General features: G+C 64.3%; 55 protein-coding genes and 4 pseudogenes (1 of these 59 only partly in view). 33 read left to right on the forward strand and 26 right to left on the reverse strand.

The features are described from left to right. The first annotated feature begins 55 nt into the window (after positions 1 to 55). On the forward strand, positions 56 to 526 hold the full coding sequence (gene dut, locus P3R82_RS24260; RefSeq protein ID WP_283195639.1) for a dUTP diphosphatase: 471 nt from the start codon (positions 56 to 58) through the stop codon (positions 524 to 526). After that, positions 526 to 1,425, forward strand: coding sequence for a GNAT family N-acetyltransferase (locus tag P3R82_RS24265; protein ID WP_283195640.1), 900 nt, complete (start codon positions 526 to 528; stop codon positions 1,423 to 1,425). Before dut ends, P3R82_RS24265 begins: the two co-directional genes overlap by 1 nt. A gap of 82 nt (positions 1,426 to 1,507) precedes the next feature. On the opposite strand, the gene P3R82_RS24270 is transcribed toward P3R82_RS24265, so the two are convergent. After that, the gene (locus P3R82_RS24270; protein WP_283195641.1) at positions 1,508 to 2,023 is read right to left on the reverse strand and encodes a DNA starvation/stationary phase protection protein; all 516 of its coding nucleotides are present in this window, start codon (positions 2,021 to 2,023) and stop codon (positions 1,508 to 1,510) included. 247 nt (positions 2,024 to 2,270) lie between these two features. Between P3R82_RS24270 and P3R82_RS24275 the strand changes: the two genes are divergently transcribed. Further along, positions 2,271 to 2,888, forward strand: a complete 618-nt coding sequence (locus P3R82_RS24275; RefSeq protein WP_183902767.1) for a LysE family translocator — start codon at positions 2,271 to 2,273, stop codon at positions 2,886 to 2,888. 133 nt (positions 2,889 to 3,021) lie between these two features. Further along, positions 3,022 to 3,985 (forward strand): annotated as a pseudogene (cysK, locus tag P3R82_RS24280) (cysteine synthase A). A gap of 318 nt (positions 3,986 to 4,303) precedes the next feature. Here the strand turns inward: cysK and P3R82_RS24285 are convergent. Continuing rightward, a complete protein-coding gene (locus P3R82_RS24285) occupies positions 4,304 to 5,836 on the reverse strand; it encodes a YifB family Mg chelatase-like AAA ATPase (RefSeq protein WP_283195642.1) in 1,533 nt (510 codons plus the stop codon). 369 nt (positions 5,837 to 6,205) lie between these two features. Continuing rightward, entirely contained in the window at positions 6,206 to 7,156 is a 951-nt protein-coding gene (locus tag P3R82_RS24290; RefSeq protein ID WP_283195643.1) for an aldo/keto reductase, read from the reverse strand. Positions 7,157 to 7,351: 195 nt separating this feature from the next. On the opposite strand from P3R82_RS24290, the gene P3R82_RS24295 reads away from it, so the two are divergent. Next, positions 7,352 to 8,338 carry a Gfo/Idh/MocA family oxidoreductase gene (locus P3R82_RS24295; RefSeq protein WP_283195644.1) on the forward strand — a complete coding sequence of 329 codons (987 nt, stop codon included), beginning with the start codon at positions 7,352 to 7,354 and terminating at the stop codon, positions 8,336 to 8,338. Here the strand turns inward: P3R82_RS24295 and P3R82_RS24300 are convergent. Both P3R82_RS24300 and P3R82_RS24305 read right to left on the reverse strand, forming a co-directional pair. Next, positions 8,339 to 8,717: pseudogene (locus tag P3R82_RS24300) on the reverse strand (GtrA family protein). After that, positions 8,714 to 9,727, reverse strand: coding sequence for a glycosyltransferase (locus P3R82_RS24305; protein WP_283195645.1), 1,014 nt, complete (start codon positions 9,725 to 9,727; stop codon positions 8,714 to 8,716). Before P3R82_RS24305 ends, P3R82_RS24300 begins: the two are co-directional and overlap by 4 nt. 196 nt (positions 9,728 to 9,923) lie before the next feature. Between P3R82_RS24305 and P3R82_RS24310 the strand changes: the two genes are divergently transcribed. Continuing rightward, positions 9,924 to 11,750: a hypothetical protein gene (locus tag P3R82_RS24310; RefSeq protein WP_283196415.1), complete on the forward strand. Its 1,827-nt coding sequence runs from the start codon at positions 9,924 to 9,926 to the stop codon at positions 11,748 to 11,750. Positions 11,751 to 11,771: 21 nt separating this feature from the next. On the opposite strand, the gene P3R82_RS24315 is transcribed toward P3R82_RS24310, so the two are convergent. Then, positions 11,772 to 12,008 carry a hypothetical protein gene (locus P3R82_RS24315; RefSeq protein WP_283195646.1) on the reverse strand — a complete coding sequence of 79 codons (237 nt, stop codon included), beginning with the start codon at positions 12,006 to 12,008 and terminating at the stop codon, positions 11,772 to 11,774. Positions 12,009 to 12,099: 91 nt separating this feature from the next. Beyond that, entirely contained in the window at positions 12,100 to 12,363 is a 264-nt protein-coding gene (locus tag P3R82_RS24320) for a hypothetical protein (protein ID WP_283195647.1), read from the reverse strand. A gap of 218 nt (positions 12,364 to 12,581) precedes the next feature. Between P3R82_RS24320 and xseA the strand changes: the two genes are divergently transcribed. Both xseA and P3R82_RS24330 read left to right on the forward strand, forming a co-directional pair. Next, entirely contained in the window at positions 12,582 to 14,216 is a 1,635-nt protein-coding gene (gene xseA, locus P3R82_RS24325) for an exodeoxyribonuclease VII large subunit (RefSeq protein WP_283195648.1), read from the forward strand. Positions 14,217 to 14,366: 150 nt separating this feature from the next. Then, entirely contained in the window at positions 14,367 to 14,720 is a 354-nt protein-coding gene (locus tag P3R82_RS24330) for a hypothetical protein (protein ID WP_183902493.1), read from the forward strand. Between the two features lie 22 nt (positions 14,721 to 14,742). On the opposite strand, the gene P3R82_RS24335 is transcribed toward P3R82_RS24330, so the two are convergent. Beyond that, positions 14,743 to 15,225: a MarR family transcriptional regulator gene (locus P3R82_RS24335; protein WP_283195649.1), complete on the reverse strand. Its 483-nt coding sequence runs from the start codon at positions 15,223 to 15,225 to the stop codon at positions 14,743 to 14,745. A gap of 97 nt (positions 15,226 to 15,322) precedes the next feature. On the opposite strand from P3R82_RS24335, the gene P3R82_RS24340 reads away from it, so the two are divergent. Beyond that, a complete protein-coding gene (locus P3R82_RS24340) occupies positions 15,323 to 16,255 on the forward strand; it encodes an EamA family transporter (RefSeq protein WP_283195650.1) in 933 nt (310 codons plus the stop codon). On the opposite strand, the gene P3R82_RS24345 is transcribed toward P3R82_RS24340, so the two are convergent. The 5 genes from P3R82_RS24345 to P3R82_RS24365 all read right to left on the reverse strand — a co-directional run bounded on the left by P3R82_RS24345 (position 16,230) and on the right by P3R82_RS24365 (position 20,146). After that, the gene (locus P3R82_RS24345) at positions 16,230 to 17,483 is read right to left on the reverse strand and encodes an aminopeptidase (RefSeq protein WP_283195651.1); all 1,254 of its coding nucleotides are present in this window, start codon (positions 17,481 to 17,483) and stop codon (positions 16,230 to 16,232) included. The two genes, P3R82_RS24340 and P3R82_RS24345, sit on opposite strands and share 26 nt — an antisense overlap. A gap of 78 nt (positions 17,484 to 17,561) precedes the next feature. Continuing rightward, positions 17,562 to 18,035 (reverse strand): Cys-tRNA(Pro) deacylase, encoded by a 474-nt coding sequence (gene ybaK, locus P3R82_RS24350; protein WP_283195652.1) that lies wholly within the window; start codon positions 18,033 to 18,035, stop codon positions 17,562 to 17,564. Positions 18,036 to 18,039: 4 nt separating this feature from the next. Then, positions 18,040 to 18,390 carry an ArsC family reductase gene (locus tag P3R82_RS24355; RefSeq protein ID WP_283195653.1) on the reverse strand — a complete coding sequence of 117 codons (351 nt, stop codon included), beginning with the start codon at positions 18,388 to 18,390 and terminating at the stop codon, positions 18,040 to 18,042. A gap of 14 nt (positions 18,391 to 18,404) precedes the next feature. Continuing rightward, complete coding sequence (locus tag P3R82_RS24360) at positions 18,405 to 19,484, reverse strand: succinylglutamate desuccinylase/aspartoacylase family protein (protein ID WP_349294079.1); 1,080 nt, start codon at positions 19,482 to 19,484, stop codon at positions 18,405 to 18,407. A 44-nt stretch (positions 19,485 to 19,528) separates the two neighbouring features. Next, a complete protein-coding gene (locus tag P3R82_RS24365) occupies positions 19,529 to 20,146 on the reverse strand; it encodes a 2'-5' RNA ligase family protein (RefSeq protein WP_283195655.1) in 618 nt (205 codons plus the stop codon). A gap of 123 nt (positions 20,147 to 20,269) precedes the next feature. Here P3R82_RS24365 and P3R82_RS24370 point away from each other — a divergent pair, with 123 nt between their 5' ends. Both P3R82_RS24370 and P3R82_RS24375 read left to right on the forward strand, forming a co-directional pair. Then, the gene (locus P3R82_RS24370; protein ID WP_283195656.1) at positions 20,270 to 21,499 is read left to right on the forward strand and encodes a glycosyltransferase; all 1,230 of its coding nucleotides are present in this window, start codon (positions 20,270 to 20,272) and stop codon (positions 21,497 to 21,499) included. A 145-nt stretch (positions 21,500 to 21,644) separates the two neighbouring features. Beyond that, on the forward strand, positions 21,645 to 22,205 hold the full coding sequence (locus P3R82_RS24375; protein WP_283195657.1) for a methylated-DNA--[protein]-cysteine S-methyltransferase: 561 nt from the start codon (positions 21,645 to 21,647) through the stop codon (positions 22,203 to 22,205). Between the two features lie 224 nt (positions 22,206 to 22,429). Here P3R82_RS24375 and gshB read toward each other — a convergent pair whose 3' ends face one another. From gshB to rsmI, 8 genes and pseudogenes are all read right to left on the reverse strand, one after another. Next, complete coding sequence (gshB, locus tag P3R82_RS24380) at positions 22,430 to 23,377, reverse strand: glutathione synthase (protein ID WP_283195658.1); 948 nt, start codon at positions 23,375 to 23,377, stop codon at positions 22,430 to 22,432. Positions 23,378 to 23,473: 96 nt separating this feature from the next. Continuing rightward, on the reverse strand, positions 23,474 to 23,962 hold the full coding sequence (locus P3R82_RS24385) for a cupin domain-containing protein (protein ID WP_283196416.1): 489 nt from the start codon (positions 23,960 to 23,962) through the stop codon (positions 23,474 to 23,476). Positions 23,963 to 24,108: 146 nt separating this feature from the next. Continuing rightward, positions 24,109 to 25,212, reverse strand: coding sequence for a sn-glycerol-3-phosphate import ATP-binding protein UgpC (locus P3R82_RS24390; RefSeq protein ID WP_283195659.1), 1,104 nt, complete (start codon positions 25,210 to 25,212; stop codon positions 24,109 to 24,111). A gap of 2 nt (positions 25,213 to 25,214) precedes the next feature. Continuing rightward, a pseudogene (gene ugpE / locus P3R82_RS24395) lies at positions 25,215 to 26,062 on the reverse strand (sn-glycerol-3-phosphate ABC transporter permease UgpE). A 14-nt stretch (positions 26,063 to 26,076) separates the two neighbouring features. Continuing rightward, positions 26,077 to 26,961: a sn-glycerol-3-phosphate ABC transporter permease UgpA gene (ugpA, locus tag P3R82_RS24400; protein WP_183902505.1), complete on the reverse strand. Its 885-nt coding sequence runs from the start codon at positions 26,959 to 26,961 to the stop codon at positions 26,077 to 26,079. Positions 26,962 to 27,027: 66 nt separating this feature from the next. Beyond that, on the reverse strand, positions 27,028 to 28,356 hold the full coding sequence (gene ugpB / locus P3R82_RS24405) for a sn-glycerol-3-phosphate ABC transporter substrate-binding protein UgpB (RefSeq protein ID WP_283195660.1): 1,329 nt from the start codon (positions 28,354 to 28,356) through the stop codon (positions 27,028 to 27,030). Between the two features lie 123 nt (positions 28,357 to 28,479). Then, entirely contained in the window at positions 28,480 to 28,848 is a 369-nt protein-coding gene (locus P3R82_RS24410) for a YraN family protein (protein WP_283195661.1), read from the reverse strand. Beyond that, positions 28,838 to 29,698, reverse strand: coding sequence for a 16S rRNA (cytidine(1402)-2'-O)-methyltransferase (rsmI, locus tag P3R82_RS24415; RefSeq protein ID WP_283196417.1), 861 nt, complete (start codon positions 29,696 to 29,698; stop codon positions 28,838 to 28,840). The genes P3R82_RS24410 and rsmI overlap by 11 nt, the downstream gene beginning before the upstream one ends. Positions 29,699 to 30,024: 326 nt before the next feature. Here rsmI and dnaN point away from each other — a divergent pair, with 326 nt between their 5' ends. The 7 genes and pseudogenes from dnaN to P3R82_RS24450 all read left to right on the forward strand — a co-directional run bounded on the left by dnaN (position 30,025) and on the right by P3R82_RS24450 (position 35,001). Continuing rightward, positions 30,025 to 31,143 carry a DNA polymerase III subunit beta gene (gene dnaN / locus P3R82_RS24420; protein ID WP_283195662.1) on the forward strand — a complete coding sequence of 373 codons (1,119 nt, stop codon included), beginning with the start codon at positions 30,025 to 30,027 and terminating at the stop codon, positions 31,141 to 31,143. Between the two features lie 109 nt (positions 31,144 to 31,252). Then, the gene (pmtA, locus tag P3R82_RS24425) at positions 31,253 to 31,849 is read left to right on the forward strand and encodes a phospholipid N-methyltransferase PmtA (protein ID WP_183902509.1); all 597 of its coding nucleotides are present in this window, start codon (positions 31,253 to 31,255) and stop codon (positions 31,847 to 31,849) included. Position 31,850: 1 nt separating this feature from the next. Further along, positions 31,851 to 32,437, forward strand: a pseudogene (locus P3R82_RS24430) (histidine phosphatase family protein). Position 32,438: 1 nt separating this feature from the next. Then, complete coding sequence (gene pyrF, locus P3R82_RS24435) at positions 32,439 to 33,146, forward strand: orotidine-5'-phosphate decarboxylase (RefSeq protein WP_283195663.1); 708 nt, start codon at positions 32,439 to 32,441, stop codon at positions 33,144 to 33,146. A 43-nt stretch (positions 33,147 to 33,189) separates the two neighbouring features. Continuing rightward, complete coding sequence (locus P3R82_RS24440) at positions 33,190 to 33,477, forward strand: DUF1330 domain-containing protein (RefSeq protein ID WP_283195664.1); 288 nt, start codon at positions 33,190 to 33,192, stop codon at positions 33,475 to 33,477. Positions 33,478 to 33,586: 109 nt separating this feature from the next. Further along, on the forward strand, positions 33,587 to 34,567 hold the full coding sequence (locus P3R82_RS24445) for a complex I NDUFA9 subunit family protein (protein ID WP_283195665.1): 981 nt from the start codon (positions 33,587 to 33,589) through the stop codon (positions 34,565 to 34,567). Between the two features lie 284 nt (positions 34,568 to 34,851). After that, a complete protein-coding gene (locus P3R82_RS24450) occupies positions 34,852 to 35,001 on the forward strand; it encodes a hypothetical protein (RefSeq protein ID WP_183902514.1) in 150 nt (49 codons plus the stop codon). A gap of 60 nt (positions 35,002 to 35,061) precedes the next feature. Here P3R82_RS24450 and P3R82_RS24455 read toward each other — a convergent pair whose 3' ends face one another. Further along, positions 35,062 to 35,859, reverse strand: a complete 798-nt coding sequence (locus P3R82_RS24455; protein ID WP_283195666.1) for an undecaprenyl-diphosphate phosphatase — start codon at positions 35,857 to 35,859, stop codon at positions 35,062 to 35,064. 280 nt (positions 35,860 to 36,139) lie between these two features. Between P3R82_RS24455 and P3R82_RS24460 the strand changes: the two genes are divergently transcribed. The 5 genes from P3R82_RS24460 (at position 36,140) to P3R82_RS24480 (ending at position 41,097) form a co-directional block, all read left to right on the forward strand. Beyond that, positions 36,140 to 36,832 carry a glutathione S-transferase family protein gene (locus P3R82_RS24460; RefSeq protein WP_183902174.1) on the forward strand — a complete coding sequence of 231 codons (693 nt, stop codon included), beginning with the start codon at positions 36,140 to 36,142 and terminating at the stop codon, positions 36,830 to 36,832. A gap of 11 nt (positions 36,833 to 36,843) precedes the next feature. After that, entirely contained in the window at positions 36,844 to 38,004 is a 1,161-nt protein-coding gene (gene queG, locus P3R82_RS24465; RefSeq protein WP_283195667.1) for a tRNA epoxyqueuosine(34) reductase QueG, read from the forward strand. Continuing rightward, on the forward strand, positions 38,004 to 38,876 hold the full coding sequence (locus tag P3R82_RS24470; protein WP_283195668.1) for an SDR family oxidoreductase: 873 nt from the start codon (positions 38,004 to 38,006) through the stop codon (positions 38,874 to 38,876). Before queG ends, P3R82_RS24470 begins: the two co-directional genes overlap by 1 nt. A 407-nt stretch (positions 38,877 to 39,283) precedes the next feature. Further along, complete coding sequence (locus P3R82_RS24475; RefSeq protein WP_183902177.1) at positions 39,284 to 39,646, forward strand: septal ring lytic transglycosylase RlpA family protein; 363 nt, start codon at positions 39,284 to 39,286, stop codon at positions 39,644 to 39,646. Positions 39,647 to 39,807: 161 nt separating this feature from the next. After that, positions 39,808 to 41,097, forward strand: coding sequence for an RsmB/NOP family class I SAM-dependent RNA methyltransferase (locus P3R82_RS24480; RefSeq protein ID WP_283195669.1), 1,290 nt, complete (start codon positions 39,808 to 39,810; stop codon positions 41,095 to 41,097). Positions 41,098 to 41,138: 41 nt separating this feature from the next. Here the strand turns inward: P3R82_RS24480 and P3R82_RS24485 are convergent, their stop codons facing one another. Further along, positions 41,139 to 41,645 carry an HPP family protein gene (locus P3R82_RS24485; protein WP_283195670.1) on the reverse strand — a complete coding sequence of 169 codons (507 nt, stop codon included), beginning with the start codon at positions 41,643 to 41,645 and terminating at the stop codon, positions 41,139 to 41,141. Positions 41,646 to 41,858: 213 nt separating this feature from the next. Here P3R82_RS24485 and P3R82_RS24490 point away from each other — a divergent pair, with 213 nt between their 5' ends. From P3R82_RS24490 to P3R82_RS24510, 5 genes are all read left to right on the forward strand, one after another. Next, positions 41,859 to 43,139, forward strand: coding sequence for an imelysin family protein (locus P3R82_RS24490; protein ID WP_283195671.1), 1,281 nt, complete (start codon positions 41,859 to 41,861; stop codon positions 43,137 to 43,139). 45 nt (positions 43,140 to 43,184) lie between these two features. Further along, positions 43,185 to 44,723, forward strand: coding sequence for a di-heme oxidoredictase family protein (locus tag P3R82_RS24495; protein ID WP_283195672.1), 1,539 nt, complete (start codon positions 43,185 to 43,187; stop codon positions 44,721 to 44,723). Then, a complete protein-coding gene (locus P3R82_RS24500; RefSeq protein ID WP_283195673.1) occupies positions 44,723 to 45,895 on the forward strand; it encodes an imelysin family protein in 1,173 nt (390 codons plus the stop codon). Before P3R82_RS24495 ends, P3R82_RS24500 begins: the two co-directional genes overlap by 1 nt. 3 nt (positions 45,896 to 45,898) lie before the next feature. Continuing rightward, positions 45,899 to 46,996 (forward strand): DUF1513 domain-containing protein, encoded by a 1,098-nt coding sequence (locus P3R82_RS24505; protein ID WP_283195674.1) that lies wholly within the window; start codon positions 45,899 to 45,901, stop codon positions 46,994 to 46,996. 122 nt (positions 46,997 to 47,118) lie between these two features. Further along, positions 47,119 to 47,571 (forward strand): TspO/MBR family protein, encoded by a 453-nt coding sequence (locus tag P3R82_RS24510; protein WP_283196418.1) that lies wholly within the window; start codon positions 47,119 to 47,121, stop codon positions 47,569 to 47,571. On the opposite strand, the gene P3R82_RS24515 is transcribed toward P3R82_RS24510, so the two are convergent. Next, positions 47,564 to 48,043: a GNAT family N-acetyltransferase gene (locus P3R82_RS24515; RefSeq protein WP_283195675.1), complete on the reverse strand. Its 480-nt coding sequence runs from the start codon at positions 48,041 to 48,043 to the stop codon at positions 47,564 to 47,566. The genes P3R82_RS24510 and P3R82_RS24515 overlap by 8 nt on opposite strands. 151 nt (positions 48,044 to 48,194) lie before the next feature. Here P3R82_RS24515 and P3R82_RS24520 point away from each other — a divergent pair, with 151 nt between their 5' ends. The 3 genes from P3R82_RS24520 to guaA all read left to right on the forward strand — a co-directional run bounded on the left by P3R82_RS24520 (position 48,195) and on the right by guaA (position 50,964). Further along, positions 48,195 to 48,644 (forward strand): PaaI family thioesterase, encoded by a 450-nt coding sequence (locus P3R82_RS24520; RefSeq protein WP_183902185.1) that lies wholly within the window; start codon positions 48,195 to 48,197, stop codon positions 48,642 to 48,644. Continuing rightward, positions 48,641 to 49,279 (forward strand): 5'-methylthioadenosine/S-adenosylhomocysteine nucleosidase, encoded by a 639-nt coding sequence (locus P3R82_RS24525; protein ID WP_283195676.1) that lies wholly within the window; start codon positions 48,641 to 48,643, stop codon positions 49,277 to 49,279. The genes P3R82_RS24520 and P3R82_RS24525 overlap by 4 nt, the downstream gene beginning before the upstream one ends. A 122-nt stretch (positions 49,280 to 49,401) precedes the next feature. Next, positions 49,402 to 50,964 carry a glutamine-hydrolyzing GMP synthase gene (gene guaA, locus P3R82_RS24530; protein ID WP_183902187.1) on the forward strand — a complete coding sequence of 521 codons (1,563 nt, stop codon included), beginning with the start codon at positions 49,402 to 49,404 and terminating at the stop codon, positions 50,962 to 50,964. Positions 50,965 to 51,169: 205 nt separating this feature from the next. On the opposite strand, the gene P3R82_RS24535 is transcribed toward guaA, so the two are convergent. Beyond that, a complete protein-coding gene (locus tag P3R82_RS24535; protein WP_283195677.1) occupies positions 51,170 to 51,790 on the reverse strand; it encodes a hypothetical protein in 621 nt (206 codons plus the stop codon). Positions 51,791 to 51,977: 187 nt separating this feature from the next. On the opposite strand from P3R82_RS24535, the gene P3R82_RS24540 reads away from it, so the two are divergent. Then, the gene (locus tag P3R82_RS24540; RefSeq protein WP_018899281.1) at positions 51,978 to 52,265 is read left to right on the forward strand and encodes a hypothetical protein; all 288 of its coding nucleotides are present in this window, start codon (positions 51,978 to 51,980) and stop codon (positions 52,263 to 52,265) included. Between the two features lie 81 nt (positions 52,266 to 52,346). Then, the gene (locus P3R82_RS24545; protein WP_112944859.1) at positions 52,347 to 52,706 is read left to right on the forward strand and encodes a nuclear transport factor 2 family protein; all 360 of its coding nucleotides are present in this window, start codon (positions 52,347 to 52,349) and stop codon (positions 52,704 to 52,706) included. Between the two features lie 313 nt (positions 52,707 to 53,019). Here the strand turns inward: P3R82_RS24545 and pheT are convergent, their stop codons facing one another. Then, positions 53,020 to 54,200: the 3' end of a phenylalanine--tRNA ligase subunit beta gene (pheT, locus tag P3R82_RS24550; protein WP_283195678.1), read on the reverse strand. It continues 1,255 nt past the right edge of the window; only the last 1,181 of its 2,436 coding nucleotides appear in the window; its start codon lies off the right edge, out of view — the gene reads right to left on this strand; its stop codon occupies positions 53,020 to 53,022.

Below are 54,200 nucleotides of genomic sequence, written 5' to 3' on the forward strand. Positions count from 1 at the left end.
GGATAACTTTCAATTCGTGTTTGACCGCGGCGACACCGACTTGGCTAATGGAAGCATGAATATTCACGCCAATGCCCGACCGACCCTCAATCTCCTGCGCCTTCCCCATGGCCAGGACATCGAGCTGCCCGCCTATGAAACCAAGGGTGCCGCCGGCATGGACCTGCGCGCGGCCGTCGACGATGGCGCGCCGATGGTGCTTGCATCAGGCAAGCGCGCGCTGGTGCCGACGGGACTGATCTTCGAGATCCCCGAGGGCTTCGAGGGGCAGATCCGCCCGCGCTCCGGCCTCGCCTTCAAGAACGGCATCACCTGCCTGAACACACCAGGCACGATCGACAGCGATTATCGCGGCGAGGTGAAGGTGCTTCTGGTCAATCTCGGCGACGAGCCGTTCGAGATCACCCGCGGCATGCGCATCGCCCAGATGGTGATCGCGCCGGTGACGCAGGCGCGCGTCGCCGAGATTACCGAGGCGAGCACCACGGCGCGCGGCGCCGGCGGCTTCGGCTCCACCGGCGTGTGATGGAAAAGGCGACGGACAGCACGGGCCTCACCTTCCGCCAGGACTACTTCGCCGACGACAAGGCTTGGTCGGCGCTGGTCTCGCTGCTCTCCGACACGTTCGGCATCGATCTCGACCCGCTGAAGCGCCTGGGCGGCGCCGATCCCACCAGCATGCCCTTCGGCTGGTTCGACGAGAGCGGGCTTCTTGTCGCCAACATCTCCGCCTTCGCCATGCCTGTCGTGATCAACGGCCGCCGGATCAACGCCGCCGGCCTGCAATCGGGCGCCGTGCGGCCGCCATGGCGCGGGCGCGGGCTCTATCGCGACCTGACCCGCAAGGCGCTCGACTGGTGCGAGGCCGAGGGTTTCGAAGCGATCGTGCTCTATACAGACAAGCCCGCGCTCTACACGCCCTACGGTTTTCGCGGGCTGCCGATGCATCTTCACGCCGGCGCGGCACCGGGTCCGGCGATGGCGGCCATGCCGGCGCGGACGCTCGACCCGTGGAAGCCCGAGGATCTCGCGCTGCTCTTGCGGGCGCTGACGTCGCGCACGCCGGTGTCCGATGCGCTGGCGGTGTGCGGGAGTTCCGCGATGTTTCTCATCAACACCCAGTTCGATCCCGATGTGCGGCTGAGCTGGCTCGAGGACCGGCAGGCGGTGATCGCCTGGAAGGTGGGGGATAACAACACCTTCGTACTGTCGGATATCATCGCCGAGACCATCCCGCCGCTCGACGCCATTCTCGGCGGCCTCGGCATCGCGCCCCTGGCGATCGAGGTTCTGTTTTCGCCCGACAAACTCGGCTGGCAGGGCGAGGCGCGGCCGATCGACGGCGGCACGCGCTTCATGATCCGGGCCGGTGCCGACATCAGCCTTGACCGGCCGGCGACGCTCTCGCCGATGGCGGATTTCTAGCCGGACCGCGACACCGGCACGGCGATCGCGGTGGACGCCCCTACACCGGCGCGTCCAACCGCCGACCCGCGCGATGCGGCGATTACTTCGCGTTGCGGGTGATCTCGAAGAGAAACCAGTGACGGCGCTCGGCTTCGTCGATCCAGTTTTCGAGAAGGCTTGTCGTGGCGACGTCGTTGTGCTCGGAGCAGACGTCGTGGGTCTCGCGCATCAGCGAGATCAGCTGGCGGTTATCGTCGCGCAGTTCGGCCAGCATGTCCTCCGGCGTGACGTAATCGGCGTCGTTATCGGCCAGGCGCTGCAGGCGGCCGATGTGGCCGATCGAGCGCAGCGTCGTGCCGCCGATCTTGCGGGCGCGCTCGGCGATATCGTCGGTGATGGCGAAGATCTGTTCGGCATGCTCGTCGAGCAGCAGGTGATAATCGCGAAAATGCGGGCCGGACATGTGCCAGTGGAAATTCTTGGTCTTGAGATAGAGCGCGAAGGTATCGGCCAGAAGCGCCGCCAGCGCGCCGGAGATATCCTGGATTGCGTTGTTCTTCAGATCGGTCGGGGTTGCGAGTGCGGCGGTCTTGCGCTTCTCGACGGGTGTCGACATCAGGTATTCTCCTTCGCCAGATCGGCGTGATACGGGTGCCGGAACGGGTGTGCGTCCCCCGATGATGCCGGCTCCGGCTGCGGCCAGGCATCCGCCACCAACCGAGATCTAGAACCGCGACCCACGGCGTCAATAGCAGGCGGCGGTGACAGAATGTCCGCGCCGTTTATCCGCCCGAGGCGGCAACCGGCGCGCTGTTGAAACGGCCCGGCAAGAGGCGTAGAACACAGCCGATTGGGAGATCCACATGTCGTTCACCGCACTCTTCGCCTATGCTGCGGCACTGTTCATCGCCGCCGCCATTCCAGGCCCCGGCATTACCGCGATCGTGGCCCGCGCGCTGGGCTCGAACTTCCGCGAGACCTTCTTCATGGGGCTCGGGCTGGTGCTCGGCGACATGACCTATCTGACCGCCGTGATCCTCGGGCTTGCCTTCGTGGCGCAGACCTTCACCGAGGTGTTCATCGTCATCAAGATCCTGGGCGCGCTCTATCTCGGCTATATCGCCTACAAGCTGTGGACCGCCGGCCTGCTGCCGCAGGACATCGCCGCCAAGCGGTCGAGCAATATCGGCATGAGCTTTCTCTCCGGCCTGCTGGTGACGCTCGGCAACCCGAAGACGATGCTGTTCTACGTGGCGCTGGTGCCGACGCTGATCAGCATCGACAGCGTCGGGATGCGCGAATACGGCCTGCTGCTGCTCACCACCTTCGTCGTGCTGCTGGTGGTGCTGATCCCCTATATGCTGCTTGCGTCACGGGCGCGCACGCTTTTGAAACAGCCACGCGCGCTGCAGGCGTTGAACCGGGTGGCGGCCAGCATTCTGGCGGGCACCGCCGCCTTCATCGCCACCCGCGCGGCCTGAAAAAATCATTCGGCAAGACGTGGTTCACAAAGGGTTTTTTCTCTGAACCACCGACATGGCGGGTGAAGCTACTCTGGTCGAGCGGCGGCTTAGACCCTATTCTCAAAGGATATTTCATCAAGGGAGCCTTATCATGTCGAAGAAACCGGGCCGCGGCCGCATCTACTCCTCGATCACGGACACGATCGGCGACACCCCGATCGTTCGACTGGACAAGCTCGCCAAGGAAAAGGGCGTGAAGGCCAACCTTCTGGCCAAGCTGGAATTCTTCAACCCGATCGCCTCGGTCAAGGACCGCATCGGCGTGGCGATGATCGAGATCCTTGGAAGCGCAAGGCAAGATTTCGCCCGGCAAGACGACGCTGGTCGAGCCGACCTCCGGCAACACCGGCATCGCGCTGGCATTCGCCGCCGCCGCCAAGGGCTACAAGCTGATCCTCACCATGCCGGAGACGATGTCGGTCGAGCGCCGCAAGATGCTGGCGCTGCTCGGCGCCGAGCTGGTGCTGACCGAGGGCGCGAAGGGCATGAGGGGCGCGATCGCCAAGGCCGAGGAACTGGCCGCGACACTGCCGGACGCGATCATCCCGCAGCAGTTCGAAAACCCCGCCAACCCCGAGATCCATCGCAAGACGACGGCCGAGGAGATCTGGAACGACACCGATGGCACCGTCGATATCCTGGTATCGGGCATCGGCACCGGCGGCACGATCACCGGCGCCGGCCAGGTGCTGAAGTCGAAGAAGCCGGAGATCAAGGTGATCGCCGTCGAGCCGGAGGAATCGCCGGTTCTCTCAGGCGGCGTGCCGGGACCGCACAAGATCCAGGGCATCGGCGCCGGCTTCGCGCCCGCGATCCTCGACACCCACATCTATGACGAGGTCGTCACCATCAACAGCGCCACCGCGCTCGAAACCGCCCGCCACGTCGCCCGCCTCGAAGGCGTGCCGGTCGGGATCTCCTCGGGTGCTGCACTGGCAGCGGCGATCAAGATCGGCTCCCGCGAGGAAAACGCCGGCAAGACCATCGTGGTGATCATCCCGTCGTTTGCCGAACGCTACCTCTCGACGGCGCTGTTCGAGGGCCTCGGCGGCTGAGGATCAGCTTAGTTCGACATCAGGGAGGGCGCTTCGGCGCCCTTAGACTGCTTGGGATGCGCCGGGAAACCGGCCCGGGGCGCCCTTGCTTCAGAGGTGGTCAGCACGCGGGCCTACAAAGGCTCCCTCACCCCTGTGCCCGTCACAGGGGTCCAGCGCGATCAAGTCCTTGATCGCAAAAAGCCTCTCTTCGCCGCGCGGACGCGCGCCGGCTGGATTCCCGCCACAAGGGCGAGAATGAGGGCGGAGAATGGCGCGGCGCTCAAAGACCCGCAGATCAAACCTCTCTGTCTCCCCCCCAGCCTTACCCCTGCCCGTTCACGCCACCGCCGTCAGCCGCTCGCCCGCCATGCGGTAGGAGATCGCCTCGGCCAAGTGGATGCGGCCGACCATCTCCTCGCCGTCGAGATCGGCGAGCGTGCGCGCGACCTTGAGGACGCGGTGGTAGCCGCGGGCGGAGAATTTCATCTTTTCGGCGGCGTCGCGCAGCAATTGCAGGCCGGATGCATCGGGAGCGGCGTAGGTCTCGATCATCGCGGTGGAGCAGCGGGCGTTGGTGCCGGTCTCGCCGAGGCCGGCGATGCGGAAGCGGTCTCGCTGCAGGTCACGGGCGCGGGCGACGCGGCGGGCGACGTCGGCGCTCCTTTCGGCGGGCGCCGGACGGATCAGGTCGAAGGCGGAGACGGCGGGCACGTCGATCCTGATATCGATGCGGTCCATCAACGGGCCGGAGATGCGGGCCTGGTAGTCGGCCATGCAGCGCGGGCCGCGAGCGCAGCTATGACCGGGCTCACCCGCCATGCCGCAGCGGCAGGGGTTCATCGCCGCCACCAGCTGGATGGTGGCGGGATAGCTGACACGGTGATTGGCGCGGGCGATGATGCATTCGCCGGTTTCCAGCGGCTGGCGCAGCGCATCGAGCGCCTGCGGCGAGAATTCGGGAAACTCGTCGAGAAAGAGCACCCCGTGATGGGCGAGCGAGGCCTCGCCCGGGCGGGCACGAAAACCGCCGCCGACAAGGGCGGCCATGGTGGCGGAATGATGCGGCGTGCGAAACGGCCGGCGGTCGGAGAGCTTGCCGCCCGAGAGTTGGCCGGCGATCGAGTGGATCATCGACACCTCCAGCAATTCGGCGGCCGAAAGCGGCGGCAGGATCGACGGCAGGCGGGCGGCGAGCATCGACTTGCCGGAACCGGGCGGACCGACCATCAGGAGATTATGGCCGCCTGCGGCCGCCACCTCCAGCGCCCGCTTGGCGCTCTCCTGGCCCTTGATATCGGCGAGATCGGGAAGATTGGCGGCGGTGGCGCGGATCGACGGCTCGGGGCGCGAGAGCACCTGGGTGCCGCGAAAATGGTTGGCCAGCGCGATCAGGCTGCGCGGCGCCAGGATATCGAGCCCGGCACCGGCCCAGGCGGCCTCGGGGCCGCTCTCGGCCGGGCAGATCAGGCCCTTGCCCATGGCATTGGCGCCGATCGCGGCCGGCAGCGCGCCGGTGACGGCGGCGATCGTACCATCGAGATTGAGTTCGCCGATGACGACATAGCCCGAGAGCGCATCGGCCGGAATGGCACCGAGCGCCGCCATCAGTCCGAGCGCGATGGGCAAATCGAAGTGACTGCCCTCCTTCGGAAGATCGGCGGGCGCGAGATTGACGGTGACGCGTTTGGCGGGGAGCGCCAGACCGGAGGCATGCAGCGCCGCATGCACCCGCTCGCGGCTTTCGGCCACCGCCTTGTCGGGAAGGCCGACGATCTGGGTGATCAGCTTGCCGGGCGCGACCATGACCTGGACCTCGACCGGAACCCCTTCTATGCCCTGGAATGCAACCGTGCTGACGCGTGCCACCATGCCCAACCCCTCGGCCCAGATCCCCTGTGGCGCAACCCCTTGCACCTGAAATCGCGACCCATCATGGTCGCGGATTGCAATCTGGCATAGAAATCGGAATGAAACAAGAACAATAAATGAACAACTGCGCGCCAGCGCTGTGGCGCGGTTGCAGCGGGTTGCATCGGTGGAACAAAGGTGGGGAGAAGGAGGATCGCGGGGTGTTTTCGGCGGCCGGGCGATGTGGGGAGCCCGTGGTTGCGCGGGCCATCCATGCACGTCGAACTCGTTGCGGCGTGCATGGATGCTCGGGACGGGCCCACTGCTGTCCGGCTCAAGTCACTGGACAGGTTGCATGAGGCGGGCGTCTGACTGTCGCCTGCCTGCCTCTCAGCCGCCCGCCTTGTCCAGCAGCGCCATCGCCTCGTCGCTCAGCGAAAGCGTGGCCGATTTCATCAGGCTGTCGAGCTGCGACAGGCTGGTGGCGCTGGCGATCGGCGCGGTGACGCCCTTCTTGCGCAGGAGCCAGGCGAGCGCGATCTCGGCCGGCTTGGCGCCGGTCTCGGCGGCGACCGTGTCGAGGGCGGCGAGGATCTTCAGGCCCTTGTCGTCGAGATAGCCGGCCGCCTTGCCGCCGCGCGCCTTGCCTTCTGTGTCGGCCTTGCTGCGGTATTTGCCCGACAGGAAGCCGGCCGCCAGGCTGAAATAGGTGATGACGCCGATATCCTCTTTCACGCAGAGATCGGCGAGCGGTCCCTCGAAGGGGGCGCGGTCATAGAGGTTGTACTCAGGCTGGATCACGTCGTAGCGCGGCAGGCCGGCCTTCTCGGCGGCGTCGAAGGAGGATTGCAGCTGCGTGGCGTCGAGGTTGGAGCAGCCGATTGCGCGGATCTTACCCTGCTGCTTCAGCTTGGCGAAGGCGCCGAGCGTTTCCTCATAGGGCGTCTCGGCATCCGGCCAGTGCGAGAGGTAGAGGTCGATATAATCGGTCTGCAGCCGCTTTAGCGAGGCTTCGACTGCCTCAAGGATATACTGCTCCTTCAGCCCCTTCTTGCCCGGGCCCATCTCGGAGCCGACCTTGGTGATGATCACGGCCTTGTCGCGGGCGACCTTGTTCTGCTTCAGCCACTTGCCGATAATCTCCTCGCTATCGCCGCCCTTGTTGCCGGGCACCCAGGCCGAATAGACGTCGGCGGTATCGATGGTGTTGAAGCCGGCGTCGAAGAAGGCGTCGAGAATATCAAACGAGGTCTTCTCGTCAGCCGTCCAGCCGAACACATTGCCGCCGAACACGATCGGCGCGACCGAAAGGCCGGTTTTTCCAAGGCGACGCAATTCCATCAGATGCTCCTGAGATCTTCAATCCATTGAAATTCGGACCGCGGCAGGACGCCGCTGTGATCTAACCTAGTGCGCGATGGGACCGATGAAAACCAGCGCCGTGACCAGCGCCGTGAATTGTGATCGGGGCATTGCACCGCCGGACCGGGCGTCTCTAAGCTCGCCTCAAAATTCAATGTGGGAGAGGAAATGACCATGCTGCGCTTCGGTATCATGTCGACCGCCAAGATCGGCCGCGAGCTTGTGGTTCCGGCCATCCAGGATGCGGAAAACTGCGTCGTCACGGCAATTGCCAGCCGTGATCTGGCGAGAGCGAGGGAGATGGCCGACCGCTTCTCGGTGCCGCATGCCTTCGGCTCCTACGAGGAGATGCTGGCTTCCGACCTGATCGACGCCGTCTACATCCCGCTGCCGACGGCCCAGCATGTCGAGTGGACGATCAAGGCGGCGGATGCCGGCAAGCATGTGCTCTGCGAAAAGCCTATCGCGCTGAAATCAGACGAGATCGACAGCCTGATCGCGGCGCGCGACCGCAACAAGGTGCTGGTGACGGAGGCCTATATGGTCACCTACGCGCCGGTCTGGCTGAAGGTGCGCCAGCTGATCCGCGACGGCGCCATCGGCACGCTTGTGCATGTGCAGGGCGCGTTCACCTATTTCAACCGCGACCCCGGCAACATGCGCAACATTCCTGAACTCGGCGGCGGCGCGCTGCCCGATATCGGCGTCTATCCGACCATCACCACCCGCTTCGTCACCGGCGAGGAGCCGCGCCGCGTCCAGGCCGTCACCCGCCGCGATCCGGATTTCGGCACCGATATCTATTCCAGCGTCAAGGCGGACTTCGGCGGCTTCGAGCTCAGCTTCTACATCTCCACGCAGATGGCCAACCGCCAGGTCATGGTGTTCCACGGCACGGAAGGTTTCATCGAGGTGAAATCGCCTTTCAACGCCGATCGCTGGGGCGCCGAAGAGATCGAGCTCAGCAACCGCAGCCACAACGAATCCACCACCTTCCGCTTCCCCGACAGCCGCCAGTACAAGCGCGAGGCCGAAGCTTTCGCGCGCGCAGCAAGGGGCGAAGAGCAGGAGATCGTGTCGCTGGAAAGCTCCAGGCTCAGCCAGAAATTCATCGACGCCATCTATCGCGCCAGCGAGAAGGACGGGTGGGAGACGGTTTGATTATTTCTCGCGGAAGACGAAGCGCGAGTAGCCGAAGAAGCTGAAGACAGTTGCCGCGGCGGTGGCGAACACCATCGCCGCCAGCGGCTGCAGGTCGGGCATGGAAAGAAGCAGCGCTGAGTAGAGCCCGTAATTGACCAGTGCGGCCGTGATCCCGACCGAGCCGTAGCGAAACCCTTCGGCAGCCAGCAGAATCTCCGGAGCGCTCGAATGTGAAGGTCCGATTGAAGACAAAGGTCGTCGCCATGGCAAGCGCGATGGCGATTAGACGGCCGATGAAGGGTCCGATCGGCGTTGTGTGCAACAGAAGCATGAGCACACCGGCGTCGACGATGAAGCCCAGCCCGCCGGCGATGCCGAAGCGCAGCAGTTTCTTCACGCGGCACCTGCCTGAGAGGGCTGCCTGCGAATGTCGATCTCTTCGAGCTCGGAGGCAAAGCCGTTGCCCAGGAGGTGTGATGCATCGAGGCTCATATACTGCACGCGCATCTGCTCTGCGCGCGAGCGGGCGACCGAATCGAGGATCACGCCGGCGGTAAACATCATGAACGAGATCATCATCAGCGCCATCGACAGAACCCAGGTGGGCATGCGGTTGACGAGGCCGGTCTGGAAATACTCGGCGAGAACCGGCGTCATGAAGCCAAGGCTCGCCGTCATGAACAGGGCGCTCAGGATGCCGAAGAAGGCGAAGGGGCGGGTTTCCTTCATCAGCATGGCGAACATCCAGAGGATCTTGGCGCCGTCCTTGAAGGTCGATAGCTTGGAGTGCGAGCCCTCGGGCCGGCGGCCGTAGTCGAGCTCCAGCTCGCTCACCGGCAGCTTCAGCCGCGAGGCGTGAACCGACATCTCCGTCTCGATCTCGAAGCCGGCGGAGACCGCCGGGAAGCTTTTCACGAAACGCCGCGAAAACACCCGGTAGCCGGAGAAGATATCGGTGAAGTCGGGCCCGAAGATGGTGCGGTACAGGATGTTGAAGATGCGGTTGCCGAAGGCGTGGCCGTGGCGGCCGGCGTCGTCGTGCACGCCGCGGCGCGTGCCGACAACCATGTCGGCGCGTTCCGACAGCAGCGTGCGGATCAGCTCCTCGGCGTCCTCGGGCGAATAGGTGCCGTCGCCGTCGGCCATGATGTAGATGTCGGCGTCGATATCGGCGAACATGCGGCGCACCACATGGCCCTTGCCCTGGCGTCGCTCGCGGACGACATGGGCGCCCGCCAGCATCGCGCGCAGCGCCGTGCCGTCGGTGGAGTTGTTGTCGTAGACATGAACAGCCGCATCCGGCAGCGCCGCCTTGAAGCCGCGCACGACAGCCCCGATCGTCGCCGCCTCGTTAAAGCAGGGAAGCAGCACGGCGACGCTCAGATTGTCGATACGCGATCCAGTCATGATCACACCCGTCAGGAGGAATTTGCGGCAAGTCTAAAGCAGGGCCGTTAACAAGTGCCTATGAGGAGCGGGCGGCGTTGTTCGAGCGCCGGCCGCGAAACCTCAAGTTCCTTGATTTTACGCTTTCTTGATAGGCTGACCGTAAAGTCTCGCCGCATGCAATGACGAGATATGCTTCATGGCGACCGTTGCCCCGATGACTGGCGAACCGACATCCATATCCCTGCGCGAAAGGCTGCAACGGCAGGCGACGCGCCTCTGGCCCTGCGTTTTCGCCTATGGCGCGCTGCTGGTGATCGCCATCCTGGCGCTCCATCTTCCCAACGCCAAGGACTATGTCGGCGCCGACAACGACGACGCCATGCGGCTGGTCCAGGTTCGCGATTTCCTGAACGGGCAAAGCTGGTTCGACCTCATGCAGTACCGCATGGGTCTCGGCAACGGCACGCTGATGCACTGGTCGCGGCTGATAGACCTGCCGATCGCCACGCTGATCAAGCTCTTCGGATATGTCCTGCCGGCGCAGCGCGCCGAGGCCGCGGCGCTGTTCGTCTGGCCGCTCTCGATTCTCGTTCCCAGCCTATGGGGCATGGGCCTTGCCGGCCGGCGTGTCGGTGGCGTGTTCGGCATGCATATCGCGCTGGCTCTCACCGCCTTCCTGCTGGTCGCCAGCAATCGCTTCCTGCCGGGCTCCATCGATCATCACAACGTCCAGTTCGCCCTCGTGGCGATCATGACGGCCATGCTTCTCGACGAAAGGCACCGGCCTGTCAGCTACGCGATCGCAGGATTTTCGGCGGCGCTGGCGATTGCGATCGGGGCCGAGACCACGCCCTTCGTCGCCGGCGTCTGCCTCATCGTCTCGCTTGCATGGGCCTGGGACGGCAAGCCCTTCGCCTCGGCCGCCAAGGCCTTCGGCCTGACATTGGCGCTGTCGATCAGCCTGATGTTCTTCGGCACGGTGCCGCCGAGGCTCTATTCGACCGTGACCTGCGACAACCTTTCGCTCGGCTATTACAGCCTGGCGGCGATCGGCGGCGGCCTATTGCTGTTCGCCGCCGCGTTGGCGAGCGGTATGGGCCGCGTGATGCGTTTCGTCGTGCTTGGCGGCGTCGGCGCGACCGTGGCGGCATCGGCGCTGGTGATCGCGCCGCAGTGCCTGCGCAACCCGTTGTCCGATCTCGACCCGATGCTGATCGATCTCTGGCTCAACAATATCCAGGAGGCGCAGTCCTTCATCGGCTCCATGCGCCAGGACCCCTATACGATCGGCTTCTTCTATGCGACGGGCCTGTTCGGCATCGCCGTCTGCATCTTCCGGCTCTTCCATGCCGATCGCGTGCGCATCCATCTCATCCTGCTGTGCCTGCTCGGCCTCAGCTGGGCCATCGCGGTCGTTCAGATCCGGGGCTCGAGCTTCTCCAATCAGCTCGCCATCTTCCCTCTCGCGATGCTGATCATCGACATGCGCCGCGTCTCCAATGCCAACAGGCAAAACAGCGCCGCCGCGCTGGGCTATATCCTGACCGTGCTCCTCAGCGTCGCATCCGTCTGGGGTCTGGTCGGCGGCTTTATCAGCAGCCGGGTCGACAACAGCCAGGCCGAACTGGCCGCGGCGAAGGAGAAGCCCAGCTGCAACTCGGCCGAGGCGATCGCGCCGCTGGCCTACCTGCCGCCCGGCCTCGTCGCCGCGCCATCGGATATGGGCGTGTGGATCCTGCGCTTCACCCGCAACCGTATCCTGTCGGCCCCCTATCATCGCAATCAGGGCGGCATGCTGACGGAGCTGCATATCGGGCTGGCGACGCCGACGGAGGCGGAAGCCTTCATCCGCGGCGCCGGTGTCACCACCCTCGCCTTCTGCCGTGATTACCCGCAGACCCGCGAGATCGCCAGGATGAAGCCGGATGGCCTCTACGCCCAGCTGGAAAAGGGCAACGTCCCGCCCTACCTGCTGGCGCTGCCAAGGCCCGAGGGCTCGCCGGTGCAGTTCTTCACCTATGTGCCGAGCGGATCGCGATGACGGGCGGTGGATGGCAGACTGCTAGACGAGGCGCGCTCTCTTGCGGGCACGCCCGATCAGGTGCAGGCCGAGGAGGCAGGCGAGCAGGCTGATATTGTAGAAGACGATGGCGACCGCGAGATCGATGATGTCGGTCGGCCCGAGAAGCGCGGCGCAGATATAGCTTGCGCAGATGAGCAAGCCCACGAGAACCATGGAAAAGATATTGCGCATCGGAGCTGTCGCGATGCCAAGTGCCGTTGCGATCAGAGCAATCATCAGCGTCTCCCGAATCACCTCACTATACGTCCGCTGCTTTTGACGGACAATTAACGCTTCGGCAATATTCGCGGTTCCGAATATTTTGCGCTCAGACAAGTCCGATGAGACCGCTGGCCGTGGTGCCGGATGCGCGCACCCGCGCCACCCGCAACGGCAAAAGCGCGCCGTCGGCCACGCCCTGGAACGTCAGAACCGCGCCGGATGCCATCTCCACCGCAAGGCTGCCGCCCAAGCCGACATAAAGCGCGCGCGTGGTTTCCGGCAGCGCCAGCGTGTCGTCGGGCGTGATGGCGAAGCCCGTGCTGGCCGGGCCTGTCAGCGAGGGGGTGTGGGAGGCAAAGCGATCGGACATGGGAAGCTCCTTGGTTGCTCGTGCAATCATGGCGCCCTCAGGCAAAACGGGGAAAATCGAAAGCCGCTTCGACGCGCGGTGTGGCCTTGTTCTCTCATCAAGTCATTGAAACGGAATGATTGTTTTCGCCGAGCGGAGTGATGGACATTGCCGAAGCCGCGAAAAACCTCCCCGCTCACGGGGCTGCGCTCACGCGGTTCTTCGGCTAGAACTGCGCCATGAGCAGCTTCTTCGACAATGATTCGCCGAGCAATCTCACCGAATATTCGGTGTCGGAACTGTCGGGTTCGATCAAGCGGACCGTCGAGACGGCCTTCGACCAGGTACGCGTGCGTGGCGAGATCTCCGGCTATCGCGGCCCACACTCGTCGGGACACGCCTATTTCTCGCTGAAGGATGACCGCGCCCGCATCGACGCGGTGGTCTGGAAGACGAGCTTTTCGCGCCTGAAGGTCCGCCCCGAAGAGGGGATGGAAGTGATCGCCACGGGCAAGATCACCACCTTTCCGGGCTCCTCCAAATACCAGATCGTCATCGAGACGCTGGAGCCGGCCGGCGCCGGCGCGCTGATGGCGCTGATCGAGGAGCGCAAGCGCAAGCTCGGCGCCGAGGGTCTGTTCGATCCCGCCCGCAAGCGGCCGCTGCCCTTCATGCCCCGCGTTATCGGCGTCGTGACCTCGCCCACCGGCGCCGTCATCCGCGACATCCTCCACCGCATCTCCGATCGCTTCCCCGTGCATGTCGTCGTCTGGCCGGTGAAGGTGCAGGGCGAGGGCTCGGGCGAGGAGGTGGCGAACGCCATTCGCGGCTTCAACGCCTTCGAGCCGCATGGACCGACACCGCGTCCCGATGTCCTGATCGTCGCGCGCGGCGGCGGCAGCCTCGAGGATCTCTGGAGCTTCAACGACGAGATCGTGGTGCGTGCCGCCGCCGAAAGCCGGATACCGCTGATCTCCGCCGTCGGCCACGAGACCGACTGGACGCTGATCGACTACGCCGCCGACGTTCGCGCGCCGACACCGACGGGGGCCGCCGAAATGGCCGTGCCGGTCAAGGCCGAGCTTCAGGCGCAGCTCTCGGGTCTTTCGGCCAGGCTGCAGGGCAGCACGCTGCGGCAGATGGACCAGCGCCGGCAGCAGGTGCGGGCGCTGGTGCGGGCGCTGCCCTCGCTCGACCAGCTTCTGGCGCTGCCGCGTCGCCGCTTCGATGAGGCAGCATCCGGCCTCGGTCGCGGGCTCGAGCTCAATACACTGAACAAGCGCCGCAGCTTCGAGCGCACGGCGGCGCATCTGCGCCCCGACATGCTGTCGAACCGGATCGCCGAGCGCCGCCAGATGCTTTACGAGCGCATGACGCGGGCCGAGCGCACCGTCGAGCGGCTGATCGACCGCTCGAAATCGCGCATCGGCCGCGCCGACGCGGCACTGGCGGCGCTGCCATCCCGGCTGAAGAGCCAGACATCGCGCATGCGCGACCGCCTCGCCAACCTGTCGCGCAGCGCCGACACGGCGGTGCGCCACCAGCTGGTGCGGGCGCGCGGCGAACTCTCCGCGCAGGAGCGCATGCTGCAATCGCTCTCCTACAAGAACGTGCTGAAACGCGGCTATGCCGTCATTCGCGACGAGGACAACCGCCCGGTCTCCGAGGCGGCGATGTTGTCGGCGGGATCGGGCATCTCGATCGAGTTTTCCGACGGCCGCATCGGTGCCATTACCACCGAGGGCGGCGAACCGCCGGCAGGCGCCCGCAAGCGCGGCGCCAGATCGGCGGAGCCGAAAGCAACCGAGCCCAGGCCGGCCGCCTCCAAGACAGCCGACCCGACGGTGCCGCCGAAACAGGGCAGCCTGTTCTGACGTCATCGGCGTGATGCGTGGCATCGGGCGATCACCAAATAGTGGTGCGGCACGCGCATCCGGGCGTTTAAAAAATCTTGCAGGACGCCTATGTGGATTGAAAGGGCGGCGTTTTGCGCCGCTTTGATGATGCGACGTGGAGACAATGCGTTGAAAAGAATTTTGCCCGCTCTGCTTATGGTCGGCGCCGTTGCCGGCGCGCTTTCCGCTTTCTTGCCCGCCGCGCCCGTGATGGCGGGCCAGTCGAAGGTGTCGGAGTTCGTCTTCGGCAAGGCCTACAATGACGGCGTCACGGCCATCCGCATCACGTCGGCCTCGCAGCGCGACCAGCCGCTGCCGCTGTCGCTGCGCCACCCCATGCCCTCAGGCATTCGCGAGGCGCAGGCAACCGTCAGCGCCGACAAGCGCCTGATGCAGGCGATCGCCGATCGCGGCATCGCACTGAAGAATGTCATCCAGGTGCAGCGGGCGCTGAACGGCGCCCACGTCATCTACTACAGGTAAATTCACGGCCGGCGGCGTCGCTCTATTCGAACGCCGCCAGAAACTTCCGAAGCAGCGCGTCGAGCGCCGCCTTCTCGTCGTCATCGAGCGTTTCGGTCAGCCGCTTTTGGTTGGCGACATGCGCGAGAACCGCCTCGTCGATGATGCCGAGCCCCTTGTCGGTCAGCGCGATCAGGACGCTGCGCCGGTCGTGCGGATTGATCACGCGCTCCACCAGCCCGGACTTCTCCAGCTGGTCGATGCGGTTGGTCATCGTGCCGGAGCTCACCATCGTCATCTCGAGCAGGTCGCCCGGCGACATCCGGTAAGGCGCGCCGGAGCGGCGCAGCGTCGCCAGCACGTCGAAGGCCGATGACGACAGGCCGTGGCTCTGCAGCACCTGTTCGACCTCGCGCCCGACATGCGTCGCCAGCCGCTTCATGCGTCCGAGCAGTCCCATCGACCGGGTCTCGAGCTCCGGCCGCTCGCGGGCCCATTGCTGCAGTATCCTGTCGACGCGGTCCATCTGTTCACTCCTTGTTGAATGAGCTCTATCGCGATGTGTCTTGACGTCAAGATAAATCGGCATAGGGTCGATTTATCTTGAGGTAGAGATACTTGATGTGAAGAAAAATACGACCTACGCCGCCGACGTGCTGGCAACCGCGCTCGCGCCCGCCATATGGGGCAGCACCTATGTGGTCACGACGTCCTATCTTCCGCAGGGCTATCCGCTGACGACAGCCATGCTGCGGGCGCTGCCGGCGGGGCTTTTGCTGCTCATGGTGGTTCGCAGGCTGCCCGAGGGTATCTGGTGGTTTCGCGCTCTCGTGCTCGGCGCGCTGAACTTCTCGTTCTTCTGGACGATGCTCTTCGTTTCGGCCTACCGGCTGCCCGGCGGCGTCGCCGCGACGGTCGGCGCCATCCAGCCGCTGATCGTGATCGTGCTCTCGCGCTTCGTGCTCGGCCGGCCGATCAAGGCGCTGGCGGTTTTGGCCGGCCTTTTCGGCATGGCGGGTGTGGGGCTGCTGGTGCTGACGCCGGGCGCGGCGCTCGATCCGACAGGCGTGATCGCCGGCCTTGCCGGCGCCGTCTCCATGGCCTTCGGCACGGTGCTCACGCGCCGCTGGACGCCTGATGTCTCCAGCCTCACCTTCACCGCCTGGCAGTTGACGGCGGGTGGCCTGCTGCTGGTGCCGGTGGCGCTGATCGCCGAGCCGGCACTGCCGCCGCCGACGCTTGAAAGCCTGCTCGCATTCCTGTGGCTCGGCCTGATCGGCGCCGCCTTCACCTACATGCTGTGGTTTCGCGGTCTCGCCCGCATCGAGCCTTCCGCCGCGTCCTCGCTGGGCTTCCTCAGCCCCGTCGTCGCCACGCTTCTCGGCTGGCTGGCGCTTGGCCAGGTGCTGACGCCCGCCCAGCTTTGCGGCTTCGCAATGGTGCTGGCGAGCGTCTGGTTCAGTCAGCGGGTCTCGATGCCCGCCAGATTGGACGTTAAGGTCAGCGTCGAGCCGGTGACCGAGCCGGCCGTTACGCCCACTCGCCCTGCCGCATGACGGGAACCTTCGATCCGTCGGCCCTGATACCGTCGATATCGACCTGGCCGGAGCCGATCATCCAGTCGATGTGGATCAGGCTGGAATTGCCGCCCTGCGCCTTGATCTGGTCCTGGCTGAGCTTGGCGCCATCGAGGAAGCACTTGGAATAGCACTGGCCGAGCGCGATGTGGCACGAGGCATTTTCATCGAACAGCGTGTTGTAGAACAGGATGCCGCTGGCGGAAATCGGCGAGGAATGCGGCACCAGCGCCACTTCGCCGAGCCGGCGCGCGCCTTCGTCCGTATCGAGCACCTTGTTCAGCACCTCTTCGCCGCGCGACGCCTTCGCCTCGACGATCCGGCCGCCCTCGAACTTGACGCGGATATTATCGATCAGCGTGCCCTGGTGCGACAAAGGCTTGGTGCTCGACACGTAACCCTCGACGCGCAGCGCATGCGGCGTCGTGAACACTTCTTCCGTCGGGATGTTCGGGTTGCAGGTAATGCCGTTCTTGGCGGTCGAGGCGCCGCCGTGCCACTCGTGGCCATCGGCAAGCCCGACCGTCAGATCCGTGCCCGGGCCGGTGAAATGCAGGGCGGCGAAACGCTCGCCGTTCAGCCAGCTCGAGCGCTTCGCGAGGTTGGCGTTATGCTCCGCCCAGGCGGCGATGGGGTCCTCGACATCGACGCGCGAGGCGGCGAAAATCGCCTTGGCGAGCCTGGCGACCGCGATCGGCTCGGGATCATTGGGGAACACCAGCTTTGCCCAGGCCGGGTTCGGATAGGAGACGATGTTCCAGTTGATGTCGAAATTGGAGATCTTCTCGAGCGCCGGCTTGTAGGCCGTCGACATCGCCCGGTTGGCACGGCCGACCTTGGCGGGGTCCTGCTCGGAGAGCATCATCGGATTGTCACCGGCAACCGCGAGCCGCGCCGCCCCGTTCGCATAGGCCTTCGCCATGCCCTCGTAGAGCCAGCCGGACGCCCGGTCGAAGCTCGCGTCATTGGCATATTGATAGCGCGCCAGCGTCGATTCCTCGTCGGCATAAAAGGCGCTGACCAGGCCGGCCCCGGCCATATAGGCATGCTTGGTGATCTGGCGTACGAGCGGCAGCGCGACGACCGGCGCGGTGATCACGAGATCCTGGCCGCTCTGCAGCTGCAGCCCGACCTTGACGGCGACTTCGGCGAGCTTGTCGAGCTTGATGGGGTCCACGGCGTTATCGCCCTGCGGCATGTAATTCATGATCGATCACCTTCTGAAACGAACGGACAGGGCTAGAGATTTAGACCCCTTTGCGGCGAAATTGAAGCTGGAAGACAATCAGGCGACGAGCGCAGCCGCCGTCGCCTTCAACACGTCGAGCGCATCCTTCGGTGCCAGCCTGACCTGCAATCCGCGCTGCCCACCATTGATATAGACGAGGGCTTCGCTCATGGCCGCTTCCTCGATTGCCGTTGGCACGAGCTTCTTCTGGCCAAACGGGCTGATGCCGCCAACGTGGTAGCCGGTCAGCCGCTCGGCATCCGCCGGCTTCATCATGTTCGCCGACTTGCTCTTGAAGGCGGCGGCGAGCTTTTTCATGCTGACCTCGCGGTCGGAGGGGACGACGACGCAGACTGCTTTGCCGTCCACCTCGGCCATCAGCGTCTTCAGCACGCGGTGCGGCTCCTCGCCGAGCGCTTCGGCCGCCTGCAGCCCGATGCGCTCGGCGTTCGGGTCGTACTCATAGGTGTGGACGGTGAAGGCCACCTTGGCCTTTTCCAGAACCTGTGTCGCCCGCGTCGTCTTCGACATTTGATCAGCCCTTGAAGAACCCGCCATAAATCTCCGGCTTGAAGCCGACCAGAAGCTTGCCGTCGGCCTCGACAACCGGCCGCTTGATCATCGACGGCTGCTCCAGCATCAGCGCGATCGCCTTCTCGCGATCGAGGTTTTCGCGGGCGTCATCCGGCAGCTTGCGGAAGGTCGTGCCGGCGCGGTTGAGCACCGTTTCCCAGCCCGCTTCCTGCGTCCACTTTTCCAGATGCGCCCGGTCGATGCCCGACGCCTTGTAGTCGTGGAAATCATAGCCGACGTCGTGCTCTTCCAGCCAGGTGCGGGCCTTCTTCATCGTGTCGCAATTCTTGATGCCATAGATGGTGACGGTCATTCGGTTCTTCCCAATCAGTTTTCCAGCGCGCCGGGCTTGCGCACGACCTTGCTGGCCGCTCCGCAGGCGATCTTCATCAGGTCGGCGCGTCGGCGCACCAGCCGCGACGAGGTGCGGGTGACGATAAGCCCCGCCTGCGGCGCGCGCACCTCGATCGCGCCATCGGCCATGCCGGGCCGGGTGAGAATGGTCGCGAGCAGCTCGCCTTCCTTGATCTCCTCGCCGATGTTTCGATGGAAGAGCACGGTGCCGGCCTCGGGCGCGCGGATCATCTCGATATTGTCGAGCGGCACGGCAGGGCCGGTGAAGGGCGCAAGCGTGACTTGACGGGCGATGGCGCCGCGCGCGGCGAGGAAGTTGAACAGCCCCTCGGCATCCTTCCTCGCCATCTCGGGATAGACGTCGCGCATGCCGCGAAGCTCGACGGTGACCGAGAGCTTGCCCGGCAACCGCGTCTTCTTCTCTTGCGTCTCGTGCTTCCAGGCATAGCCGATCGCCTCCTCGAAGGCGGAGCTTTCGCCATCCGACAAAAGCACCGCTTCCATGTCGAGTGCCGCGGCAAGATCGGCCGCCTCCGGCCAGAAGGCCTCGTCGATATAGGCATATTGCAGCGATTCATCGTCGCAATGCAGGTCGATCACCAGGTCCGCTTCGAGCGCCATGTGCATCAGCTGCCGCTTCAGCCGGTCGACGGCGTTGTAGCGATCAAGCTCGGCCACCAGCCCGTCGCGATCCTTGACCGAGATCAGCGGGAACTCGCGGTTGAAATTGGTGCGCGTGCTGAGATCGAACCGGCCCTGCAGCTCGCCGAAATGCGATTGCGCGGCGCCGATGGGATTGGCATGCGGGATGATCGTGATGTCGCTTCGGATTTCGCCGGCGCTTTCGGCCGCGCGCAGCTTTTCGCAGAGGAAATGCACCAGCGCCGTGCCCGGCAGCTCGTTGGCATGCAGCGCCGCCTGGATATGGATCTTCGGCGCCTTCGGGTCGCTACCCTTGAAGCGCAGCACCGGCAGCCGCCACTCCATTCCCGCCGTATCGCCTGAAATGATGATCTCGGACCTATCCATCTTTGTCTCCGCTGCTGCTGTCATTGCTGCAGCAGCTTTAAGCGCGTTCCGATGCGTGAGGCAAGCGGTCAGCCGCGTTCGCGAAGCGGCCAACTCGCGACAGGCTCGTAGGTCGGCTCACCCCGCCGCTTGTGCAAGAGTACGAACTCCCGCGCGGGCATGACGACCGGCGCGGCAAGCACGGTCTTAGCCACCGTCTCATCGGCATAAAACAGCGTCGCATGCGGTTGGAAATCGGCTTTCACATATGGGTCGCAGCCAATCGCGTTCATCTCGATCCCGATCCGGATATGCAACTGCCGCAGCAGTTCCCGCCCGCCATTGCCCGAGAGCACGATGGCGTTGCGCGACGCGGTTCTGAACGTCGCGACATGATCGAAGCTGAGGTCGAACCGGCAGGCATTGACCGCCGACGCTGCCTGGCAAGCCGCGAAGATCATCTCGTCCTTGATCTTCGCGGCGCTGGCGACGCCATAGAGCGAAACGTGCAGCCGCTCGGGCGAGAGGGGAGAAAGCAGCCCGCCATGCTCCCTCTGCAGGCGCGCCTGTATCTCAAGGCAGGCCTGGCACGCATCGGGATCCGGCAGGATCGCGAAAAACAGGTTGTCTTTGCCAAATCTTGACGATTGCCGGTGCATCCTGCGGTTTGCGAAATCGAAGGACGATTGCGTGTTCTGTTCGTGCACGACCAACCACCGGAGTATCCGCCCCGCCTCTGTCTATCCAGGCAATGCGGCGATGGTTGCAGGTGAATCGGGGAAATCAAGAGCAGAAGAAGAACGCGCGATATCTGTGCCGGGAGTCTGTTCATGCGTATCCTGATGGCCTGCGCGGCCTTTCCGCCCTTTATCGATGGCGGCGGCCCGATTTCGGCGATGATGGTCGCCAAGCTCCTGATCGCGGCTGGCCACGACCTCGAAGTCGTCAACGTCTCTGGCGAGGACCGGCGCGAGATCTATGACGGCGTGCCCGTGCGCCGCCTGAAGACGCTGAACATCGACTGGAATTACCGGCTTCCGCGGCCGGGCTGGAAGAAGCTGATCTGGCACGCGCTGGAGAATTTCAATCCGCGCGCCTACCTCGTCATGCGCCGCGAAATCCGCCGCTTCAAGCCGGATATCGTGCTGACCGACAGCATCGAAAACATCAACGTCGCCACCTGGGCGGCGGCCAAGCGTTCAGGCGTGCCGGTCTGCCATATCCTGCGCAGCGCCTTTCTCCTCTGCTGGAAGGCCAGCATGCGGCGCGGCGACGACAATTGCGTGCGTGCCTGTTCCTCCTGCCAGGTCTCTTCCTATGGCAAGAAATTCTTCTCGCGCTATGTCGATGCCGTGATCGGCGAGACCGATTTCATCATCGGCCGCCACACCGAGCATGATTATTTCCCCAACGCCAGCACCCACCGCGTGCCCGGCGCCGTTCCGCCGATCGCCCGCGGCGAGCCGCGCAAGGCGCCCGAGGGACCGATGCGCTTCGGCTTCATCGGCGTGCATGATCCGGTCAAGGGCCTCGATACGCTCGCCCGCGCCGCCCACCGGCTGGTCAACGACCAGAACGTCCGCTTCGTCATCGCCGGCAGCGCCAAGAGCGATTACTCGAAGTCGTTGCCGCAGAAATTTCCCGGCGAGAATACGAAGTTTCTCGGCTGGACCAAGCCCGAGGATTTCTTCCCCCAGATCGACGTGCTGGTGGTGCCCTCGCTCTTCCGCGAACCCTTCGGCCGCGTGGTGATCGAGGCCTTCGCGCAAGGCGTTCCCGTCATCGGCGCCCGCTCCGGTGGCATCCCCGAGTCCATTGATCCCGGCAAGGACGGCTATCTGTTCGATCCCGGCGACGACAAGGCGCTGGCCGCAGAGATCGCCTCCATGGCGGCAAGGCCTGAGACCATTCCGGCGCTGTCGCGCGCCGCGCTCGAGGCCGCACGCCGCTACGAGCCGCAAAAGATCGCCGCCGGCTTCGACGCCGTCTTCGCCAAATTGCGCCCGGATCTCGCAAAGCCGCCGCAGGACGAGGCCGAGCCCCGGCAGGCGCGCGGCTGACGGCTTGCTGGCTGCGACTGCGCCGGAAACGAGCCCACAGGAAACGACAGCGCAAGAAACGGGTTGAATTCCTGGCCGGCAGGCACGATTTTCGGGTGAGGCCGATCTTATGGCCGACAAGCTTCGATATCGGGAGGCGAGACCCATGGCCCAGCAGGCACAGCATTACGCCATCTTCGAAACCGCGGGCGGCTTCTGCGGCATCGCCTGGAACGCCATCGGCATCACCCGCTTCCAGTTGCCGACCTCAGGCGCGGACGCCACCGAACGCCTGCTGCTCCGCCGTGTCCCCGATGCCGAGCCGGCATCCCCGACGCCTGACATCGCGCTGGCCATCGCCGCCGTGAAGCGCTACTTCGCCGGCGAGCCGACCGACTTCTCCGATCTCGCGCTCGATCTCGTCGGCCAGGACGATTTCTTCCGCGACATCTACGTCGCCGCCCGCCGCCTGCGCTGGGGCGAAACGACGACATACGGCGCGCTCGCCAGAGAGCTCGGCCACGGCCCCGAAGCCGCCCGCGACGTCGGCCAGGCGATGGCCAAGAACCCCATCGCGCTGATCATCCCCTGCCACCGCGTTCTCGCCGCCGGCAACAAGATCGGCGGCTTCTCGGCCCCCGGCGGATCCGTGTCGAAGGCCCGCATGCTGGAGCTGGAGGGTGTGAAACTGGCGCCGCCGAAGCCGGTGCAGCAGTCGTTGTTTTGAGGGGCGGTGTCGATTGCCCGCGTCGGCCATCGATGCCGGACGCGTTGAGGCGTGACTGGACACTCGGGACAGTCATATCAATGCAAGGTTCAAGGATAAGCTCGGCCAGCAGAGTTGGTGACGGTCATGGACGTGGCGCCCTCGCTGACGGTCGGCGCCGTTGTGGCCGCGCTTGCGGTCGGCGGCACCTCACGGGCGCCGCCCTTCCGAGACCGTCGTCCGCCTTACGCGCTCTTGCGCTCGATCGCGTCCCACAACAGGCTGGCGATGTCGGCGCCGCCGAATTTCTTGACTTCGCGGATGCCTGTCGGCGAGGTGACGTTGATCTCGGTCATGTAGTCGCCGATGACGTCGATGCCGACAAGCAAGAAGCCGCGTTCGCGCAGCGCCGGGCCGATGCGGGCGCAGATTTCCTTTTCGCGCGCGGTGAGCTCGGTCGCCTCCGCGCGGCCGCCGACATGCATGTTGGAGCGGCTGTCGTGCTCGGCCGGAACGCGGTTGATGGCACCGACAGGCTCGCCGTCGACGAGCAGGATGCGCTTGTCGCCCTTGCGCACGTCGGGAAGATATTGCTGGGCGATGAAGGGCTCGCGGAAGAGCTGGCCGAACATTTCGAGCAGCGAGGAGAGGTTGCGGTCGTCCCTGGTCGAATGGAAGACGCCGGCGCCGCCATTGCCGTAGAGCGGCTTCAGGATGATGTCGCCCATCTCGTCGCGGAACCGGCGGATCTCGGCGGCGTCCTTGGTGATCAGCGTCCTCGGCATCAGGTCGGCGAACTCGGTGACGAAGATCTTCTCCGGCGAATTGCGCACCCAGGCCGGGTCGTTGACGACGAGCGTCTTTGGATGGATGCGCTCGAGCAGGTGGGTCGAGGTGATGTAGGACATGTCGAAAGGCGGGTCCTGGCGGAGCAGGATCACGTCCATGGTCGACAGATCGACGCGCTCGGGCGCGCCGAGCTCGAAATGGTCGCCCTTGATGTCGCGCAGCGTCATCGGCTCGACCGAGGCATAGAGCTTGCCGTCGAGGAAGCTCAGGCGGTCGGGCGTGTAGTGGAAAAGCTTGTAGCCGCGGGTCTGCGCCTCGAGGCTCATGGCAAAGGTGGAGTCGCCCGCGATGTTGATGGAGGCGACATGGTCCATCTGGACCGCTACGTTCTTGATCTTGGCCATTTCCGTCCCTTAGCGATTGCCGGACAGATGTAGGCCGCCGAGATCGCGAACGCAACGGCCAACGGACGGCTTTTGTGGCGCCGGACGACAAGTCCCTCAGGCGGCGATGCCCTGCTGTGCATTGCCACGCAACAGCTTGCGCAGGCGGTAGGCGAAGGCCACCGGTTTCGGGAAGGGCTTGCGCAGGAAGGCGACCTTGCGGACGTAGTTGTCGACCCGCCAGCTGGCCCAGGTGCCGCCGGCGAAGAAGGCGACGTCGCCGGCGCGCAGGATGCGCTCGGTGCCGTCGTCGGCGGTGATGTGGACCTCGCCCTCGAGGATCATCACCGTTTCGTCCCAGCCGAAGAACCAGCGGAACTCACCCGCCGTGCAGTCCCAGATCGCCGTCAGCGCCGCATCGTCGTGACCGCGCGAGTGCTCGCCGGTGCGCGCCCGCGGATCGCCCGCGACGATCCAGTCCGGATTGATCGGCGTCGATTTCATGTCGATGAGATCGCTCGAATGCGCGACAAAGGATTTGCCGCGCGGAAATGCCACGATATCGGGCATGGAGCGGGCGGCCAGGGCCATCGCGCTCGCGAACATAAGATGCAAAGATGCCACCGGAACCCCCTGAGTGCACTATCCCCTGGGGTGGGGATAGCAGAGAGTCCTGACAGAGCCGTTCAGACATTCGCTAAAGTTGTAACGAATGCCGCGATATGCTTCTTTCGCCTAAGCCCTAGACGTCGTCAGACGGGCTGGACGACCGCCGTCGGCGCGGATACGCCATCGGCGCCGGCAAGGGAAATGCGCTTGCCGGTGTCGGCCGCGAAGAAGTGCAGCTTCTGGGGGGCGATGGTCAGGCGCAGCTCGGTCGGAATGGCGATATCGGGCGCCAGCACGGCGGTGATCGGCTGATCGCCGAGCAGGCCGTGGACCAGCCTTTGCGCACCGAGTTCCTCGACATAATCCACGGTGACGGACATGGCGTGCTGATCGGGACCGGCAAGGCACAGATCCTCGGCGCGGATGCCGACGGTAACCGCGCCCGAGGTCGGAGCGGAGCCGGCAAGGTCGATCAGGCTGGGCCCGAGCGCCAGCTTGTCGCCGTGCAGCTCGCCCTTCAGGAGGTTCATGGCCGGAGAGCCGATGAACGAGGCGACGAAGGTGGAGGCCGGGCGGTGGTAGACATCGAGCGGCGAGCCGACCTGCTCGACCTTGCCGCCGTTCAGCACCACCAGGCGGTCGGCGAGCGTCATCGCTTCCAGCTGGTCGTGGGTGACGTAGATGGAGGTGGTGCCGAGGCGGCGCTGCAGGCGCTTGATCTCGCCGCGCATGGAAACGCGCAGCTTGGCATCGAGGTTGGACAGCGGCTCGTCGAAGAGGAAGACGGCCGGCTTGCGGACGATGGCGCGGCCCATGGCGACGCGCTGGCGCTGGCCGCCGGAGAGCGCCTTCGGCTTGCGCTCGAGATACTGGTTGATCTCCAGCATGCGGGCGGCTTCCGCCACGCGCGCGTCGATCTCGGCCCGCGGCGTGCCGCGGTTCTTCAGGCCGTATTCGAGGTTCTGGCGCACGCTCATATGCGGATAGAGAGCGTAGTTCTGGAAGACCATGGCGATGTCGCGATCAGCCGGCTCGACGTTGTTGACGACGCGCGGGCCGATCTTCACCTCGCCCTCGGAAATGGTTTCCAGGCCGGCGATCATGCGCAGCAGGGTCGACTTGCCGCAGCCAGACGGGCCGACGAGCACGATGAACTCGCCGTCGGCGATGTTCAGCTGGATATCGGAAACGGCGCGAACGCCGCCATGGTAGATCTTGCCGACATTATCGACGTCGATCGAGGCCATTGTTACTTCTCCGTCTCAACGAGGCCTTTGACGAAAAGGCGCTGCATGAAAATGATGACCAGAACCGGCGGCAGGGCCGCCAGGATGACGCCCGCCATCACGAGGTTCCATTGGGTGTCGCCCTCCAGCACCGCGCCAGGCGCTTGATGCCCATGACGACGGTGTAATAGCGGGGCTCGGTGGTGATCAGCATCGGCCAGAGATACTGGTTCCAGCCATAGATGAACATGATGATGAACAGCGCCGCGATATTGGTGCGCGACAGCGGCAGGAGGATATCCCAGAAGAACTTCAGCGCCCCGGCGCCATCGACGCGCGCCGCCTCCATCATCTCTTCCGGCACGGTCAGGAAGAACTGGCGGAACAGGAAGGTCGCGGTGGCGGACGCGATGACGGGAATGACGAGGCCGGAATAGGAATTCAGCAGGCCGAGATCGGCGACGACCTTGTAGGTCGGCAGGATGCGCACCTCGATCGGCAGCATCAGCGTCATGAAAATGATCCAGAAGGCGACGACGCGGAAGGGAAAGCGGAAATAGACGATGGCGAAGGCCGAGATGATCGAGATGGCGATCTTGCCGATCGCCACCAGGATCGCCATGACCAGGCTGTTGCCGAGCATCAGCAGGAAGGGCGGCGCGCCGGCATTCGATGCGCCGGCACCGAGCAGCACGCCGTAGTTCTGGATCATCTGGGTGCCCGGAGTGAGCGGCACCACGCCGGTCAGGAAGTCCGAGGGACCGCGCGTCGAGGCAATGAAGGCGAGGTAGACGGGAAAGACCACCATGGCGATCCCGAGGATCAGCACGAGGTGAGTGAGGAAATTGAGGAAGGGACGGTTCTCGACCATGGCTGGCTCTCGCTTCAATACTGCACTTTGCGTTCGATCCAGCGGAACTGGACGACGGTCAGAAGGACGACGATCAGCATGAGCACCACGGACTGCGCGGCCGACGGACCGAGGTTGAGACCGACGAAACCGTCGGCGTAGACCTTGTAGACCAGGATGTTGGTCGATTGCGACGGACCGCCGCCGGTGGCCGCGTCGATGATCGGGAAGGTGTCGAACATCGCATAGGTGATGTTGATCACCGCCAGGAAGAAGGTGGTCGGCGACAGGAGCGGGAAGACGATCGTCCAGAAGCGCTTGATCGGGCCGGCGCCATCGATGGCGGCCGCTTCCGTCAGCGAGTGCGGCACCGATTGCAGGCCGGCGACGAAGAACAGGAAGTTGTAGGAGATCTGCTTCCACGCGGCGGCGATGATGATCAGCACCATCGCGTTGTTCGGATTGAGGCGGTGGTTCCAGCTGTAGCCGAAATAGCCGAGCACATAGGGGATGATGCCGACGCTGGGGTTGAACATGAACCACCAGAGCAGGCCGGACGCGGCCGGCGCCACGGCATAGGGCCAGACCAGAAGCGTCGTGTAGAAGCGCTGCGAACGGATCACCCGGTTGACGCAAACCGCGAAGAGGAGCGACAGCCCCATCGACAGCACGGTGACGCCGATCGAGAAGGTGAAGGTGACGGCAAGCGAATTGAGGTAATCGGGATCGCCAAGCAAACGCCTGTAGTTCGCCATGCCCACGAAGGTGTCCTTGAGACCGAAGGGGTCCTGGCGCAGGAAGGACTGCCATACGGCCTGAACCGCCGGCCACACGAAGAAGACGATCGTGATGAGAAGCTGCGGCGCGATCAGGAGATAGGGCAGGAGACGGCTTTGGAAGACGGTGCGTTTGGTTTGCATGCGTGACCCCTCAAGGAAAATGCCCTCCCCGGACGGGCCGGAGAGGGCGGACGGAGGGAGCGACCCTTAGTTGGAGTTCGCGGCTTCGAATTCGCGCAGCTTGGCGTTGCCCTGCTTCACGCCTTCGTCGAGCGCTTCCTGACCGGTCTTCTTGCCGTTGAGAACGGCTTCGAGCTGCTGGTCGAGAACGTCGCGGATCTGCGTCAGGTTGCCGAAGCGAACACCCTTGGAGTTTTCGGAAGGCGTGCCGCGCATGATCTGCTTGATGGCGATGTCCGAACCGGCGTTCTTTTCGTAGTAGCCCTGCTTCTGACCAAGCTCATAAGCAGCATTGGTGATCGGCAGGTAGCCGGTGAACTGGTGCCACTCGGCCTGAACCTCGGGCTGCGAGAGGTAGGTGAAGAACTTGGCGGCGCCCTTGTAGACAGCCTTGTCCTTCTGACCATTCAGGACCCACAGGGTGGCGCCACCGATGATCGAGTTCTTCGGATCCTTGGTGACAGCGTCGTCGTAAGGCAGCGGTGCGAAGCCGACCTTGAAGTCCTTGGCGTTGTTGATGACGCCGGCGCGCGAAGCGGACGAGTTCATGTAGGCCGCGCACTGCTGCGAGTAGAAGAGCGGAGCGGCGTCGGCGCCGGCGCTCGGGCCGCCGTACTTGTAGACGCCTTCATCCTGCCACGTCTTCAGATTGTCCCAGAACTTGGCCTGGTTCGGGCCGTTGAACGTGAACTCGGCGTTCATGCCGCCGAAGCCGTTCTGCTGGGTGCCGTAGGGCAGGTTCTGGATGGCGGAGTAGTTTTCGAGGCCAACCCAGGTCGCGCCGTAGGACATGGTGAAGCCGCACTTGGCAGCGCCGGAGGAGACGATCTTCTTGCTCATCTCGGCAAGCTCGGCCCAGGTCTTCGGAGCGACTTCGGGATCGAGGCCGGCCTTCTTGAAGACGTCCTTGTTGTAGTAGAGGATCGGCGTCGACGAGTTGAACGGCATCGACAGGATGTTACCCTCGGGATCGGAATAGTAGCCGACGACGGGCGCCAGGAACTTCGACGGATCCCAGGGCTCGCCCTCGTCCTTCATCAACTGGTAGACCGGGTAGACGGCGCCCTTGGCGGCCATCATCGTGCCGGTGCCGACTTCGAAGACCTGAACGATGGCGGGCTGCTGGCCGGCGCGGAAGGCGGCGATCGCGGCCGTCAGCGTCTCGGGATAGGTGCCCTTGTAAACGGGAACGATCTTGTATTCGCTCTGGCTGTCGTTGAACTTCTGGGCAACTTCCTCGAGCTTCTTGCCGAGTTCGCCACCCATGGCGTGCCACCAGGTGACCTCGGTTGCAGCGAAGGACGCGGAAGCGGACAAAGCAACCGCGGCAGCGGCCAATGAAATAGTCTTAAACATGAAAAACCCTCTCCACCATTGTTGGCGTGAGGACGCAATAGAGGCCTATTGTGACACCTCCTTAACGATTTCATGACAGGCCGATTACAAATTCCGAAGAAATTAACCGGCTAACGAAAGCAATCAGAACGCATCGCGCAAATGGACCGGCCATTTGCCCGGCACGATGGCGACGATGTCGTAGCGTTGCGATAGCCGCGCGCGGTCGCGCTGGCGGGCGAGCCAGAGGTCGCTGGCGCCGCGAATGCGGGTCTGCGTGAGATGCGAGACGGCATCTATGGCCGCCCCCTCCTCGCGCCGCGCCTTGACCTCGACGAAGATCGCCAGGTCGCCCTTGCGGGCGATGATGTCGATCTCGCCGAGCCGCGTGCGGTAGCGCAGCGCGACGATGCGGTAGCCTTTGACCATGAGATAGAGAGCAGCGACATATTCGGAGACGCGGCCCCGACGCAGCGCCTTGCGGCGAAGACCGGTGTCGCGACTAGCGGCCATCGCCGGCCTTGCGGTCGAGCAGGCGCTGGTAGAGCTCCTTGCGGGGGAGACCGGTGATGCGGGCGGCCTCGGCGGCGGCCTTGGCGGTCGGGAGGGTCTGAGAGAGGTCGGCGAGGATGGCGTCGATATCCGCTTCCTCGACGGCGCGGGCCGGCGCCGGGCCGATGACGAGCACGATCTCGCCCTTGACATTGTCGACATCGGCATAGTGGGCGGCGAGTTCGGCGAGCGTGCCCCGGCGGAACTCCTCGTAGCTCTTGGTCAGCTCGCGGCAGACGGAGGCCGGGCGATCGCCGCCGAGAACGTCGGCGGCGGCGATCAGCGCGGCGCCGATGCGGTGCGGGGATTCGAAGAACATCAGCGTCGCCGGCGTGGCGGCGAACTCAGACAGGCGGTCGCGGCGCGCCTTGTCCTTGGTCGGGAGGAAACCGGCGAAGAGGAAGGCATCGTTCGGGAGACCGGAGCCGACGAGGGCCGCCAGCGGCGCCGACGCGCCGGGGATCGGGATCACCCGATAGCCGGCTTCGATCGCCGATTGCGCGAGGCGGTAGCCGGGGTCGGAGACCAGCGGCGTTCCGGCATCGGAGACAAGCGCCACGGATTTCCCGGCTTCGAGCGCCGCGAGCAGCCTCGGTCCGACCTCGTCGGCATTGTGCTCGTGATAGGCGTAGGGGCGGTTCTGGATGCCGTAGCGATCGAGCAGCACGCGGGTGACGCGGGTATCCTCGCAGGCCAGCACATCGGCGCCGGCCAGCGTCTCCAGCGCGCGCAGCGTTATGTCGCCGAGATTGCCGATCGGCGTCGCGACGAGATAGAGGCCGGGCTCCTGCGGGCGGGCGGGAACGGCCATGTTGTGCAGGCGGAAGCTACGCTGCCTGCCGCCCTCTGTCGTCGCGTTTTCATTGTCCAAGATATCGGTGCCCTTTCTGGCTACCGGCCTTTATGGGCGACGGCCATGCCTTCGGCAAGGGGCAGCGCTTCGACGGTAACGGTGATTTCTGTTAGCATCCGCAGCGAAAATGCCGATTGCGGGGGCGGCGACCTTTGCGCCTCTTGCATTCGTCCGCAAAATTCTGCCATTTTGCGCGTCCAATCCTCCGGTCCCAGCTTTTGGGAAAGGCATTATTCAGGCGCGTAACGCGCCCGGGCAGTAACGGTCGAAAGCGGTAGCATCCCATGCGTATTACTATTGAGCGGTCCAATCTCTTGAAGTCGCTGAACCACGTTCACCGCGTGGTTGAACGCCGCAACACGATCCCGATCCTGTCGAACATCCTGCTGCGCGCCGATGGCCAGAGCCTCGACATGAAGGCGACCGACCTCGACCTGGAAGTGACGGAAGCGACACCCGCCAATGTCGAGCAGCCCGGCGCCACCACGGTTCCCGCGCATCTTCTCTACGACATCGTGCGCAAGCTCTCCGACGGCTCGGAAGTGCTGCTCGCCACCAGCCAGGATGGCGGCTCGATGACAGTTCAGTCGGGCCGTTCGAAGTTTTCGCTGCAGTGCCTGCCGGAAGCCGACTTCCCGGATCTCACGGCCGGCACCTTCACGCATACGTTCAAGCTGAAGGCGACGGATCTGAAGATGCTGATCGATCGCACGCAGTTCGCGATCTCGACGGAAGAGACCCGATATTACCTGAACGGCATCTTCTTCCACACGATCGAAAGCGAAGGCGACCTGAAGCTGCGCGCCGTCGCCACCGACGGCCACCGCCTGGCGCGCGCCGACGTCAATGCTCCCTCGGGCTCCGAGGGCATGCCCGGGATCATCATCCCGCGCAAGACGGTCGGCGAGTTGCAGAAGCTGGTCGACAATCCGGAGGCGATGGTCACCGTCGAGGTCTCCGACGCCAAGATCCGCCTTTCGATCGGCTCGATCGTCATGACCTCGAAGCTGATCGACGGCACCTTCCCCGATTACCAGCGCGTCATACCGACCGGCAATGACAAGGAAATGCGCGTCGACTGCACGAGCTTCGCCCAGGCCGTCGACCGCGTCTCGACCATCTCGTCGGAGCGTGGCCGCGCCGTGAAGCTGGCGCTTTCGGACGGGCAGCTGCTGCTGACGGTCAACAATCCGGATTCGGGCAGCGCCACGGAAGAGGTCGCGGTCGGATACGATACGGACGCCATGGAGATCGGCTTCAACGCCAAGTACCTGCTCGATATCACCGCGCAGCTCTCGGGCGATCAGGCGATCTTCCTGCTTGCCGATGCTGGTTCTCCGACGCTCATCCGAGACACCGCCGGCGACGATGCTCTCTACGTGCTGATGCCGATGCGTGTGTAACGGGTCGCTTTTGTCGTTCACACTTTGCTGATCACGACGTCAGGCCTTGTTTTGGCGTCGCAATGACTGCACATAGGCTCGCAGCATGTGCTGCACGAAGGAGAAGGGCATGGGTGGCTTGCGCCTGAAGGAACGACTGGGCAAGAAGTTCGACGAAGAGATCCGGTTTTTCAAAGGGATGATGCAAGGGCCAAGGATCGTCGGCTCCATCGTGCCGACGTCGTCGATCACGGCGCGCAGAATGGCCAGCATCGTCAACCCGAATTCCGGCCTGCCGGTTCTCGAACTCGGGCCGGGCACCGGGGCCATCACCAAGGCCATCCTGCAGCGCGGCGTAAAGCCGGAAAATCTCGTCGCGATCGAATATTCGACCGATTTCTACGAACATCTGGTGCGCATGTATCCGGGCGTCAACGTCATCAATGGCGACGCCTTCAATCTCGACAAGACGCTCGCCCACATGGAAGGGCAGAAGTTCGACAGCGCCGTTTCCGCCGTGCCGCTCCTGAACTTCCCGATGCAGGCGCGCACCGCCATGCTGGAAAGCATCCTGGACCGGCTGCCGCACGGCCGCCCCTTCCTGCAGATTTCCTATGGCGCGGTTTCGCCGATCATCGCGCGACCGGATCGCTACCACATCCAGCACTTCGACTTCATCGTCCGCAATATTCCGCCGGCGCAGCTGTGGATCTACCGCCGAAGCTGAGATGTTCGGCCTCTACATCACCCACCCGCAAGTCAAGATCGACGCCGCCGTCCCGGTGCCCGAATGGGGATTGTCGGATGTCGGAGCCGCGCGGGCGCGGATGGCCGCGCCAAGCCCTGGGCGGCGCAATTGCGGCGGATCGTCAGCAGCGGCGAAACCAAGGCGATCGAGACCGCCGGCATTCTGGCCGCGCCAAGCGGCGTGACGGTCGAGATCGTCGAGGAGATGCACGAGAACGACCGGTCCGCGACCGGCTTCCTGCCGCCGCCTGAATTCGAGAGGGCGGCGGACCGGTTTTTCGCCAACCCTGACGAGAGCTTCAATGGATGGGAGCGGGCGATCGATGCGCAGCGGCGGATCGTCTCCAGCGTCGAGCACGTTCTCTCCACACATGATACCGGGCGGCCTATCGCATTCGTCGGCCATGGCGGCGTGGGCACGCTGCTGAAATGCCACCTGGAAGGGCGGCCGATCGGGCGGGATCGCGACCAGCCTCATGGCGGCGGCAATCTCTATTGTTTCCGTCTTGCGGATCGGCGCCTATCATGCGACTGGACGCCTATCGAAGACTGGCAGGGATGGATGTGAGATGGACGCGCGCGAACGCTTGATCGTCGGACTGGATGTTCCGACACTTCACGAGGCCGAGACGATGGTCGCGACGCTCGGTGATACCGTCTCCTTCTACAAGATCGGCTACCAGCTGGTGTTCGCCGGCGGCCTGGAATTCGCCCGCGATCTTGCCAAAGACGGCAAGAAGGTCTTCCTCGACATGAAGCTGCTCGACATCGACAACACGGTCGCCTCGGGCGTCGAAAACATCGCCAAGATGGGCATGTCGATGCTGACCCTGCATGCCTATCCGAAGGCGATGCGCGCCGCCGTCGAGGCCGCCAGGGGCTCGGACCTCTGCCTGCTCGGCGTCACCGTGCTGACCTCGATGGACGAAGCCGACCTTACCGAAGCGGGCTATGGCGGCGATCCGCGATCGCTGGTGCTGCGCCGCGCCGAACAGGCGCGCGAAGCCGGCATGGGCGGCATCGTCTGCTCGGCCGAGGAATCGGCCCTGGTGCGCGATGTCGTCGGTCCCGACATGGCGATCGTCACACCCGGCATTCGCCCGAGCGGCAGCGAACGCGGCGACCAGAAGCGGGTGATGACACCCTACGACGCGCTGCGCGCCGGCTCGACGCATCTCGTCGTCGGCCGTCCGATCGTCAAGGCGCCGGAGCCGAAGGTCGCGGCCAAGGCCATTCTCGACGAGATGGTCAGCGCGCTCTGGCCCGCCAACCGCTGACCGTTTTTTCGTTTCACGCAACCGCTCTCGAGGAGGAGAAACCATGGCCAAGGGATACTGGATCGCCCGCGTCGACGTGCGCGACGCCGAGCGCTACAAGGATTACGTCGCCGCCGCCAAGCCGGCCTTCGAGAAGTACGGCGCCAGTTTCCTCGCCCGCGGCGGGGCGCTGACCGAGCTCGAGGGCAAGGCGCGGGCACGCAACGTCGTCATCGAATTCCCCTCGATGCAGCATGCGGTGGATTGCTACAACTCGCCGGAATACCAGATCGCCGCCAAGATCCGCCAGGAAGTGGCCGACGCGGAAATGGTTGTCGTCGAAGGCGTTTGAGCGAGATCAAAGTCGTGACAGGCGCGGTGCGATAGGCCTTTTCGTCGCACCGCGATTGGGCTAAGACGACATCACCTGCCATTCACATCAGCCTTCCGAGGAACCTGCCATGACCCTTGCCAACCTGCCGCCACTCGTCACCGTGTTCGGAGGCTCCGGCTTCGTCGGCAGGCATGTGGTGCGCGCGCTCGCCAAGCGCGGCTACCGCATCCGGGTCGCCGTGCGCCGCCCCGATCTCGCGGGCTTCCTGCAGCCGCTCGGCAATGTCGGCCAGATCTCCTTCGTGCAGGCAAACCTGCGCTACCGCCAGTCGATCGACCGCGCCGTCGAGGGCGCATCCTACGTCGTCAACTGCGTCGGCATCCTGTTCGAAAACGGCCGCAACTCGTTCGAGGCGGTCCAGGAATTCGGCGGTCGCGCCGTGGCGGAAGCCGCGCGCGGCGCCGGTGCCAAGCTGGTCCACATCTCGGCGATCGGCGCCAACGCCACCTCCGATTCCAATTATGGCCGCACCAAGGGCCGCGCCGAGGCCGCGATCCATTCGGTCGCGCCCGACGCCATCATCTACCGTCCGTCGATCGTGTTCGGTCCGGAAGACGGCTTCTTCAACAAGTTCGCCGGCATGGCGCGCTCCGCGCCGTTTCTGCCGCTGGTCGGCGGCGGCAAGACGCGCCTGCAGCCGGTCTACGTCATGGATGTCGCCGAGGCGGTGGCCAAGGCTGTCGAAGGCAAGGTCGCCGGCGGCAAGATCTATGAGCTCGGCGGCCCCGAGGTGCTGACGTTCCGCCAGTGTCTGGAAGCGGTGCTGAAGTCGACCGCGCGCTCGAACCCGCTGATCTCGCTCCCCTTCGGCGTCGCCTCGCTGATCGGCAGCGTCGCCTCGATGATCCCGCTGATCACGCCGCCGATCACACCCGACCAGGTGAAGCTCCTGAAGAAGGACAATGTCGTGTCCAAGGAGGCGGAAGCCGAGGGACGGACGCTGAAGGGCATCGGCATCGCGCCGACGATGGTGAGCTCCGTCATCGACAGCTACCTCGTGCAGTTCCGCCCGCAGGGCCAGTATACGAACAGCGGCAAGGCCGCCTGAGCCACCGCCGATCGCTTGACGACAACGCCGCTCGCGGGCTTCGCGGGCGGCGTTGCGCGTTTGGAGGCAGGGATGAAAAAACAGGCTGAACAGCGCGCTTTCACGCGGTTATGCACCGCAGGACGTTACATAAAAGTCGCATGAAAAATTTAGCGGAATTAACAGGAAATTTAGCGGGAACCTTTATTGCTATTTGCCATTCCTCTGACTACACACCCCGCGCGTCTGTGCTTGGAATCAGCGCCTCGTGGCGGCGCGTTCAAACGGCTTGAAAGGTAATTTCGATGGGTAGGTCAATCGCGCTGCTTTTTGCTTCCGCGGCGCTGGTGATTCTGGCTGGTTCTTTCGTGGCGCCCGGTTCGGTCGCTGCCGTGAAGGGCGAATGCTCGCCGGCCTATGGCGTCGATCCTTGCGAAACCGGCGCTCTCCGGTAACAGAAAACCGGCGCTATCGCGCCGGTTTCTTTTTTGATCGAGAGCGTTGGCTCTCTCCGATCAGGCGATCATACCCATCGATGCCATGCCCAGAAGAATGGCGCCGAGAATGATGCGGTAGATCGCGAAGGCCGTGAACTTGTTGCTCTGGATATAGGAGAGCAGCCATTTGACGGCGACGAAGGCAACGATCGTCGACACGACGAAGGCAATGCCGAGAGCGGTCCAGTCCTCATTGGCCGCGCCACCATCCCTGAACGTCTTCACCAGCTCATAGGCGCTTGCGGCGTACATCGTGGGAATGCCGACGAGGAAGGCGAATTCCGTGGCCGCGGCGCGGTTGCCGGTGCCGGCCAGCATGGCGACGAAGATCGTCGAGGCGGAGCGCGAGGTGCCCGGAAACACACCGGCGACGACCTGCGCGATACCAACCAGGATGGCGACCAGCCAGGTGATCTCCTTGTGCGGCGGGCGGCGGGCGGCGAGCCATTCGGCAACCATCATCCAGATGCCGCCGATGATCAGCGCCCAGGCGATCGGCGTTGCCGTGCTTGGCAGCTCGAAGCCGAGCTTCTTGACGATCAGGCCGAGGATGGCGGTGATCAGGAAGGCAAGGACGAGCTTGCCGAGATAGGCGCGATTGTCCGCGTCCCGCCAGCCGAGCAGGAGCGTCATGATACGGCGCCAGTAGATGATCGTGACGGCGAGGATGGCGCCGGCCTGAATGACGATGTTGAAAAGATCAGATCGCTGGCCGAGCCATTGCTCCGCAATGATGAGGTGGCCGGTGCTTGAAATCGGTAGAAACTCGGTAATGCCTTCGACTATGCCTAGGATTATCGCGTTAATGTAATCCATCAATTGTCTCCGCTTTGGGTTCGGTCGGACGTGAATTGCACTGTGTCGCCGGGAGGAACGACACTGATTTTCACCAGACGAGGATGCGACGAGAACCTCTGATCGGTTGTCGGCGATTTTTGGGCGAGGTCGATTTCCTTCGTCAGGGTTTCGGAGGCCCGACTCGCTTGTGTTGGAGGGGCCAAACTTCTATAGCTTCAACGAATGAGTCATGACTAGGGCGCTATAATCATCGCGTCCCTGCGACGTGCACCCCAGCCATCAAAAAATCCGAGTCTCGATGCCCACGCTCTATCACCACCCCATGTCATCCTCATCACGCTTCGTCCGGTTGATCCTGACGGAGTATGGCTATCAGGCAGACCTGATCGAAGAGCAGACCTGGGAGAAGCGCCGGGACTTCCTGGCGCTCAACCCGGCCGGCACGCTGCCCGTCTATGTCGACGACAGCATGCGCGCGCTCTGCGGGTCCACCGTGATCTCCGAGTATCTCGACGAGACGCACGGCGTGTTGAAGCGCGACCGGCGGCTCCTGGCCGAGGACCCGTTCCAGCGCGCCGAAATCAGGCGTCTGACCGAGTGGTTCATGGTCAAGATGGAAACCGACGTGACCCGGCCGCTCGCCCGCGAGCGCGTCTACAAGCTGCAGATGACGGCCGATCAGGGCGGCGGCGCGCCGGATTCGAAGATCCTGCGCACGGCGCGCGCCAATATCCGCCAGCACATGAAGTATCTCACCTGGCTCTCCGGCTCGCGCCAGTGGCTGGCCGGCGACCGGATGAGCTACGCCGATCTCGCGGCCGCCTCGTCGGTCTCCATTCTCGATTATCTCGGCGAGATCGACTGGTCGGAATCGCCCGTCGTCAAGGAATGGTACCAGCGCATCAAGTCGCGTCCATCGTTCCGACCGCTGCTCACCGAGCGCGTGCGCGGCCTGACCCCTGTTTCGCACTACGCCGACCTGGATTTCTGACGGGGCCTCTCATGCCCGAACGATCCGCGCAGACCAAGGAAGACAAACGCCGCGACACGCTGACCGCCTTCGTCAAGACGCAGGCGCGGGCGCTCGGCTTCGACCTCTGTCGGATCACCCGTCCGGACAGCATTCCCGAGGCGAAGGACCGTCTTGGCCAGTTCATCGATGCCGGCAGGCACGGGACGATGGAGTGGATGGCCGAAACGCGCGAGCGGCGCGGCGATCCCCGTACGCTCTGGAGCGACGTGAAATCGGTCGTCGTCTTCGCGATGAATTACGGCCCCGAGGAAGACCCGCGCGGCATTCTCGACAAGCCGGACAAGGCGGCGATCTCGGTCTATGCGCGCAACCGCGACTATCACGACATCATCAAGGGCCGGCTGAAAGAGATCGCCACGCGGTTCGCGGCGCGCGCCGGCGAGGACGTGAAGGTGTTCGTCGATACCGCGCCGGTGATGGAAAAGCCGCTGGCGGCCGCGGCCGGGCTCGGATGGCAGGGCAAGCACACCAATCTCGTCAGCCGCGCGCACGGCTCCTGGCTGTTTCTCGGCTCGATGTTCACCACGGCCGATCTCTCGATCGATGCGCCGGAGATCGATCATTGCGGCTCGTGCCGGGCCTGTCTGGACGCCTGCCCGACGGCAGCCTTCCCGGCGCCATACCAGATCGACGCGCGGCGCTGCATCTCTTATCTGACGATTGAACACAAGGGGCCGATCGATCCCGAGATCCGGCCGCTGATCGGCAACCGCATCTATGGCTGCGACGACTGTCTCGCTGCCTGTCCGTGGAACAAGTTCGCCAGCGCCGCCTCGGAAATGAAGCTGAAGGCGCGCGAGGACCTGCGGGAGCCTGAGATCGCCGCGCTGCTTGCGCTCGACGATCCCACGTTCCGCGGCTTCTTCAGCGGCTCGCCGGTCAAGCGTATCGGCCGCGACCGCTTCGTGCGCAACGTGCTGATCGCGGCCGGCAATTCCGGCGATCGCGGACTGGTCGATGCCTGTCTCTCGCTTTCTTCCGACGCCTCGCCGGTGGTGCGCGCCATGGCGATATGGGCGCTGTCGCGGCTGATGGAGGCTGGCGAATTCAAGCGCTTTGCGGCACAAAGGCCGCAGGATGAGTCGGACAGCGATGTGCTGAACGAGTGGAGACTGGCGGGAGCGGCGTGATGCATCTTGTGATTTTCGGTTGCGGCTATTCCGGCACGGCAATCGCCAGGGCGTTCATGGCCGACGGTTTCCGCGTGTCCGGCACCACACGCTCTCAAGATAAGGCGGCGGCTTTGCGCGCCCAGGGCATCGAGGCCTTCGTGTTCGACGGCGAAACGCTCGACGAGACACTTGTTGATGCCATGCGCTCGGCCACGCATCTGGTACAGTCGATCGCGCCGCGCGAGGCGGGCGATCCGCTGCTGAAGCTTGCGGGCGAGCGCATCGATGCGCTGATGCCGGCGCTTTCCTGGATCGGCTATCTCTCGACCGTCGGCGTCTATGGCGACCACAAGGGCAACTGGGTGAGCGAGGAAACGCCCTGCGTGCCGGTTTCGGGTCGCTCCAGGGAGCGGCTGGAGGCCGAGGCGGCGTGGGTCGGCATCGGCGACAAGATCGGCATTCCCGCGGCCGTGCTGCGGCTGTCCGGCATTTACGGCCCGGGTCGCAACGCTTTCGTCAATCTGGCGCGCGGCACGGCGCGGCGGCTGATCAAGAAGGATCAGGTGTTCAACCGCATCCGCGTCGAGGATATCGGCGCCAGCGCGCGGTTCCTCTCGGACCGCAAACTTGGCGGCATCTATAATGTTACCGACGACCGCCCCGGCCCGCCGCAGGATGTCATCGTCGAGGCGGCCCGCCTCATGGGCGTCGAGCCACCGCCGGAACAGGCCTTCGAAACCGCTGAACTGACGCCGATGGCGCGCTCCTTCTATGGCGAGAACAAGCGCGTTTCGAACGCCAAGCTGAAGGCCTCCGGCTTCAGCTTCGCCTTCCCCACCTATCCGCAATCACTCGCGCAGTTGTTGCAGGACGAGCGCTGGCGCGGCTGAGGCCGCAGGTCCTTTAAGCTGTCATATCGCATGCGATGAATTGGTAGGAATTTCCTACTCCCGGCATATTTCGTTAAAATTTGGCGCAAAATTTGGGCACAAGCCTTGGAAATTGCCCAAATGCGGCGAGAATTATGACGCTCGCGCAAAATTATTTTCGTGATTTTTGTGATCGCGAGAGTCGCGAACGGTTGCTTGCAAAAAAAGTTCTAATTTTACTTGATTCAATTGTGCTTTTTTCATTCGAAACCGCTTGACGACGGTTCGAATCATTTCGCCGGCTCATCACATATATTTCAGAATGTAACATTCCGTGATCAATCGGGGCACTTTTCTGCCACTTTTCGACCGGTTTAAGCCCCCGCCGCCCACAAGGCGTAGGTTTAACAGTTGAGGGACACCCTGTTTTGAAGAAAATCTGCCGTTCTATTATCGCCGTCACAACTATAGCAGCCTCTTCTACGATCCTTCCGATGGAAGGTTTTGCTGCAAATGGTTGCGGTGGCGCGTCGTGGTACGCACTTCACTCCAAAACCGCTTCGGGCGAACGCATGAACCCGACCATCAATACTGCCGCGCACCGCTCGCTCGCCTTCGGCACGAAGCTGAAGGTCACCAACCGCAACAACGGCCGCAGCGTCGTCGTCCGCGTCAACGATCGCGGCCCCTTCATCCGCGGCCGCGTTCTCGATCTTTCGCGTGCCGCCGCGCAGAATATCGGCATGGTCAGCAGCGGCACGGCCAAGGTCTGCTACGAAGTGATCGGCTGAGCCTGAACATAAGGCACCGCTTGCTCTTGCCGCCAATCGCGGATACCACGCGGTTGAGACTTGTGTACCATCCGCTGCGTCTGTCGCGCTTCCTGCGGATCGTTCACAAGCCGCCGGCCTTTAAGGGTCCGGCATTGATCCAGGCAATAGGAGCGTTGTGAATGCGATTGGGCGGTAGGCTCGAAGGGGCGATTTCGGTTCTTGAAGACATCGATGCCCGCAGACGGCCTGTCGCCGATGCCCTCAAGGACTGGGGGCTCGCGCATCGGTTCGCCGGTTCCGGCGACCGCGCCGCGATCGGCAACATCGTCTACGACGCGCTTCGCATGCGCCTCTCGCACGCCTGGCTGATGGACGACGACAGCGCATCGGCGATCGCCCATGCCGTCATGTTCCGCCAGTGGGGCTTCACGCCCGAAACGCTTGCCGCCGAACTCACCGACGACAAGTTCGCGCCGGCAGCACTCTCCGAGGCAACACTTTCGGCCTTTCACTCCCGTGATCTCAAGGACGCTCCTTCCCATATTCAGGGCGATATCCCGGAGTGGGTTCAGCCCACCTTCGAAAAATCCTTCGGCGACACCTGGCTCAGGGAGGCACAGGCGCTTGCCGAGCGACCGACGCTCGATCTCCGTGCGAACATCCTGAAGGCCACCCGCGAAAAGGCCGTCAAGGCGCTCGAAAGATCAGGCGCGCAGGAGGCAAACATCGCGCGTTACGGCATCCGGATCGCCGCCGGCGAAGGAGCCTCCCGTCTTCCCAACGTGACAGCGGAGCTTTCGTTCCAAAAAGGCTGGTTCGAGGTTCAGGACGAGGGATCGCAGATCGTGGCCGACCTGGTGCTGCCGCAGGATGGAGAACAGGTGCTTGATTACTGCGCCGGCGGTGGAGGCAAGACGCTCGCCATGTCGGCGGCGATGCACAACAAGGGCCAGGTCCACGCCTATGACGCCGACCGCAAGCGGCTGGCGCCGATCATCGAGCGGCTGAAGCGGGCGGGGACCCGCAACGTCCAGGTGCACGACAATGCGAAGGCGCTGAAGAACCTCGAGGATCGCTGCGACAAGGTGCTGGTCGACGCGCCTTGCACGGGAACCGGCACATGGCGCCGACGCCCGGATACGAAGTGGCGCCTGACCGCCAAGAACCTCGACGAGCGCACCGCGCAGCAGCAGGACGCGCTGAAGCAGGCAAGCGCCTATGTGCGCCCCGGCGGCGAGCTGATCTACGTGACCTGCTCGGTGCTGCCGCAGGAAAACGAGGATCAGGTGCGCGCGTTTACCGCCGCAAATCCCGAGTTCGAGATTTCGGGCGCGCTCGAGGGCTGGGATCAGCTCTTCGGCAAGGCGAGCCCGCGCCCGCGCTCCTCGGACGGCCAGACGATCACGCTGACGCCCGCATCGACCGATACGGATGGATTCTTCTTCTGCCGGATGAAGCGCAAGGGCTGATCGAACGACCGGGCCGGATGGCCCGGACCAGCATGGCCTGATCAGTGCGGAGCCCGCAGCGGATATTGATGCCGCGGCGGGATCAGGTGATGCAGCACGGCGATCGCGATCAACAGCGCGCTGCCGAAACCGACGATCACAAACAGCATGGGCCCGCCCATATGCGAGCCGAAAGCCACCAGCGGCACGGCGCCGGCCGGCGGATGGGTGACGCGCAACATCAGCATGCCGGCAATGGTCAGCCCGACGGCGATCGCGCCGACCCACCACAGCCCCGGGAACAGGAAGACCGCCAGGCCGCCGATCAGCGCCGCCAGGAGGTAGCCGCCGATGACGTTGGCCGGCTGCGCGAGCGGGCTCTTCGGCTGGCCGAAGATCAGCACGGCCGTGGCGCCGAAGGGCGCGATCAACAGCGGAATGCCGGTGAACACGGTCAACGCGCCGACCGAGGCCATGCCGATCATGGCGCCGATGCCGGATTTCAGGTGGAGGTGAACGGTACCCTTCGGCTCATGGCGATGGGTGAAATGCTTGATGTGTCGGCGCATGCGCGGTCGATCCGGATAATGTTTATGCAGATGCACAGTGATTACTCACATATCGCCCATTTTCCAAGCAATTCGATTTCGATTTGACGGCCTTTCGGCGGATTTCGTTTCCTTAAAACCATTCCAAACTAGAGTGTTTGACACCGGTTTTCTTTTGCGCGAAGACATTTTCGCCGGGCGTCATACGGGAGGCCCGTCACAGGAGAGGATCCCATGAAACTCAACAGGAATTTCTGCGCAGCCCTGGCGCTGGCGGTGGCCCCAACCGCTTTGTCCGCCATTCCCGCTTACGCGGCACCGGACGCTGCCGCCGTTGTGAAATACTACACCGAAGTCGCCCACGCGAAGTACGAGGATTCGCTGATCACCGCCAAGGCGCTGGACGTCGCGATCGACGCGCTCTTGAAGGATCCGACGGACAAGACGCTGCAGGCCGCCCGCGCCGCCTGGATCAAGGCTCGCATTCCCTACCTGCAGACCGAAGTCTACCGCTTCGGCAACCCGATCGTCGATGACTGGGAAGGCAAGGTCAACGCCTGGCCGCTCGACGAGGGCCTGATCGACTATGTCGACACGTCCTACGGCACCGAGAGCGACGAGAACGCGCTTTACGTCGCCAACGTGATCGCCAACAAGACGATCAAGATAGACGGCAAGGATGTCGACGCGTCGAAGCTGACGCCCGAGTTTCTCTCCGGCACGCTGGCCAGCGCCGGCGCGGTCGACGCCAACGTGGCGACCGGCTATCACGCCATCGAATTCCTGCTCTGGGGCCAGGACCTGAACGGGACCGGCCCTGGCGCCGGCAACCGCCCGGCCACCGACTACGACCTCAAGAAGTGCACGAACGGCAATTGCGACCGCCGCGCCGAGTATCTGAAGTCGACCTCGACGCTTCTGGTCTCCGACCTGCAGGAAATGGTCGACAAGTGGACGCCCGATGGCGAGGCCACCAAGCAGGTCGAAGCCGATCCGAAGGCCGGCCTCGTCGCCATCCTGACCGGTATGGGCTCGCTCTCCTATGGTGAACTCGCCGGCGAGCGCATGAAGCTCGGCCTGATCCTGAACGATCCCGAAGAAGAGCAGGATTGCTTCTCCGACAACACCTACAACTCGCATCTCAACGACGCCGTCGGGATCGTCACCGCCTATACGGGCAACTATACCCGCGCCGACGGCACGAAGATGAAGGGTCCGTCGCTGCACGATCTCGTCTCCGCCAAGGACAAGAAGCTCGACGCGGAAATGCAGGGCAAGCTCGACACGACGATGAAGGCGATGGCGATCATGGCCAAGCGCGGCCAGAACGTCGAGAAATACGACCAGATGATCGCCGAAGGCAACAAGAAGGGCAACGCCGTCGTTCAGGCCGCCATCGACGGCCTCATCGACCAGACGAAGTCGATCCAGCGCGTTATCGCCGCGCTCGATCTCGGCACGGTCAAGCTTGAAGGTTCCGACAGCTTGGATAATCCTACTGCCGTCTTCAAATAAGTGAAAAGGCGGGCCGCCTCGCCATCGAGGCGGCCCGAACCCCTGATGTCGCCTTTCCCGGCCCGCCGTCTTCTCTTCAGCGCCCTCGCGTGCGCCACGATCGCGGGCCTCTCCGTCGCGCTTGCGGCCGGCTTCGATTTTCCGACGAAACGCACCGATCTCAGGGAAGCGGACGCCAAACGCGTCGCCGAGGTGACGCGGCCGACCACCGACTTCTCCACGGCCGAACCCTACGAGGCGATGCAGGCGGGCGGCGCCACGTCGATCGATCCGGTGACGCAGGATGCCTTCTCGCGCATCTCGGCCAACATTCCCTTTGAGAAGGAGCAGCCGTTCAAGCTCGGCAACGCGCTCTTCAAGAAACTCTGGGTTTCCGCTCCGTCGTCGACGCTCGCCTCCGACGGGCTGGGGCCGTTGTTCAACGCCCGCTCCTGCATGAACTGCCACGTCAATGACGGGCGAGGCCGGCCGCCGGAGGCCGGCGCCAACACCGCCTCGATGTTCCTGCGGCTGGCGCGGCCGGCCAGGACGGCCGAGGAGGAACGCGCCATCGCCAATGCCGAGATCCTCAACTTCCCCGATCCGGTCTACGGCCGCCAGCTGCAGGATCGCGCGGTAGCGGGCCTTCCCTCCGAGGGGAAGATGAAGATCGAGTACACCGAGGAGACGGTGACGCTTGCCGGCGGCGAGATCGTATCGCTGCGGCGGCCGCGCTACTCCGTCGACAATCCCGGCTACGGGCCGCTCGACCCGGCCACGACGATCTCGCCGCGCGTGGCGCCGGCGATGATCGGGCTCGGGCTGATCGAGGCCATTCCCGAGGCCGATATCCTCGCCAATGCCGATCCCGACGACAGCAACGGCGACGGCATCTCCGGCAAGGCGGCGATCGTGCGCGACCACCGCACCGGCAAGCCGGCGCTCGGCCGCTTCGGCTGGAAGGCGCAGAACGCGAGCGTGCGCGACCAGAGCGCCGATGCCTTTGCCAGCGATATCGGCATCTCCACGCCCGACCGGCCGGCGGCGTATGGCGACTGTACCGAGGCGCAGGGCACCTGCCGGGACATGCCCGACGGCGTGCAGAAGCGGCTCGGAAACGAGGAAGCGCCGGGGCCGATCCTCGACCTGGTGACCTTCTATTCCGCCAATCTCGCCGTGCCGGCGCGGCGCAAGGCGAGTTTTCCCGAGACGCTCAACGGCAAGAAGGTCTTCTACGACAGCGGCTGCGCGGCCTGCCATGTTCCGAAGTTCGTCACCCGCCGCGACAGCGCCGACAAGGCACAGTCCTTCCAGCTGATCTGGCCCTATTCCGACTTCCTGCTGCACGACATGGGCGAAGGGCTTGCCGATGGGCAACAGGTTGGTTTTGCAAGCGGACGTGAATGGCGCACGCCGCCGATATGGGGTATAGGTCTCACAAGGACTGTCAGCGGACATAGCTTTTTCCTTCATGACGGCCGGGCCAGAAACCTCACCGAGGCGATTCTCTGGCACGGCGGCGAAGCACAGAAGTCGCGCGACGCATTTGCCTCCCTGCCTGCCGACAGCAGACAGGCACTGATTACGTTTTTGGAGTCTCTTTGATGCGCCTTTGGTACCCTCTGGTTCTCTCCTTCGCCCTTGCCTCCAGCGCCCTTGCCTCCAGCGCCGCGGCCCAGACCGCCACACCGCAGACGGGCCAGGCTCCGGCCCAGACCGGCCAGACCGCCGCTCCGGCCGGCCAGGCTGGCGCTCCGGCGGGATTGAACGAGGATGCCGTGCTTCCCGTCATGCAGCGCGCGGTCGACGAGGTGATCCGCCCGGGATACCGCAACGCCCAGCAATCGGCGGCGCGGCTGACGACGGCCATGAAGGACCTCTGCGACAAGGGCACGCCCGCCAGCCTCGACAAGGCGAAGTCGGCCTTCGACGACATCATCCGCTACTGGTCCGGCATCGAGATGGTGCAGATCGGCCCGGTCATTCAGGACAATCTTTTCGAGCACATCCTGTTCTACCCGGATCGCAAGGGCGTGGGCCTGAGGCAGGTGCAGACGCTGATCGCCAAGGCCGACCCCAAGGATACGACGGTGGACGCGATCGCCGCCAAGAGCGTGGCGCTGCAGGGCCTGACGGCGCTTGAATACGTGCTCTACGGCACGGGTTCGGAGGATCTGACCAGCCAGAAAGGCGGCTTCCGCTGCCTCTACGGTGCCGCCGTCGCCGGCAACATCCAGCGCGAGGCGGCCGAGGTGGTCGCCGCCTGGGAGAAGCCCGACGGCATCCAGGCGAGCTGGAAGCACCCGGGTCCGCAGAGCGCCGACTTCATGGACAACAAGGAAGCGGTGACCGCGCTTCTCGGCATTCTCGTGCACGGCGCCGAGAACGTCCGCGACCAGCGGCTGGAGCAATTCTACAAAGGCAAGGACGCGATGCCGCGCCCGAAGATGGCGATCTACTGGCGCTCGAAGAACACCTGGAAGTCGATGACGTCGAATCTGGAAGCGCTGCGCACGCTGTGGCAGAAAGCCCAGATGGCCGATCTTCTGCCATCGGACAAGAAATCCGTCGCCGACGCGATCGACGCCAAGCTGAAGGCAATTATCGAAACCGTGCCGAAGCTCAACCCCGATATCGAGGCCGCGACCAGCGACGCGGAGCGCGCCAAGCTCGATCAGCTGCTGATCGACACGCGCGAGCTGGTGACAACAATCAGCGACGACTACGGCGCGGCGATCGGCCTTTCGGCCGGCTTCTCCTTCTCCGACGGCGACTGAACGATGATCAGGAGTGCGGCGATCGACCGGCGCAGCTTCGTCAAGGCCGCCGGGCTGACCTTCCTTTCGGCATTGCAGTCACGCGCGCTGATGGCGCTCGAGCGCGCCGACGCCGTCTATGCCTCGGGAATGCGGCAGGCGAACGGATCCTTCGCGGTCGCGACCGTTTCCGAGCGCGGCGAGATCATCGATCAGGTGGCGCTGCCGGCGCGCTCGCACGGCATGGCCTTCAGCACGGCCACTGGCCGGACCGTCGCCTTCGCGCGGCGGCCGGGCACCTATGCGATGATCTTCGACCCGCAGGCGAAAGCCGAGCCGATCGTGATCGCCGCCGCCGAGGGACGGCATTTCTACGGACACGGCGCGTTTTCGCCCGACGGGCGCATCCTCTATGCCAGCGAGAACGATTTCGACGGCAATCGCGGCATGATCGGGCTTTACGACGCCAGAAGCCGTTTCGAGCGGATCGGCGAGTTCGAGACCTATGGCGTCGGCCCGCATGACATGACCGTCAGCGACGACGGTCGGATGCTCGTCGTCGCCAATGGCGGGATCGAGACGCATCCGGATTTCGGCCGCACCAAGCTCAACCTCGACAACATGCAGCCATCGCTGACGCTGGTCGACGCCGCCACCGGGGCACTGATCGAAAAGCACACGCTGCCCGCCGAGTGGGCGCAGGTCTCGACGCGCCATGTCGATATCGACGACAGCGGCCGCATCTGGTTCGCGTGCCAGTACGAGGGCCGCCGCAACGACCTGCCGCCGCTGGTCGGCTCCTTCGCCAAGGGCGAGGATCTGCGCTTCGTCGACCTGCCCGAAGAGACCACCCGCCGGCTCGCCAACTATGTCGGCGCCATCGCCGTCAACCGCAAGGACGGGCTGGTGGGCGTGACATCGCCGAAGGGCGGGGCTTCGGTGACGATCGACGCCATAACCGGCCAGGTGCTGCGCGAGGCGCTCGTGCCCGACGCGGCCGGCATCGCGCCGGCAGCCGGCGGCTTCGCCGTCTCCTCCTACGGCGGCGACTTCCTCGGCCAGCGCAGCAACGTCGCCTGGGACCAGCACATCGTCAGGATCGCGCCGTCACGACGCGTTTGACCATGCTTTCCGCCCGGCGCCGACGGAGGCGTCCTCCGGGCAATCGCGATCATCGCACGATCGGTTGAATCGCATGCAATATGGCTCTGGCGAAGGCGGTCGCCACGCCCTATCTCAGCGGCATGAACAAAGCCCTTACCACCATCATCTTCATTGCGCTCGCGCTCGGCGGCGGTCTCGTCATCGGCATCGGCAACCCTCCGGGCGAATGGTACCAATCGCTCGCCAAGCCGCCCTTCAACCCGCCGAACTGGGTGTTCGGGCCGGCCTGGACGCTGCTCTACGTGCTGATCGGCCTCGCCGGCGCGCGGACCTGGATGCGCGGCAACCTCTCCGTGGGCATGCTGATCTGGGCGGGGCAGATGGTGGCGAATTTTCTCTGGTCGCCATTCTTCTTCGGCCTGCGGATGCCGCCGGTGGCGCTGGTCGTCATCCTCGCCCTCCTGGCGCTGATCATCGCCTTCATCCGCAACCGCTGGAACGCCGACCGGATCGCGGCGCTGCTCTTCCTGCCCTACCTCGCCTGGGTCTCCTTCGCGACGCTGCTCAACGCCTCGATCGTCTATCTCAACTGAAGGCGGTCTCCGCGAGATACTTTTCCATGCGGAAATTGGTGAGGTGCTGGCCGCGTTTCTCGACGCTCTGGCGGGCGATGACGGTGAAGCCGCGACGCTCGAAGAAGGGCCGCGCGGTCAGGCTTGCCTCGGTGAAGATGCGGTCGATGCCCTTCTTCCTCGCCTCCTCCTCGACCTTCGCGAGCAGCAGGCTGGCAACGCCGATGCCATGATGGGCGGGATGGACGAACATCATGTCGAGATGGCCGTCGGGCTCCAGATCGGAAAAGCCGACCGGGTGTCCCCCGCGCTCTACAATGAAGGTCGGCCGGCTGGCGCGGCGTTCGGCCCAGGCGGCGCGATCCTCGACCTGCGCCCAGGCTTCGATCTCGGCAGGACTATAATCGCGCGACGCCACCTCGCGGATCGCCGCGACAAAGATCGCGATCGTGTCGTCGCAATCGTCCGCCGTGTAACGCCTCACCTGCACCATGCTATCCCCTCCTCCTCTCCATCCTCCCCACCCGCACGATCTAACACGTCCGGCCACCGGCGTTGAGTGCACAATCGTACCAGCTCCGATCCATTGCGCTTGTCTGACGCGGCGCAGCATGGCACTTTCCGGCTCGCACGAGGGCAGACAGATGACCAACACCGACAGCGGCGATTTCCGCGACCGCATCCAGACCAATTTTTCGCGCCAGGCGGCGCTGCACACGATCGGCGCGGAACTGACGCGCGTCGAGCGGGCGATGGTGGAGATCGAGCTGCCGTTCGACGTGAAGCTGACGCAGCAGCACGGCATCCTGCATGCCGGGATCATTTCAGCCGTGCTGGATTCGGCCTGCGGCTTCGCCGCCTACAGCGTCATCGACCCCGACGCCTCGGTGCTGACCATCGAGTTCAAGGTCAATCTGATGTCGCCGGGGCGCGGCGACCGTTTCCTGTTTCGCGGCGAGATCACCAAGCCGGGCTCCAACATCATCGTCGCAGACGGGCGCGGCTACGCGATCAGCGATGGCCCCGCCAAGCTGATCGCCTCGATGACCAGCACCATGATGATCATACGCGGCCGAGAGGGAATTTCCGGATGACGTTCGAGCTGAAATCGGTCGCGGGGAAATCCATCCTGTTCGTGATGGCCGCGGAAGCCGAATACGGCCCCTTCCTGCGCTCGCGCTTCGAGCCTTTGATGACGGGCGTCGGCCCGGTCGAGGCCGCCGTGGTGCTGACGCGCACGCTCGCCGCTCTCGAGCATCAGGGCGAGCTGCCGCAGCTCGTCGTCTCGCTCGGATCGGCCGGCTCCGCCAGGCTCGAGCAGACGGGCGTCTATCAGGTGACGTCGGTCTCCTATCGCGACATGGACGCCTCGCCGCTCGGCTTCGAGAAAGGGCGCACGCCGTTTCTCGACCTTCCTGCCGTCATCGACCTGCCGCTGCGCATCCCCGGTGTCGCGGAAGCGACGCTGTCGACCGGCGCCAATATCGTCTCGGGCGCGGCCTATGCCGGCATCGATGCCGACATGGTCGACATGGAGACCTTCGCCATCCTGCGCGCCTGCCAGGCCTACAATCTGCCGCTGACCGGCCTGCGCGGGATTTCCGACGGCGCCGAGGAGCTGCAGCACATTTCCGGCTGGACCGAATATCTGCATGTGATCGACCGCAAGCTTTCCGACGCCACCGACAGCCTGTTCACGGCGCTGGAGGATGGGGTATTCTGGTTCTAGGGCTTCTTATGCCCGAAAAACGCCTCCAGGCCCTGCGAGAGCGGGACAATCGATGCAATAAAATCCCGCGGCGGCGGATTTCCCGCATTGCAAGACCGGGTGCTTTTCATTAAAGGCTCGCCATGACCCAGACAGCACATCCCGACAGCGTTCTCATCGTCGATTTCGGCAGCCAGGTAACCCAGCTGATCGCGCGCCGCGTGCGCGAAGCGGGCGTCTACTGCGAGATCGTTCCCTTCCAGTCCGCCGAAGAAGGCTTCAAGAGCCTGAAGCCGAAAGCCGTGATCCTGTCCGGCAGCCCGGCCTCGACGGTCGACGAGGGTTCGCCCCGCGCGCCCCAGATCATCTTCGACAGCGGCCTTCCGGTTTTCGGCATCTGCTACGGCCAGCAGACGATGTGCATGCAGCTCGGCGGCAAGGTCGAGAGCGGCCATCACCGCGAATTCGGCCGCGCCTTCCTTGAAGTCGATGAAGACAGCGCCTTGTTCGAAGGCCTCTGGTCCAAGGGTTCGCGCCACCAGGTCTGGATGAGCCATGGCGACCGCGTCACCGCGCTGCCCGAAGGCTTCAAGGTGGTCGCCACCTCGCCGAACGCACCCTACGCCTTCATCGCCGACGAGAAGCGCAAGTATTATGGCGTGCAGTTCCACCCCGAGGTGGTCCACACGCCCGACGGCGCCAAGCTGATCGGCAACTTCATTCACAACATCGCCGGCATCAAGGGCGACTGGTCGATGTCTGCCTACCGCCAGAAGGCGGTCGACGAGATCCGCAAGCAGGTCGGCGACAAGCGCGTGCTCTGCGCGCTCTCCGGCGGTGTCGACAGCTCGGTCGCCGCCCTCCTGATCCACGAGGCGATCGGCGACAAGCTGACCTGCGTGCTCGTCGACCACGGCCTGATGCGCAAGGACGAGGCGGCCAATGTCGTCGCCATGTTCCGCGAACACTACAACCTGCACCTGATCCACGTCGATGCCGCCGACAAGTTCATCGGCGAGCTCGAAGGCGTTTCCGACCCGGAGACCAAACGCAAGATCATCGGCCGCCTGTTCATCGAGACCTTCGAGGAAGAGGCCAAGAAGCTCGGCGGCGCCGATTTCCTCGGCCAGGGCACGCTCTACCCCGACGTGATCGAAAGCGTTTCCTTCACCGGCGGCCCGTCGGTGACGATCAAGTCGCACCACAATGTCGGCGGCCTGCCCGAGCGCATGAACATGCAGCTCGTCGAGCCGCTGCGCGAGCTCTTCAAGGATGAAGTGCGCGTGCTCGGCAAGGAGCTCGGCCTGCCCGACAGCTTCATCGGCCGTCACCCCTTCCCGGGCCCGGGCCTGGCGATCCGCTGCCCGGGTGGCATCACCCGCGAAAAGCTGGAGATTCTCCGCGAAGCCGACGCCATCTATCTCGACGAAATCCGCAAGGCCGGTCTCTACGACGCGATCTGGCAGGCCTTCGCCGTGCTGCTCCCGGTCCAGACCGTCGGCGTCATGGGCGACGGCCGCACCTACGAATTCGTCTGCGCGCTGCGCGCCGTGACCTCCGTCGACGGCATGACGGCGGATTTCTACCACTACGACATGGAATTCCTCGGCCGCGCCGCGACCCGCATCATCAACGAAGTGCGCGGAATCAACCGCGTGGTCTACGACGTGACCAGCAAGCCGCCGGGCACGATCGAGTGGGAATGAGGGTTCGGGGCTGATTGCCTCGCGCTGATAAGAATGCCGCCGGCGCGATGCGCCTGGCGGCATTTTTGTTTGGTGGGGTTTGATGTCGGGCGGTGCCGAACAGACAATTCTCGATGCTTACCACCACGCAAGTCGGCCATTCATGTCGCATGCCCGGAGACGTGGTTGGATCTTTCTCCCTCGAGGGATCCCGGACCATCCACCCTCAAACACCCCGCAACGGCGGAAAACCCTCGTACCACTCGGAATGCTCGCCCTCCCAATTCTCCATCCCCGGCCTGGTGAGGATGCCGCGCGGGCTGACGTAGCTCTGGATCACCCGGCGCGGGCGTTCGTGCCACTGGATGTTGAAGGCCCATAATTTCGGGAAGAAGCAGAGCGAGGCGTAGGGCAGATGGTCATGGATCCACCAGGCGAGCCGCTGCCAGTCCTCGAGCGCATGATAGCGATCGACCACCCAGGGAACGACGACGCAGGCCGCGGCACCCATGTAGCCATCCGCGTCGCGCATGTCCCAGATGTGGTGGGCAGCCGTGGATGCGTTGGTGGAGCAGTTGAGCTTGTTCAGATTGCCGAAGCGGTTGACCGCCGCCGAGCGGTAGCCCGAACGGATGTGCAAGCGCCCGAAGGTCTCCTGCAGGGGTTCCAGCAGCTCCTCGCAGAGCCTCCTGCCTGTTTCGATCGCGAGATCCGGATCATCCGGGATATTCGGGATGCGGTGGAAATCGGCGATCTCGGAATGCAGGAAATCGCGCAGGAAGAAATTCCTCGACAACCGCGCCCGGCCCATATCCTCCAGTGCCTTCATCGATCCCGGCTTCTTCATGTACGGCCTCCCCGCGTTCGAGACCCTCATCCTTTCGCGCGGACCTTCATCGCGCAACCCGATTTCATGCTTCGCGCGCGAGATCCAACCACAGATCATGGCGGCCATATCGATTTGTTCAACTTTGGGTCTTCTCCTCGCGCATATTAGCACTAGGTAAACTTTCCGTTGAGAGGAAGGGAACCCCATGCCTGATGCCAAAGACAAAGGACCGGCCGATCCAGGCCTGTCCGACATAAGAGGACGCATGCTCGTGCTGGAAGTGGTGGCGATGACCTCGCTGGCGCTGGTTCTGGACACATCCGGCGAGGATGGCGGGAAGATGGGGCGCGGTATCCTGCACCTGATCCGCGAGGCCGTCGGCAACAAATGCGATGAGATGGGCCTGTCCGACAACGCCTCATCGACCGCGCAGGCCTATGCCGAGGAACTGATCGGCACCGCCCTGGCCACGCTCTACCCATCCACGCATTAACGTCAGCACCACCCAGCAACGACTTTGCGCGTTGCGCGCTCCGCGCTATACTTCACCATCGACACGATCGAGGTACGGACCATGACGGACCGGCAGGCGATAGAGGCAGTCGTGCATCTCTATGTCGAAGGCATGACCTTCGCCAACGAGGCGGCGCTGCGCAAGGCGTTTCATCCGAAATGCGCTGTCATCGGGCATTACGAGAGCGCGGTCGAATGGTCGACCCGCGACGAGTTCATCGCCGCCATCGTGGCCGAGGGCTCGGCCCCGCCAGGCACGCAGCCGCACATGGACATCCAGACGCTTGACGTCGTCGGCGACGCCGCCAGCGTCAAGGTCAGCGACGACTTCGCCGGCATGCGCTTCACCGACTATCTCTCGATGCTGAAGATCGAGGGGCGATGGACGATCGTGAACAAGGTTTATTATTTGCACGATTGATGGGTGCGAGCCTGCCCTGTAGGTTTCTATCGCGTTACGCGATAGCCCACTCTCCTCCCTCATTCCTTTGCCCAGGCTTCGCCCGTGCGATGTGACAGGAATCCAGCCACGGCGCGTCCGCGCCGTGAATGAACGTTCCTTGCATGTCAGGAAAGAGTCTCTCCGCCGCGCCAACGCGCGGCGGCTGGATCCCCGCCACGAGGGCGAGGATGAGGGAGAGTTGGGGGCGCGACCAGCGCTAAACCAATACGAGCGGCGGCCGTAGGGCCGTTGCCTGCCCGCACCAGAGGCCGAGGCCGCACACCCTATTTCATCAACCCCGCAGCACGCCACCGGTGACCTTGGTGACGCTGGCGACGATCTTCTGCGTGAGGGCCTCGAAATCCTCGTCGGTCAGCGTGCGCTCGACCGGCTGGATCTGCACCTCGATGGCGACGGACTTCTTGCCCTCGCCGACCGAGGCGCCCTCGAAGATATCGAAGACATTCACGCCGGCGACCAGCTTGCGGTCGGCGCCGGTCGCGGCCTTGATGATGGCGCCGGCCTCGACCGCCTTGTCGACGACGAAGGCGAAGTCGCGCTTGACGGCCTGGAACTGCGAGAGTTCCAGCGCCGGCTTGGTGCGGGTCGCCTTCTTCTTCGGCTCGGGCATGACGTCGAGATAGACCTCGAAGCCCGCGAGCGCGCCGGAGACGTCGAGCGCCTCCAGCGTCGAGGGATGGAACTCGCCGAAATAGCCGAGCACGACCTTCGGGCCCATCTTGATGGTGCCGGAGCGGCCGGGGTGGTACCAGTCCGGACCGCCCTGCTCGACCTGGATGTTGGTCATCGGCAGGCCGCAGGCCTCGATAACGGCGAGCGCATCGGCCTTGGCGTCGAAGACGTCGACCGGCTTGCCGCCGCCCTTGGCCGTGTTGGACCACATGCGGCCGGAGCCGGCCATCGAGGCGGTGCCACGACGGATGCCGCCGGCAACGCGGCGCTGGCCTTCCGGCCTGTCGTTCTCATAGGTGCCGGAGACTTCGAAGATCGCGACGTCACCATAGCCCTTGTCGGCATTGCGCTGGGCAGCGGTCAGCAGACCCGGCAGCAGCGAGGGGCGCATGTCGGACATTTCCGATGCGATCGGGTTGGCGAGCTTCAGCGACGGCGCGCCGCCGCCGAAGAGCTTGGCCTGATCCTCGGAGATGAAGGACCAGGTGACGGCCTCCAGCATGCCGCGCGAGGCAAGCGCACGCTTGGCGGTGCGGGTGCGGATCTGCAGCGTCGTCAGGATGCGGCCGTTGATCGCGCTGTGGCTTTCCAGCGGCGCCGGCTTGATGTTGTCGACGCCATGGATGCGCATGACCTCTTCGACGAGATCGGCCTTGCCATCGACATCGGGACGCCAGGAGGGAACCGCGACCGAGACGCGCTCTCCGGAACCGGTGACCTTGAAGCCGAGGCGGGTCAGGATCTCGATGCTTTCATCGGTGGAGACTTCGAGGCCCGTCA

It is taken from the genome of Rhizobium sp. AN80A, from assembly GCF_030053015.1.
GTDB classification, from domain to species: Bacteria; Pseudomonadota; Alphaproteobacteria; order Rhizobiales; family Rhizobiaceae; genus Rhizobium; species Rhizobium metallidurans.

What these genes read in the sequence shown, in the direction of transcription:
- ugpB (WP_283195660.1), bottom strand. Translation starts at nt 28,356, where the DNA reads ATGTTTAAGACTATTTCATTGGCCGCTGCCGCGGTTGCTTTGTCCGCT.
- P3R82_RS24485 (WP_283195670.1), bottom strand. Translation starts at nt 41,645, where the DNA reads ATGCGCCGACACATCAAGCATTTCACCCATCGCCATGAGCCGAAGGGT.
- P3R82_RS24285 (WP_283195642.1), bottom strand. Translation starts at nt 5,836, where the DNA reads ATGGTGGCACGCGTCAGCACGGTTGCATTCCAGGGCATAGAAGGGGTT.
- P3R82_RS24360 (WP_349294079.1), bottom strand. Translation starts at nt 19,484, where the DNA reads ATGACAGCAGCAGCGGAGACAAAGATGGATAGGTCCGAGATCATCATT.
- P3R82_RS24345 (WP_283195651.1), bottom strand. Translation starts at nt 17,483, where the DNA reads ATGAATTACATGCCGCAGGGCGATAACGCCGTGGACCCCATCAAGCTC.
- pyrF (WP_283195663.1), top strand. Translation starts at nt 32,439, where the DNA reads ATGGACGCGCGCGAACGCTTGATCGTCGGACTGGATGTTCCGACACTT.
- P3R82_RS24410 (WP_283195661.1), bottom strand. Translation starts at nt 28,848, where the DNA reads ATGGCCGCTAGTCGCGACACCGGTCTTCGCCGCAAGGCGCTGCGTCGG.
- P3R82_RS24355 (WP_283195653.1), bottom strand. Translation starts at nt 18,390, where the DNA reads ATGACCGTCACCATCTATGGCATCAAGAATTGCGACACGATGAAGAAG.
- P3R82_RS24315 (WP_283195646.1), bottom strand. Translation starts at nt 12,008, where the DNA reads ATGATTGCTCTGATCGCAACGGCACTTGGCATCGCGACAGCTCCGATG.
- P3R82_RS24450 (WP_183902514.1), top strand. Translation starts at nt 34,852, where the DNA reads ATGGGTAGGTCAATCGCGCTGCTTTTTGCTTCCGCGGCGCTGGTGATT.
- dnaN (WP_283195662.1), top strand. Translation starts at nt 30,025, where the DNA reads ATGCGTATTACTATTGAGCGGTCCAATCTCTTGAAGTCGCTGAACCAC.
- P3R82_RS24335 (WP_283195649.1), bottom strand. Translation starts at nt 15,225, where the DNA reads ATGGACCGCGTCGACAGGATACTGCAGCAATGGGCCCGCGAGCGGCCG.
- P3R82_RS24480 (WP_283195669.1), top strand. Translation starts at nt 39,808, where the DNA reads ATGCGATTGGGCGGTAGGCTCGAAGGGGCGATTTCGGTTCTTGAAGAC.
- P3R82_RS24470 (WP_283195668.1), top strand. Translation starts at nt 38,004, where the DNA reads ATGCATCTTGTGATTTTCGGTTGCGGCTATTCCGGCACGGCAATCGCC.
- P3R82_RS24295 (WP_283195644.1), top strand. Translation starts at nt 7,352, where the DNA reads ATGCTGCGCTTCGGTATCATGTCGACCGCCAAGATCGGCCGCGAGCTT.
- P3R82_RS24385 (WP_283196416.1), bottom strand. Translation starts at nt 23,962, where the DNA reads ATGTTCGCGAGCGCGATGGCCCTGGCCGCCCGCTCCATGCCCGATATC.
- P3R82_RS24525 (WP_283195676.1), top strand. Translation starts at nt 48,641, where the DNA reads ATGACGTTCGAGCTGAAATCGGTCGCGGGGAAATCCATCCTGTTCGTG.
- P3R82_RS24545 (WP_112944859.1), top strand. Translation starts at nt 52,347, where the DNA reads ATGACGGACCGGCAGGCGATAGAGGCAGTCGTGCATCTCTATGTCGAA.
- ugpA (WP_183902505.1), bottom strand. Translation starts at nt 26,961, where the DNA reads ATGCAAACCAAACGCACCGTCTTCCAAAGCCGTCTCCTGCCCTATCTC.
- P3R82_RS24515 (WP_283195675.1), bottom strand. Translation starts at nt 48,043, where the DNA reads ATGGTGCAGGTGAGGCGTTACACGGCGGACGATTGCGACGACACGATC.
- P3R82_RS24510 (WP_283196418.1), top strand. Translation starts at nt 47,119, where the DNA reads ATGAACAAAGCCCTTACCACCATCATCTTCATTGCGCTCGCGCTCGGC.
- P3R82_RS24320 (WP_283195647.1), bottom strand. Translation starts at nt 12,363, where the DNA reads ATGTCCGATCGCTTTGCCTCCCACACCCCCTCGCTGACAGGCCCGGCC.
- P3R82_RS24390 (WP_283195659.1), bottom strand. Translation starts at nt 25,212, where the DNA reads ATGGCCTCGATCGACGTCGATAATGTCGGCAAGATCTACCATGGCGGC.
- P3R82_RS24495 (WP_283195672.1), top strand. Translation starts at nt 43,185, where the DNA reads ATGTCGCCTTTCCCGGCCCGCCGTCTTCTCTTCAGCGCCCTCGCGTGC.
- P3R82_RS24540 (WP_018899281.1), top strand. Translation starts at nt 51,978, where the DNA reads ATGCCTGATGCCAAAGACAAAGGACCGGCCGATCCAGGCCTGTCCGAC.
- P3R82_RS24500 (WP_283195673.1), top strand. Translation starts at nt 44,723, where the DNA reads ATGCGCCTTTGGTACCCTCTGGTTCTCTCCTTCGCCCTTGCCTCCAGC.
- P3R82_RS24305 (WP_283195645.1), bottom strand. Translation starts at nt 9,727, where the DNA reads ATGACTGGATCGCGTATCGACAATCTGAGCGTCGCCGTGCTGCTTCCC.
- queG (WP_283195667.1), top strand. Translation starts at nt 36,844, where the DNA reads ATGCCCGAACGATCCGCGCAGACCAAGGAAGACAAACGCCGCGACACG.
- guaA (WP_183902187.1), top strand. Translation starts at nt 49,402, where the DNA reads ATGACCCAGACAGCACATCCCGACAGCGTTCTCATCGTCGATTTCGGC.
- dut (WP_283195639.1), top strand. Translation starts at nt 56, where the DNA reads ATGAATATTCACGCCAATGCCCGACCGACCCTCAATCTCCTGCGCCTT.
- P3R82_RS24455 (WP_283195666.1), bottom strand. Translation starts at nt 35,859, where the DNA reads ATGGATTACATTAACGCGATAATCCTAGGCATAGTCGAAGGCATTACC.
- xseA (WP_283195648.1), top strand. Translation starts at nt 12,582, where the DNA reads ATGAGCAGCTTCTTCGACAATGATTCGCCGAGCAATCTCACCGAATAT.
- P3R82_RS24520 (WP_183902185.1), top strand. Translation starts at nt 48,195, where the DNA reads ATGACCAACACCGACAGCGGCGATTTCCGCGACCGCATCCAGACCAAT.
- P3R82_RS24535 (WP_283195677.1), bottom strand. Translation starts at nt 51,790, where the DNA reads ATGAAGAAGCCGGGATCGATGAAGGCACTGGAGGATATGGGCCGGGCG.
- pmtA (WP_183902509.1), top strand. Translation starts at nt 31,253, where the DNA reads ATGGGTGGCTTGCGCCTGAAGGAACGACTGGGCAAGAAGTTCGACGAA.
- P3R82_RS24490 (WP_283195671.1), top strand. Translation starts at nt 41,859, where the DNA reads ATGAAACTCAACAGGAATTTCTGCGCAGCCCTGGCGCTGGCGGTGGCC.
- rsmI (WP_283196417.1), bottom strand. Translation starts at nt 29,698, where the DNA reads ATGGCCGTTCCCGCCCGCCCGCAGGAGCCCGGCCTCTATCTCGTCGCG.
- P3R82_RS24270 (WP_283195641.1), bottom strand. Translation starts at nt 2,023, where the DNA reads ATGTCGACACCCGTCGAGAAGCGCAAGACCGCCGCACTCGCAACCCCG.
- P3R82_RS24460 (WP_183902174.1), top strand. Translation starts at nt 36,140, where the DNA reads ATGCCCACGCTCTATCACCACCCCATGTCATCCTCATCACGCTTCGTC.
- P3R82_RS24370 (WP_283195656.1), top strand. Translation starts at nt 20,270, where the DNA reads ATGCGTATCCTGATGGCCTGCGCGGCCTTTCCGCCCTTTATCGATGGC.
- P3R82_RS24310 (WP_283196415.1), top strand. Translation starts at nt 9,924, where the DNA reads ATGACTGGCGAACCGACATCCATATCCCTGCGCGAAAGGCTGCAACGG.
- P3R82_RS24275 (WP_183902767.1), top strand. Translation starts at nt 2,271, where the DNA reads ATGTCGTTCACCGCACTCTTCGCCTATGCTGCGGCACTGTTCATCGCC.
- P3R82_RS24265 (WP_283195640.1), top strand. Translation starts at nt 526, where the DNA reads ATGGAAAAGGCGACGGACAGCACGGGCCTCACCTTCCGCCAGGACTAC.
- P3R82_RS24290 (WP_283195643.1), bottom strand. Translation starts at nt 7,156, where the DNA reads ATGGAATTGCGTCGCCTTGGAAAAACCGGCCTTTCGGTCGCGCCGATC.
- ybaK (WP_283195652.1), bottom strand. Translation starts at nt 18,035, where the DNA reads ATGTCGAAGACGACGCGGGCGACACAGGTTCTGGAAAAGGCCAAGGTG.
- P3R82_RS24375 (WP_283195657.1), top strand. Translation starts at nt 21,645, where the DNA reads ATGGCCCAGCAGGCACAGCATTACGCCATCTTCGAAACCGCGGGCGGC.
- P3R82_RS24440 (WP_283195664.1), top strand. Translation starts at nt 33,190, where the DNA reads ATGGCCAAGGGATACTGGATCGCCCGCGTCGACGTGCGCGACGCCGAG.
- P3R82_RS24445 (WP_283195665.1), top strand. Translation starts at nt 33,587, where the DNA reads ATGACCCTTGCCAACCTGCCGCCACTCGTCACCGTGTTCGGAGGCTCC.
- P3R82_RS24505 (WP_283195674.1), top strand. Translation starts at nt 45,899, where the DNA reads ATGATCAGGAGTGCGGCGATCGACCGGCGCAGCTTCGTCAAGGCCGCC.
- gshB (WP_283195658.1), bottom strand. Translation starts at nt 23,377, where the DNA reads ATGGCCAAGATCAAGAACGTAGCGGTCCAGATGGACCATGTCGCCTCC.